At 38.7% G+C, this 44449-nt stretch carries 45 protein-coding genes and 3 pseudogenes; 28 read left to right on the forward strand and 20 right to left on the reverse strand.

Annotation, left to right across the window (positions count from 1 at the left end; translation table 11 throughout):
• Positions 1 to 297 precede the first annotated feature (297 nt).
• Positions 298 to 744: a 50S ribosomal protein L13 gene (gene rplM, locus ODU39_RS06875; protein WP_398580307.1), complete on the forward strand. Its 447-nt coding sequence runs from the start codon at positions 298 to 300 to the stop codon at positions 742 to 744.
• Positions 745 to 763: 19 nt separating this feature from the next.
• Positions 764 to 1156: a 30S ribosomal protein S9 gene (rpsI, locus tag ODU39_RS06880; RefSeq protein ID WP_002942223.1), complete on the forward strand. Its 393-nt coding sequence runs from the start codon at positions 764 to 766 to the stop codon at positions 1154 to 1156.
• Between the two features lie 106 nt (positions 1157 to 1262).
• Here the strand turns inward: rpsI and xerC are convergent, their stop codons facing one another.
• From xerC to ODU39_RS06915, 7 genes are all read right to left on the reverse strand, one after another.
• Complete coding sequence (gene xerC / locus ODU39_RS06885; RefSeq protein WP_398580308.1) at positions 1263 to 2480, reverse strand: tyrosine recombinase XerC; 1218 nt, start codon at positions 2478 to 2480, stop codon at positions 1263 to 1265.
• Positions 2481 to 2545: 65 nt separating this feature from the next.
• On the reverse strand, positions 2546 to 2809 hold the full coding sequence (locus tag ODU39_RS06890) for a helix-turn-helix domain-containing protein (RefSeq protein WP_174853621.1): 264 nt from the start codon (positions 2807 to 2809) through the stop codon (positions 2546 to 2548).
• A gap of 1 nt (position 2810) precedes the next feature.
• Entirely contained in the window at positions 2811 to 3389 is a 579-nt protein-coding gene (locus tag ODU39_RS06895) for a replication protein (protein WP_174853622.1), read from the reverse strand.
• Positions 3390 to 3588: 199 nt separating this feature from the next.
• On the reverse strand, positions 3589 to 4206 hold the full coding sequence (locus tag ODU39_RS06900; RefSeq protein WP_043913564.1) for a hypothetical protein: 618 nt from the start codon (positions 4204 to 4206) through the stop codon (positions 3589 to 3591).
• Position 4207: 1 nt separating this feature from the next.
• Positions 4208 to 5293 carry a helicase HerA domain-containing protein gene (locus tag ODU39_RS06905; RefSeq protein WP_398580309.1) on the reverse strand — a complete coding sequence of 362 codons (1086 nt, stop codon included), beginning with the start codon at positions 5291 to 5293 and terminating at the stop codon, positions 4208 to 4210.
• Positions 5293 to 5607, reverse strand: a complete 315-nt coding sequence (locus ODU39_RS06910; protein WP_398580310.1) for a hypothetical protein — start codon at positions 5605 to 5607, stop codon at positions 5293 to 5295. The genes ODU39_RS06905 and ODU39_RS06910 overlap by 1 nt, the downstream gene beginning before the upstream one ends.
• A 136-nt stretch (positions 5608 to 5743) precedes the next feature.
• On the reverse strand, positions 5744 to 6229 hold the full coding sequence (locus tag ODU39_RS06915) for an XRE family transcriptional regulator (RefSeq protein WP_398580311.1): 486 nt from the start codon (positions 6227 to 6229) through the stop codon (positions 5744 to 5746).
• A 316-nt stretch (positions 6230 to 6545) separates the two neighbouring features.
• Between ODU39_RS06915 and ODU39_RS06920 the strand changes: the two genes are divergently transcribed.
• The gene (locus ODU39_RS06920; protein ID WP_398580312.1) at positions 6546 to 7472 is read left to right on the forward strand and encodes a helix-turn-helix domain-containing protein; all 927 of its coding nucleotides are present in this window, start codon (positions 6546 to 6548) and stop codon (positions 7470 to 7472) included.
• Between the two features lie 60 nt (positions 7473 to 7532).
• Here ODU39_RS06920 and ODU39_RS06925 read toward each other — a convergent pair whose 3' ends face one another.
• Both ODU39_RS06925 and ODU39_RS06930 read right to left on the reverse strand, forming a co-directional pair.
• Complete coding sequence (locus tag ODU39_RS06925; protein ID WP_013642674.1) at positions 7533 to 7871, reverse strand: hypothetical protein; 339 nt, start codon at positions 7869 to 7871, stop codon at positions 7533 to 7535.
• Between the two features lie 16 nt (positions 7872 to 7887).
• A complete protein-coding gene (locus tag ODU39_RS06930; RefSeq protein ID WP_398580313.1) occupies positions 7888 to 8913 on the reverse strand; it encodes a hypothetical protein in 1026 nt (341 codons plus the stop codon).
• 186 nt (positions 8914 to 9099) lie between these two features.
• On the opposite strand from ODU39_RS06930, the gene ODU39_RS06935 reads away from it, so the two are divergent.
• The 4 genes from ODU39_RS06935 (at position 9100) to ODU39_RS06950 (ending at position 12337) form a co-directional block, all read left to right on the forward strand.
• Complete coding sequence (locus ODU39_RS06935; RefSeq protein ID WP_003032102.1) at positions 9100 to 9417, forward strand: helix-turn-helix domain-containing protein; 318 nt, start codon at positions 9100 to 9102, stop codon at positions 9415 to 9417.
• A gap of 42 nt (positions 9418 to 9459) precedes the next feature.
• Entirely contained in the window at positions 9460 to 11187 is a 1728-nt protein-coding gene (locus ODU39_RS06940) for an ATP-dependent nuclease (protein WP_398580314.1), read from the forward strand.
• A 124-nt stretch (positions 11188 to 11311) separates the two neighbouring features.
• Complete coding sequence (locus ODU39_RS06945; protein WP_395409131.1) at positions 11312 to 12064, forward strand: hypothetical protein; 753 nt, start codon at positions 11312 to 11314, stop codon at positions 12062 to 12064.
• A 24-nt stretch (positions 12065 to 12088) separates the two neighbouring features.
• A complete protein-coding gene (locus ODU39_RS06950; protein WP_174853627.1) occupies positions 12089 to 12337 on the forward strand; it encodes a hypothetical protein in 249 nt (82 codons plus the stop codon).
• A 370-nt stretch (positions 12338 to 12707) separates the two neighbouring features.
• Here ODU39_RS06950 and ODU39_RS06955 read toward each other — a convergent pair.
• From ODU39_RS06955 to ODU39_RS06965, 3 genes and pseudogenes are all read right to left on the reverse strand, one after another.
• A pseudogene (locus tag ODU39_RS06955) lies at positions 12708 to 13753 on the reverse strand (site-specific integrase).
• A gap of 90 nt (positions 13754 to 13843) precedes the next feature.
• A complete protein-coding gene (locus tag ODU39_RS06960) occupies positions 13844 to 14032 on the reverse strand; it encodes a helix-turn-helix domain-containing protein (RefSeq protein ID WP_044759875.1) in 189 nt (62 codons plus the stop codon).
• Positions 14033 to 14120: 88 nt separating this feature from the next.
• Positions 14121 to 14687: a hypothetical protein gene (locus ODU39_RS06965; RefSeq protein ID WP_238599844.1), complete on the reverse strand. Its 567-nt coding sequence runs from the start codon at positions 14685 to 14687 to the stop codon at positions 14121 to 14123.
• 461 nt (positions 14688 to 15148) lie between these two features.
• Here ODU39_RS06965 and ODU39_RS06970 point away from each other — a divergent pair, with 461 nt between their 5' ends.
• The 12 genes and pseudogenes from ODU39_RS06970 (at position 15149) to ODU39_RS07025 (ending at position 26080) form a co-directional block, all read left to right on the forward strand.
• Positions 15149 to 15916, forward strand: a complete 768-nt coding sequence (locus ODU39_RS06970; RefSeq protein ID WP_398580315.1) for a DeoR/GlpR family DNA-binding transcription regulator — start codon at positions 15149 to 15151, stop codon at positions 15914 to 15916.
• A 204-nt stretch (positions 15917 to 16120) separates the two neighbouring features.
• Positions 16121 to 16543, forward strand: coding sequence for a galactose-6-phosphate isomerase subunit LacA (gene lacA, locus ODU39_RS06975; RefSeq protein WP_018031056.1), 423 nt, complete (start codon positions 16121 to 16123; stop codon positions 16541 to 16543).
• A gap of 26 nt (positions 16544 to 16569) precedes the next feature.
• Entirely contained in the window at positions 16570 to 17085 is a 516-nt protein-coding gene (gene lacB / locus ODU39_RS06980) for a galactose-6-phosphate isomerase subunit LacB (RefSeq protein WP_044759869.1), read from the forward strand.
• Positions 17086 to 17094: 9 nt separating this feature from the next.
• On the forward strand, positions 17095 to 18027 hold the full coding sequence (locus ODU39_RS06985; protein WP_044759867.1) for a tagatose-6-phosphate kinase: 933 nt from the start codon (positions 17095 to 17097) through the stop codon (positions 18025 to 18027).
• 1 nt (position 18028) lies between these two features.
• Positions 18029 to 19006, forward strand: a complete 978-nt coding sequence (lacD, locus tag ODU39_RS06990) for a tagatose-bisphosphate aldolase (protein WP_398580316.1) — start codon at positions 18029 to 18031, stop codon at positions 19004 to 19006.
• A gap of 188 nt (positions 19007 to 19194) precedes the next feature.
• On the forward strand, positions 19195 to 20028 hold the full coding sequence (locus tag ODU39_RS06995) for a PRD domain-containing protein (RefSeq protein ID WP_398580317.1): 834 nt from the start codon (positions 19195 to 19197) through the stop codon (positions 20026 to 20028).
• Between the two features lie 238 nt (positions 20029 to 20266).
• A complete protein-coding gene (locus ODU39_RS07000) occupies positions 20267 to 20584 on the forward strand; it encodes a PTS lactose/cellobiose transporter subunit IIA (RefSeq protein WP_003048451.1) in 318 nt (105 codons plus the stop codon).
• Complete coding sequence (locus tag ODU39_RS07005; RefSeq protein WP_105139928.1) at positions 20584 to 22263, forward strand: lactose-specific PTS transporter subunit EIIC; 1680 nt, start codon at positions 20584 to 20586, stop codon at positions 22261 to 22263. Before ODU39_RS07000 ends, ODU39_RS07005 begins: the two co-directional genes overlap by 1 nt.
• Positions 22264 to 22498: 235 nt before the next feature.
• Positions 22499 to 23905 (forward strand): 6-phospho-beta-galactosidase, encoded by a 1407-nt coding sequence (gene lacG, locus ODU39_RS07010; RefSeq protein WP_105139927.1) that lies wholly within the window; start codon positions 22499 to 22501, stop codon positions 23903 to 23905.
• Between the two features lie 64 nt (positions 23906 to 23969).
• Positions 23970 to 24863, forward strand: coding sequence for an aldose 1-epimerase family protein (locus ODU39_RS07015; protein WP_398580318.1), 894 nt, complete (start codon positions 23970 to 23972; stop codon positions 24861 to 24863).
• A 673-nt stretch (positions 24864 to 25536) separates the two neighbouring features.
• Positions 25537 to 25617, forward strand: a pseudogene (locus tag ODU39_RS07020) (pyridoxamine 5'-phosphate oxidase family protein); the annotation flags it as partial.
• Between the two features lie 121 nt (positions 25618 to 25738).
• A complete protein-coding gene (locus ODU39_RS07025; protein ID WP_024406534.1) occupies positions 25739 to 26080 on the forward strand; it encodes a metal-sulfur cluster assembly factor in 342 nt (113 codons plus the stop codon).
• Positions 26081 to 26408: 328 nt separating this feature from the next.
• On the opposite strand, the gene ODU39_RS07030 is transcribed toward ODU39_RS07025, so the two are convergent.
• The 6 genes and pseudogenes from ODU39_RS07030 to ODU39_RS07055 form a co-directional block, all read right to left on the reverse strand.
• A complete protein-coding gene (locus tag ODU39_RS07030) occupies positions 26409 to 27611 on the reverse strand; it encodes an IS110 family transposase (protein ID WP_398581420.1) in 1203 nt (400 codons plus the stop codon).
• A 250-nt stretch (positions 27612 to 27861) separates the two neighbouring features.
• Positions 27862 to 28275 (reverse strand): DUF6176 family protein, encoded by a 414-nt coding sequence (locus ODU39_RS07035; protein ID WP_398580348.1) that lies wholly within the window; start codon positions 28273 to 28275, stop codon positions 27862 to 27864.
• Positions 28276 to 28325: 50 nt separating this feature from the next.
• Positions 28326 to 30041 (reverse strand): dihydroxy-acid dehydratase, encoded by a 1716-nt coding sequence (gene ilvD / locus ODU39_RS07040; RefSeq protein ID WP_398580347.1) that lies wholly within the window; start codon positions 30039 to 30041, stop codon positions 28326 to 28328.
• A gap of 159 nt (positions 30042 to 30200) precedes the next feature.
• The gene (locus tag ODU39_RS07045) at positions 30201 to 30617 is read right to left on the reverse strand and encodes a hypothetical protein (RefSeq protein ID WP_105257392.1); all 417 of its coding nucleotides are present in this window, start codon (positions 30615 to 30617) and stop codon (positions 30201 to 30203) included.
• On the reverse strand, positions 30592 to 31530 hold the full coding sequence (locus tag ODU39_RS07050) for a phosphodiester glycosidase family protein (protein ID WP_398580346.1): 939 nt from the start codon (positions 31528 to 31530) through the stop codon (positions 30592 to 30594). The genes ODU39_RS07045 and ODU39_RS07050 overlap by 26 nt, the downstream gene beginning before the upstream one ends.
• A pseudogene (locus tag ODU39_RS07055) lies at positions 31517 to 32569 on the reverse strand (glycosyltransferase). Before ODU39_RS07055 ends, ODU39_RS07050 begins: the two are co-directional and overlap by 14 nt.
• A gap of 225 nt (positions 32570 to 32794) precedes the next feature.
• On the opposite strand from ODU39_RS07055, the gene ODU39_RS07060 reads away from it, so the two are divergent.
• From ODU39_RS07060 to ODU39_RS07085, 6 genes are all read left to right on the forward strand, one after another.
• Entirely contained in the window at positions 32795 to 34498 is a 1704-nt protein-coding gene (locus ODU39_RS07060; RefSeq protein ID WP_105212425.1) for an acetolactate synthase large subunit, read from the forward strand.
• Positions 34491 to 34967, forward strand: a complete 477-nt coding sequence (ilvN, locus tag ODU39_RS07065; protein WP_024412902.1) for an acetolactate synthase small subunit — start codon at positions 34491 to 34493, stop codon at positions 34965 to 34967. The genes ODU39_RS07060 and ilvN overlap by 8 nt, the downstream gene beginning before the upstream one ends.
• A 140-nt stretch (positions 34968 to 35107) precedes the next feature.
• Positions 35108 to 36130, forward strand: coding sequence for a ketol-acid reductoisomerase (gene ilvC / locus ODU39_RS07070; protein ID WP_002942259.1), 1023 nt, complete (start codon positions 35108 to 35110; stop codon positions 36128 to 36130).
• Between the two features lie 281 nt (positions 36131 to 36411).
• Complete coding sequence (gene ilvA, locus ODU39_RS07075; RefSeq protein WP_174854286.1) at positions 36412 to 37662, forward strand: threonine ammonia-lyase IlvA; 1251 nt, start codon at positions 36412 to 36414, stop codon at positions 37660 to 37662.
• A 9-nt stretch (positions 37663 to 37671) separates the two neighbouring features.
• A complete protein-coding gene (locus tag ODU39_RS07080; RefSeq protein ID WP_002942264.1) occupies positions 37672 to 38574 on the forward strand; it encodes an SPFH domain-containing protein in 903 nt (300 codons plus the stop codon).
• 85 nt (positions 38575 to 38659) lie between these two features.
• Entirely contained in the window at positions 38660 to 38869 is a 210-nt protein-coding gene (locus ODU39_RS07085; RefSeq protein WP_009910800.1) for a hypothetical protein, read from the forward strand.
• Between the two features lie 122 nt (positions 38870 to 38991).
• Here ODU39_RS07085 and ODU39_RS07090 read toward each other — a convergent pair whose 3' ends face one another.
• Together ODU39_RS07090 and ODU39_RS07095 are read right to left on the reverse strand one after the other, a co-directional pair.
• Entirely contained in the window at positions 38992 to 39735 is a 744-nt protein-coding gene (locus ODU39_RS07090) for an amino acid ABC transporter ATP-binding protein (protein ID WP_024389055.1), read from the reverse strand.
• Positions 39728 to 41293, reverse strand: a complete 1566-nt coding sequence (locus tag ODU39_RS07095) for an ABC transporter substrate-binding protein/permease (protein WP_024393418.1) — start codon at positions 41291 to 41293, stop codon at positions 39728 to 39730. The genes ODU39_RS07090 and ODU39_RS07095 overlap by 8 nt, the downstream gene beginning before the upstream one ends.
• Positions 41294 to 41419: 126 nt before the next feature.
• Between ODU39_RS07095 and ODU39_RS07100 the strand changes: the two genes are divergently transcribed.
• From ODU39_RS07100 to ODU39_RS07110, 3 genes are all read left to right on the forward strand, one after another.
• On the forward strand, positions 41420 to 42256 hold the full coding sequence (locus tag ODU39_RS07100; RefSeq protein WP_014638628.1) for an undecaprenyl-diphosphate phosphatase: 837 nt from the start codon (positions 41420 to 41422) through the stop codon (positions 42254 to 42256).
• A gap of 127 nt (positions 42257 to 42383) precedes the next feature.
• Complete coding sequence (gene mecA, locus ODU39_RS07105) at positions 42384 to 43106, forward strand: adaptor protein MecA (RefSeq protein ID WP_398580345.1); 723 nt, start codon at positions 42384 to 42386, stop codon at positions 43104 to 43106.
• Complete coding sequence (locus tag ODU39_RS07110; protein WP_024418504.1) at positions 43103 to 44275, forward strand: glycosyltransferase family 4 protein; 1173 nt, start codon at positions 43103 to 43105, stop codon at positions 44273 to 44275. The genes mecA and ODU39_RS07110 overlap by 4 nt, the downstream gene beginning before the upstream one ends.
• The last annotated feature ends 174 nt before the right edge of the window (positions 44276 to 44449 follow it).

Raw genomic sequence — 44449 nt, forward strand, 5'->3', positions numbered from 1 at the left:
GAGAGTTAAGTGTTTGTTTTTCATTGTCGGTTACCAACTTGTCCCATAGTAAGTTCTACCTTATTTCTTTGTCTCATTCTAGTTTCCAGTTTTTAAGACAGACTAGAACTTACTTTGGGAATTTACTTCTTTCAAAAAATAAAAAAAGTAAAGTAAAATAGCTTGACGGAGACTAGTAGATTTGATAAAATGGTAGACGGTATTGTTTACCCCATTTGAAAGGCCCCGGAACCTTCCAAATACCCGCGGACCGGAACATCCGCCCAGTAAACAAAAACGATTCGTATAGGAGAAATCATGAACAAAACAACATTTATGGCTAAACCAGGCCAAGTTGAACGTAAATGGTATGTAGTAGACGCTACTGATGTACCTCTTGGACGCCTTTCAGCAGTAGTTGCTAGCGTTCTTCGCGGTAAAAACAAACCAACTTTCACACCTCACACTGATACTGGTGACTTCGTTATCGTTATCAACGCTGATAAAGTGAAATTGACTGGTAAAAAAGCAACTGATAAAATCTACTACACTCACTCAAACCACCCAGGCGGATTGAAATCAATCTCAGCTGGTGAATTGCGTTCTAAAAACGCTGTTCGTTTGATTGAAAAATCAGTTAAAGGTATGCTTCCACACAACACACTTGGTCGTGCACAAGGCATGAAATTGAAAGTGTTTGTAGGTGCTGAGCACACTCACGCTGCACAACAACCAGAAGTACTTGATATTTCAGGTCTTATCTAAGGGAAAGGACGTAATCTAAATGGCACAAGCACAATACACAGGTACTGGTCGTCGTAAAAACGCGGTTGCACGCGTACGTTTGGTCCCAGGTACTGGTAAAATCACAGTAAACAAAAAAGATGTAGAAGAGTACATCCCACACGCTGACCTTCGTTTGGTTATCAACCAGCCATTCGCAGTAACTTCAACACAAGGTTCATACGACGTTTTCGTTAACGTGAACGGTGGTGGTTACGGTGGTCAATCAGGTGCGATCCGTCACGGTATCGCGCGTGCATTGCTTCAAGTAGACCCAGACTTCCGCGATTCATTGAAACGCGCAGGCCTTCTTACACGTGACGCTCGTATGGTTGAACGTAAGAAACCAGGTCTTAAGAAAGCACGTAAAGCTTCACAATTCAGTAAACGTTAATTATCAGCGATATATCAACGTTTCAAAGCACTCAAGAGTTTACCTCATGGGTGCTTTTTTCGTGTTTTTTTGAAAAGTTCACCTCAAAATTTACCTCATTTTTACCTTATGGCTTCAGAGAGTTTAAAGCAAATTCTCCGACTGCCATGGGAATGACATTTGAAGTATTGACATAAATTTGAGTTGTAGCTGTATCGCTGTGGGTCAGAGCCTCTGAAATAGCTTCTAAACTCATTCCCGCCTGTCTGGCAAGTGTTGCCCCTGTGTGTCGGAGTTTATGAGGTGTAGCGTGTGTCAGATGTGAGTGACGATTTTTAACTGTTCGCATCTTATTGTTTAGATAATCTGCGTGCAGGGGTTTATTTACGTTTCCTTTGGTATCTATATAAGTGAAGACGAACTGTTCAGGATTAGTAATGATTCCAAGCTTTGCAAGTTCCTGTTTTTGTTGTGTTTTCCAAGCTTGGAGAAGTTGAAGCAAGTCGGTTGAAATAGCAAAGATTGTTTTCTTGTTCCCTTTGGTTGATTTCACATCTCCATACCTATCTAGTGCTTGGAGTAATTGAATTTGGGATTTTTCAAAATTAATGTGTTTCCACTGCAAAGCATAAGATTCAGATTTTCGGTCTCCTAAAAAGAAGGTAAGATAAAATAGAACGTAGTCCTTAAGTGAAATTTTTCCGCTAGCCAAATCATCTTGGAAGGCTGAGAACCATTCCTGTAACTGCTCATGTGTTAGGTAGAGGTCTTCATCTCGCCTAGCTTCTGCCAACTGGATTTTCTTAGTTGATTTGATACGACGTAAGGTTTTAGCGATTTTATTTGATTCTATGTACTCTAATTCTTCTGCCCAATCAAAGATGGATATGACATAGCTTCGTAAAGTTTTGAAGTTTGCATATTCACTGGCTTTTGCTGTCATTAAATTTAGAATAACCTGCTTGTTCTGATTGAGAAATTGAATAGTATAATTACCTAACATAGGTAAAATATGTTTTCTGAAACAAGTTTTTGTATTAGCTACCGTTGATTTGCTAGGTGGTTTAGTTGTTGAAGTAGTCTGTCCTGCTTTGTAGGCTTTCCACCAGATAGATTCGTAGAAATCTTTGAATAGAATGTCTCCCTTACCTATCCCTGTAAACTCGTTGTTCTCAATCTGATTGATTTTTGTTAAAAGGTCTATCTCTGCTTGCCGTGCCTCCTTTCTGGTCTTGAAGCGTTTATCAAAATAGTTATTATTGACGATACCAAGTGGCATCCGTGCTTCCGTTGGAATATACACTTTTAAGCGATATGTTCCATTTTTTGTCTTAGTGATAGTCATGATATTCTCCTTTATGTCGAACCAGAAAATATCATGACCATTATAAAACAAAAATGTGGATATTTCTAGTTTTGTGAAAGTAGCCATGAGTCGATGGCTTGTTTGCTGAAACGAACTGTTTTTCCTATTTTAATAGATGGAAGCCCCTGTTGAATCCAAGAATCAAGTGTATTGTTAGAAATACCTAAATAGTTGCATGCTTGTTTCTTGTTTAGATAGAGGTTGTTAAGACCATTTTGTACTAACTGTTGCTCAATTTCTTTTTGAATAAGATTGGATAGTAGTGTTTGAATTTGATGAATTTGTTCATCAGGTAAGATAACTTGCATTTTAGACCTCCTGTTTCCCGAATCCAGAATGTCGCCGTGAATCAAGATATTTGGCAAAGAAATAAGTCTTATCTATAATGAGTGCTAGGAGCACTGGGTCTTCATCCCGCGCATATTTAACAAGGTTATTGAACTCAGTAAAGTTATAATCCTCAATAATGTCAATGACAGTTGAGAGAAATTCATCGTTGTTATTGCTACGTAAGAATTTATCCAATTCAAAGCCGCATCCTGATTCAATATCTTCAATATTATAGAGCGTTTTTTCAGGATTTTCCGCATGAATAAAATAGTCGTACATACCTTTAGGAGACATAATAACCTCGACATGAGCAGGGGTATTTAATTTTTCAGTAAGTAGCTCAGATACTTGGCTGTAGCTTTTGAGTGATTCAAAAAAGAGAGCACCATGTTTATGTGTTTTTTTGCACTCTCCTGTTTTTTTGTTGACATCTCTGTTATGCCATGGGCTGAGTATAAAGGGGATGTGTAGTTCTTCGAGTATGTCCAAATAGTTGTCAGGAACACTATCCTGATAAATCAGGAATGCCCATTTGTTAGAGCGTTTTTCTTTTACCACAGGCTGTTACCTCTTTTCTATATTCTTATCTATAAGGGAGAATTTAGTGATGTTTCTGGTATTTTTATCTCAAAATTTTGATTATTGATTATTGATGTAATGGGGGGTCGTAGTAGCCCCCATTACATCGCGTGATTAGATACCTTGAAGAATCAGAGCTTTTGGCTTTCACTACGTGAGCCAAGCACTGCTTCTTCTTTTATCGTCTTGTGCCTATGTACCAGAGTTTATTTCCTTCTCTGATTGAAGAAGAGAAATAATAGTCAGGATTTTGTCCAGAGATTTCTTCTTTAACATGCCCTTCCATATCTCGTAAAAGTTTTTGAGCTTGTTGGGTTCTGGGATATTTGATAAAGACTGACAAGGTATCTCGCCGAATATCTACGGTACAGCTAGAGATAGCGTGATTGAAGTTTTTAAGAATCGGATTGAACTTTGTAACAGTTGTCTGATTATCAATAGAGTTAATTGATTCCGACATTTCATCTTGTTTCAAAAACTGTCTTAATCGAATTGTTTGATAGATGGATTTAAAATAGTTCAAAATAGAATCCTTTGTGAAGCGTTGAAATAGTTCTGTGCAAATCGACAGCACCAAAATTGATGTTAGGGTCAGAGTTAATGATTGGACAAAATATGCTATAAAATTTAATTTATCTTGTACAAAACTTATAGAACTCTGTAGACTTTCTATCTCAATATTTCCAAGCTGATTTTCTAGAAGTAGAAGTGCAAATTTGAGAAGAAGTAAGAGTAAAATCAGGATGATGAGATTGATATTCAGATTGTAAGTCTTTTGAAAAAAACTCTTTTTCATGTCATAAAATACCTTTCTTGGTGTAGTATGTAGGGCAAAGTAACGGAAGAACTTGGTAAGGGTGTTCATTATCAATTACCTGAATCAAACCAGTACCGTGTCCAATTGGAATGACGATACCTTCGGGATTGAGGTCGGGGAAGAGAAATTGCGTACTTTTTTTATTGATATTACCGACTTGGATTAGAACATTTAACTGCTCACGAACAGAAACGGGTATCGTATTATGGTCAAACCGCTGACTCACGAGCAATAAGTGGACTTTGGAAGAACGGCCGAGAAGAGCTATGGTAGAAATGAGGGAGAAAAATGATTCTTTGATGGTCTTGTTTACGCCTTCAGAGAGTGCTAGTACTTCATCGATAACGATGGTCAAGTGGTCGAATTGATGGTTAGGATTATTAAGGAGAATCTCCTGTCGCTGTTGAATAAGATTTACACAAGTGCTAAGACTTTCATTGATTTCAGAAACAAAGTCTGATTTTGAGCGATTTTCTTGTGGATAAATAACAGCAATCCCATTTTTACGAGCAAATCTTGTAGGCAAATCACCCTTTGGATCAACTATAATGAGCTCTGAAAAGTTTTTCAATAAACTCAAAAAATAGGTAAGTACATAAGATTTTCCAGAACCTGAGTTTCCAGCAATAGCGATATGAGTAACTTTGTTATAATCGATGATTAGATTTTTCATGATTGGAAGGGCGTTGTTTTTAAGCGATTTTGCGAAATCATCTAAATCTGAGATGATGAGACGCTCAGAGACACCTTTTATCCATGGAAAGAAGAGTCCGCGTTGAACATGGATGTCATCTGTTTTTAGAGGGACAAAGTATGTGGCATTCTGTCTCAGAAGTGTGTAGCGAGGGTATAGAGATGCGCTAGCTATCAAGAAGATTTTGTTATAGAGTTCATCATCTAGGATATAGGCACAAGGAAGCCTAGGGATGAAGATGAAGCCATCCTCTTGAATAACGATATTGAAGCTATTAGTATAGCTCGTCTCCCCCTGCATCAGAGCCCCAAGAGCCATATTTAGGCTCTGGAGCAAGTAAGATTGCAGGACGGTGTCTGCTTTCGTTGCCATTATTTGACCTCCTTTAGACCGTCAGCTTTGAAGTAAACATTGAAGCCGACTTCACAGGCTTGAAGATTTTCAAATTCAATCATTGCCATGTAAGCTGGAAGAGTTACCTTGGATTCAAATTTAACTTGGAAAGGTGGTAATCCCTTTTGTGAGAACCAAGCTTTGTGTGCTATAATCTCTCCTGTTGGTTGACCTTCTTCAAACTTGGTTTGAGGTTCAAGTTCTGTACTCAAGCAGACAATAGCCTGTTTTGGGTCAATGTATTCATTTGCAGTATTGCTTGAATAGCCACCTTTACGATTACGAGTTTTCATAGAATTATACCTACTTTCTAATTTTCTTGTTACTAATCTCATTTTAGGTCTTGAGTATGACCGTGTTAGCTAACTACACTTATATTCTAAATTATTTTATTTAGTCACACTTTCAAGTTTTTTGAAAGTATAGAAGTCAAAGATGTGCTACAAGGGCGACAAATTCAATTAACCATTCAGCTAAGCTTTCAGCGATTTGATAGGATGTTTCTTCTTCAGGAAAATCAGGGAAATAATCATATAAGGCAGTTGTCAAAGTTGAGAGATTCTGTTGAATGTCATTCTCTTTTGCTTGAAAGAGTTGCTTTGTAGAGCTAGAACCACCAGTAAGAATTAGCTCTGTCAATTGGCTAATGAGTAACTCACAGAAGTAAACATTAGGGAAGAAGACGCTTTTTACATTGGTTAGCCCTAGTGTTTCTTGCAGGGCATCCACAGTATCTAAGGTGATGTTACGTTTCCCCTTTAGGATTTGGCTAATTGCAGGGGCAGAAATCAATCGGATGTCATCATCAAAATAGTAAGACACTTCGTTTTGAGGGATTTCTTGTTCAAGTAATTGTTGCTTAATAGCTTCACCGAGCAGTTCACAATATAGAGTTTTAACTTTAGCTTTTAACATTAGATGTCCTTTCCAGTCCTCAGACGGAAAGAAACTTTTATGATATACTGCTACCGATAGTTGCATAAAAAAGCACACCAAAAAACGGATAAACAGATATATGCAAGACTGGACTGTTATTGTCCGAGTCTTCATATTTGTTTCAATCCGTCCATTTGATGCGCATCAACTAGGACTAATATATTTTATTTATGATTCTATTTTAGTGTATTCATAAATAGATTTGGGAAGGAAAAAAGCCTGTCATATCAGGGAAGAGGAAATTTAAATGAAATTTCAATAATGAAATTTCATGTATCTGGTGTATAATAGGAGTATGGAAAGTAAAAATTTTGATTATCAAAAATTAAAAGCTGTACTTGATGAACAGGGAGTTACGATAGAACAATTAGCAAAGATGATAAAAAAAGAAAAAAGGACAGTTGCTAGCTGGCTAAAAGGAACAAATACTCCTCATAAAAGTTCTCTAGACCGTATTCTGAAGTCATTGCATATATCAGAAAGGCGGATTTCAAAAGATGGAGTAGTCTTTTTTGATATTACAGAAGAAAATCAGCAGAGAGCGGAAGAACTCCTTTATAATGTCTTATTACCATTCTTTGCGTATTATGAAGCTAATCAATTAGGGCATGAAGTAATAAAAGAGCAAAAAGCTTTCAATAATAGTGGTGGATACGACGGGAAGAGCGTTCAATTTATGAAGCCCGATTTTATAAAGCCAAGTTTAATAAATGAGATGACAAATATTATAGAATCAATGGAACGGTTTACCAAGAGGAGTGAGTTTCCATTGAAGCGTATGAAAAACTATGCCTATGGTTTCCTTGAGGATTTTGCTAGAGATATTACATATATTCCTTGCGATTTGAGAGAAAGAGTCAGTTATTTTCAAAATAGGGTAGAGATAGTTCCTGATGATGTTCTAAAGAGTGAATATGCTAGAAGACTACTTAATGAACTTGATGAATATGCTCGAAAAGATAGTCTAATGAGTTGGCAGAGAGAGGGATATCCTAGTTTGAAAATAGAAACGGACTATAATATTTTGGAATTTACAAAAAAATTTCCAGCACTGTTAGATGAGGAGATTTTTCAAATATGTGTAGACATTCTTAATGAAGATAAGTACGGTTCATATTCGTTCATCCTTAGACAGATGTTAAATGATTCTTTAATTATATTGACTTCAATATTATTTGGAGAACAAGAAAACCCCTCTAAAAATCAGAGGGGTTCAGACTAAAGACAAACTTAATCTTGTAGGTTTGTCTTTTTGATTTCTCTTATAATTGTATATTTTATGTTATTCTCTCTTCAATTTAACAGTTCCGAAGCCATCTCCACTTACAGTCAAAGTGTTTCCTGAAAGAGAATATTCAAGCTCTTCTCCTTCCACGTTAAATGTTTTATTCTCTTTGTCCACAGTAAAATCTGTACTAATGTTGTCTACTCCCAAAAGGGAACCTGAGCCATCGCCTGCTTCAATACTAAGTGAACCATCTTGACCGTCAATTATAATCGTCATGCTACTCCCGTCTTCTTCATAAGTATATGTTCCATCCAAGCTTTGGTTACTAGCAGAACATGCAGTAAGGAACAATACGGCTATAAGTGTCAATAAAAGTGCTTTAAATTTTTTCATTATTTTCTCCTCAAAATTATTCTTCATCGTCAAAGCTATCTGAAGTTACTTGAACATTGTCAGGTCTCAAATCGTAGGTGTCATAAACTAGAGTCACATTTTCGTCGTCTTTTTGCTTTGTGACAAATGATGGGAAGCCAATATATTTCACATCATCTACTGATTCTGAAGCAAATTGAGAATAGGCTAAATGTGCAGAGAAAGATCCTTCCTTAATAATATATGTATAATCAATAACATTATCATAGCTAAGTTTTTTGATAGGAATTGTTAGAGTTTCCTCTAGTGTTTCCGCTAAGTCCTCATCAGGTAAAATTTTTAATTGATAATCTGAAGCTACCTTTTGGTTATATTGGTTTTCAATTTCTGTCAACTTGTCTATTGCTGAAGTAGTATCTTTTCCATCAACCAATTGTCTAAGCGCAAGTGATACTTTTTCAAAAATAATTTGTTTATGGGTACTAGCCTTTTCAAATGCTTTAGCTTGTTCAATAATTTCATCATCTGATAAAGTTGAAATGCTTTCAAGAGTAAGTGTATCTGGAATCGTAACATCAATTATTCCATCAGTATTACCATCTTCGGTATCGTATTTCTTGATAATATCAGTTAGCATTTCTTCAGAAATTTTTTCTGCCGTATCTTTTCCATCAAAGCTATCAAAGAAACTTTGAACATTTCCACCAGCCGAGTAAACATTTTTTCCAACATAGTCAGCTTTAAATTGTGCAGAAGAAATGGTTGTTTCAGTATTTGTAGTAGCTTCATAAGAAGTATCATAATAAGTTACTTGATTATCTTCAAAGGCGTATACTCCCTTGATAACTTTTTCTCCGTCGATTTCATACCAGAGCTGGGGAGCTTTTTTGGATTGATTTATATAGTTTCCGATACTGACTTCTTTTGTTTTTTCAGAAGAAGTTTTCTCTTGAGAGTGAGAAGTAGTTGTGGAAGGTTTGCTGGTATTTGAACAGGCTAAGAGAATTGTTGTCGAGGCTAAAAAGGTTACACCTATTAATAGATATTTGTTTCGCTTTTTCATTTTGAAAAGTCTCCTTTAGTATTTTAAGTATTATTATTTTCAAAAATAATACTTAGCTATCTTTTATTTTACCATAAAAACATATCTTGAGTATTGTTTTTTGATAAAAAAATACACTAAAAACCTACAAATAATTTCTAATAAGTCATAGTCTTAGTGTATAGAATTAGAAAAGGGAGCAGTGCTATGTCATTAGGAAAAAGTGTATCTAACCGAATCTATGAATTGAGGATAAAAAAGCAACTAACTCAAGAGATGTTAGCTGATAAGGCGGGGATGGATGTCAATGCTCTTGGTCGAATTGAAAGAGGACAAAATTCTAATATTAAATTGGAAACTCTAAATAAGCTAATTGAAGCCTTAGAGTTAGATTATCAAACGTTCTTTGCATTTACGGATAGTGACAATGAGGTAGCTAAATTAATTGCTAAATTGTCATTAGTGGATGATGAAGAAAAGTATCTTGAAATTTTTAATAAGATATTGGATATTGAATTGAAGTAAGTAGTGAAACTCATAAAAAATAATATTGAAGTGAGGCTAATCATGTGGCAACTAAAAGAAGTTAAAATATCAAGTTTTAAGAATATTAATCATCAAATGGCTGGATTTGATACAATAAGTAATTTTAATATTTTGGTTGGTCAAAACAATATTGGAAAATCTACACTCCTACAAACTTTTGATATATTGGTAAACAAAGAAGAGCGTCAGGTGGGGCTAACAAGTCAAACTAGAATACAGTTTACATTTGTTCCGACAGAAGATGATATAAGACGAGTATTTTCATCAAATATCTCTGGAGGTTACATTGGAGGAAACTATTATGAATTCGGAAGTCAATTTATTGGGAAAAAGGTAACATTTAACTATTCGCCTATTAAGATTGTGGGAGAGGAACAGATTAGCTTGGCGAAGATTGAGAGTGCTTCAACTGTGCTGTTGCAAAAATGTCAAAATGTTGAACAATTTGTTGGATTAGGAGCGAATTATTTATCTAAACTACAACACCAAAAAATAATAAAATTGTCAGCTGACAGAAATCTTGTACCTGAACTTCAGAGTAGTAATAAAATTGTCAAAGAGGATGGGCAAGGTGCAACCAATTTATTAAGACAATATTTGAATGTTGGAAGTCTTCCTAATGAGATAGTTGAGATAGAAATGTTGGATGCCCTTAATCTGATAATGCGACCTGAAAATCAATTTGAAAGAATTATGTGTCAAGAAATTGAGTCAACTGAGAATGATGTGACAATATGGGAAATAATGCTTTTGAATGAAAATGGGAAAATACCAATATCTAGCTCAGGAAGTGGGCTAAGGACGGTACTATTGGTACTAATAAAGTTATTGTTAGAGGTCAGAGAAAGAGGGGTAAGAGTAAACGGGAATGAGTCTAAGGTTGATGAATTCGTATTCGTTTTTGAAGAATTAGAAAACAATTTACACCCAACAATTCAAAGAAATCTTTTTGAATTTTTATATCAATGGTCTATTAATAATAATACTCATATATTTTTAACAACCCATTCTAATGTTCCTTTAAATATGTTTAGTGGGAGACATAATGTAACAATTACTCATATAAAAAAAGAAACCGAAGGAGTAGTAACGAATTCAGCGCTATCATTTATAGAAAATGAAGATATTTTAATGAACTTAGGAGTTAGAGCAAGTGATTTACTACAATCCAATGCTATTATTTGGGTAGAGGGTCCATCAGATAGAATTTATTTGAATAAGTGGATTGAACTTTACTCTAAAGGCGAAATAAAAGAAAATCTACATTATCAAATTTTGTTTTACGGCGGTCGATTACTTTCTCATTTAACTGGAAAGATAGGTGAGGAAAACGAAATGATACAACTTTTTAGAGCTAATAGACATTCAATAATTGTTATAGATAGTGATAAAACAGACTCTAAAAAAAGAATTAATCGTTCAAAAGCTAGAATTAAGAAAGAATTTGAAGAAAATAATTCTTTGGTTTGGGTAACGCAAGGTAAAGAGATAGAAAATTATTTATCGCAAAGATTGATAAAAGAAGTATATAAAGTAGATAAACAAATTGGGCAGTATGAAAAAATTGATGATTTTCTAGATGTTGCCTCGTCAAATAAAAAATTAGGTACTTTTTATGTACGAAATAAAGTAACAGAGTCAATTAAATTGGTGAAATATATGGATGAGACTGATTTTAAAATTCTAGATTTGGAGGAACGTATAAAACAAATTGTTGATTATGTTAGAGTGTGGAATGGTATGGATTAATACACGTTTTCATAGGTGTCATACCAATCGGATTGCTTCGGTAAAAGAAGAATTAACTTAAATGATTCTCATAAAATTTTTCAATACAACAAGAGCATATGTATAAAGCGAAGGATACTGACTAATGAAATATATAAAGTTAAAGACAGGTGTTCCATTTAATATTGATAATTTTGAGGATAGAACGAATAAGAGCTATCCATATTATCAAAACGGGAAAAAGTATGCGTTGTGTCCAAGTTGTGGCTCTTCTGTTCAAATCGTCGGTGGGAAAAATAATCCAACACAAAACAGAGCAAGAAGAATATATGCAGCTCACACACGAAGTGAAATTGATGGATTAGATTTTGATGAAGAATCAAAATTTAACTGTGTAAATTATGAAGGGAATGATAATAACTGGCAAAGGATTTACGAGGTAAGACCTGATACACCAGAGAATCAAGAAATTATAAATTTTATTAACGAACATATTGATGACATAGCTCAAGAAATTGAAAGTATCATCGGTTTTAAGTGTAAGTATGCACGTACGAGAAGCAAACTGTTTGAAGATTTGTATCAATCTTTTATAGATAATGGAGGATTGCATATATCCGATGACCAATTTGTACCTGAATACATACCTAGAATGATTGTACAGAGAGCTAAGCCAGTTAAGTGTTGGGGAGCAATTCCATTGAATGAAACTAGAAATCTAATTGTTCAGAATCAAAATTTTAAAAATTCAATTCAAGAAGGTCAGTTTAAGCCACTGATAGATGTTGAGATTGTCGGGGTACTAGATAATGATATGAATCCTACTAGACTTAATATAAAGTTAATATTTGGAGAAGGTGAGATGAACTTGCATCATGTTCCTGTAAGGATAGTATAGAGATATAGGGAGGAGGAAGCTTATATGGGAAATAATATTGAGGCCTGTATCCGTAGAATAAGAAAATCAATACAAAACGATACATCAGATGACGATATAATTCTTTTTAGGAAAGTCTTTGCGCATACAGAAGAATTGTTAAATAATAACAGGATAGATGAGGCGATAAAATTTCTTGAAGATGAAAGAGAGTTGTTATCGAAATACCCGAAGACTACAAGTGAATTACAGATATTATTAAATCTTTTGGATACCCGAAGAAAAAATTTGTAAAATAAAATACAGGTAAAAAATATCTGCATTTCATTTTTTGAACTTTATTAAACAGTGAAAAATATTATTTTCTTAATTTCAATTTGGATTTTATAGTAAGGTAAACTTTTGTATTTTCTGGTTCGATTTTGCATATTTTGATTGAAAATTTACCTTATTTTGATGAAATTAGTTGAAATTGGATGAAATTTTAAGTTTTGAAAACCTGTGAAAACGTTGATATTAAAAGCTTTTAAAATTAGTTGAAATAAACAATGCTCCAACCAGGTCTTAAGAAAGCACGTAAAGCTAGCCAGTTCTCTAAACGTTAATCCAAACGTTATGTGGACAACATTTGTGCCGACTTTTTGGTTCAAATTGGTTCAAATGTTTACTCGCTTAATGAGTTCAATAAATTTAAGGCATCAGCATCTTGCTGGTGTCTTTTTTCAGGCATCAATTCTAGATAATACTGTTGTGTTGTTAAGATTGAGTTATGACCTAGACGACGAGAAATATAGTCTAGGCTAATATCTTTTGAAAAGAGAAATGAGGCATGCGTGTCACGAAGTCCATGAAATGTCGTTTCTGTTAATCCCAACTGTTTTAACGGCTTTTGAAGTTGACCAGCTTGCTTGAATCCATTCCAATCAAAGATATAGCCTTCTTTTGTTTGTGCAAGTTTTGTCACAGCTTGATAAACATCTTCGTTGATGGAAATATCACGCTTAGAATGTTTGGTTTTAAGCTGGGTATCGTCATTAGTTGGACTAATTGATCGAAGAATTTTGATACCATATTCAAAAATATCTTCTTTTTTAATTCCTAAAAGTTCTCCACGTCTTGCTCCTGTCTCAAGGGCGAGAACAACAAGAACATTAAATTCATCCTCAGTATGACTTAGGCAGTATTGTCTGAGTTTTTTAAATTCTGTGATAGATAGTGGAATATTTCGTTTAGCTTGTTCTTGCCCTTTTGCTTTTAAAAGACGACCAAAGTCATTGCTAATCAAACCACGAGCATACGCATATTTCAATGAACCACGGATTTTAAGAACAAGTTCTTTTACTGTTTTTTTTAGAGTGGGTTTCAGCATATTGGTCGATTTCTTTTGCATGACGAGATCGTCAAGGTGTTTAAGTTGAATACCATCCAAAAGGTCATCAACTACTACGAGAGTTCGTTTATAGTTTATAAAGGTGGCTTCGCGAACGTCATTTTTCTTGACCGTATGGACCCAATTTCTATAAAAATCAGGAAATAGGGTGGATCGTTCGGCAATGTTCTTGCCACGACCTTTTTTAAGTTCCATTTCTAATGTCCAAAGCTCAGCATCTTTCTGTTGCTAAAGGTTTTGGTTTCTCGTTTATATTCTCCTTTCTTATAAAGTGATACAGTTGCACGGTAAGAGTTACCACGTTTTGTTATTGTTGCCATTTTATCAGCCTTTCTATAAAAAATGATTGATAAAATAGACTAGTCACATATAGGATATATGAAAAATCTAATTTTATCAATCATTATCCGTCAATCGCAGTGGCTTTCAATAAATTTAATCAGTTTTGACTTCAAATAGCGCTCTTGTTTTCCCACCATAAAGTATTGAAAGTCTGGGTGGCTTCTGATGTACTTATCAAATGATTTAGGATCTATTCCAAGTAGTTCCGCTGCTTGTTGTCTATTTAACAGAAGAGGAGAATTATTTTGAGGTAACATATAGAATTCCTTTCATTTTCTAGATACAAGTGTTATGCCACATGTGTAATGAATTGAGGATAGATTTTTGAAAAATGTGCAATGTTACCTAGCGTTTCAATAAAATATAAGCGTAGGAACGAGGAAATTCCTCTGGTCTATTGTGTCCCAGAGCCTTTGTCACAATTTTACAAGCTTTTCTGTCGAGTGAGATGCCAACTAACTCTTTACGCAGATGGATAACTTCTTTACGATTTCTAATCTTGGAAATTTCGCGTGCTACACTGCGATAAACACGCTCTGTATACTCAGCACGATACTTATGTGGCTTTAATGCAGTGGGAACTTTCTTTCCATCAAAATCGTCGAGACTTAAATCTTTGGGAACATGAAACACTCTCTTTTCTCCTGCTCGTTGGAAAATAGCGACTAACCACTCTTCCTCCTCTTGACTAGTAGCCATGATTGGAGACCAGCGATCTCTGCGTCCTTTTGTGTGATGTTTACGGCCGTCTAAATTTAAATACCAACGACCATCACGGCCACGTTGCATAGCATCACCAGTGACATGGATCAGTTCACTTTTACGTAAGCCTGTTGCGACAACTACTTTATGCCAGTAGTCGTTATTTTTGTTGGATAAACGATAGTCTATATGTAATACACGATTGTTCATGCGATTTGCACGTGTACGTGGTTGTGTAGCGATGAAATTAGTTGAGGAAACTCCGAGAACTTTGGCCAATGCTGCTTTGTAGGTAGCTTGTGTATATGGACTTAAAGTCTGTGGAATAAGTAAAGGGCAGGAGATTTCGATATTTTCTGCCTATTTTTATTTATTCTACTGATGTTATTATTGAGATAATCTCATTTTTGATGAGATACGTGTTTAGCGTGAGTAAACTATCGTTACTCATCGCTAAACACGTAGGCTTGCACCCCAAAAAGAAAGCTTGATGCTTTCTTTTTTCCTTGCAGTCGGTTCTAACGAACCGATGTTTTGCGAACCGCGCAAAACCTGCTCGCGAAGATTGCTCGCATAATAAAGTTGCAATCATCATATAAACAAATGTTCAAAATTCCAACATCTTCTTGTTGATTTTTGATATAATGTAAAAAAACAACAAAGGATTAAACATGAATAAACGAGAACGACTAGAAGAAATTACACGATTGGTAAATAAAAAAGGTACGGTTCGAATCTCTGAGATTGTGGAATTGCTAAATGTTACTGATATGACTGTTCGACGTGATTTTATAGAGTTGGAAGAGCAAGGGGTCTTAACTAAAATACACGGCGGGGCTAGAAGTAATAAGGCTTTTCAATATCGTGAATATTCTCATTCTGAGAAACACATTCAAAATAAGGAAGCAAAGCAAGAGATAGCAGAAAGAGCTGCACAACTGATAGAAGATGGAGACACGGTATTTTTAGGTCCAGGAACAACAGTGGCCTTTCTAGCTGAAGCCATTAAAAATCCTCGCCTCACTGTCGTCACAAATTGTATGCCTGTTTTTACCATCTTATCACAAAAGAAGACAGAGGATTTTCAAGTCTTTCTCCTGGGGGGAGAATATCGCCAAGTGACAGAATCTTTTGTAGGAGAAATTACCAATACAAGTTTAGAAAAAATGCGATTTAGCAAGATTTTCTTTTCAGGTAACGGACTTAAGGGAACTGATGTCATGACCTCTACCCTAGCCGAAGCCTATACGCAAAATATTGCCATTAAACATTCTTTAGAAAAATATCTACTGCTAGATGCCTCGAAAATTGGAATAGATGATTTTACTTCCTTTTGTGATTTAAATGATGTAACTGCTCTAGTGACAGATATGAATGCAAAGGATGAAAATTACCAATTATTAAGTAACCATATTGAAATTATTTCAACAAAATCATAAAGTATCAAAACCAACAGCAAAATGTTGGTTTTTTGTTTTCATACGAAAAAAATAAACAAAAATAAAACAAAATATGTTGACTTTATGTTTATTTGGTTGTATAATTTAAACATAAAAAGCGAAAGCGCTTTTTCTAAGTTTTGCAAAACAAAGATTTTCTGCCACATATGGCTACAACTTACTATTTTTGTTAGGAGATAGGTTATGACAATCATTATCGGTGCTGATCCAGCGGGCTCAAAACTAAAAGACGTTATTAAAGATTATTTGCTAGAGAAATCATATGACTTTAAAGATGTCAGTGATGGAAGTGATTTTGTTGATACAACTTTGGCGGTAGTTGCAGCAGTCAATCAAGAGGAAGGAAATCTTGGTATTGTGATTGATGCTTATGGTGTTGGTCCATTTATGACCGCAACTAAAGTCAAAGGCATGATCGCTGCAGAAGTTTCAGACGAACGTTCTGCCTATATGACAAGAGGACACAACAATTCGCGTATTATTACAATCGGTAGTGAGATTGTAGGAGAAGGAATTGCTAAAAATATCGTTAAAGGATTTGTTGAAGGTGAGTATGATGGTGGCCGTCACCAAATTCGTGTCGATATGCTAAATAAAATGTGCTAATTGTTGTAAGAAAAGGAGAATAAGAGATGAAAATTGCAATCGGTTGTGACCATATTGTAACCTATGAAAAAATCGCTGTGGTAGATTATTTGAAAAATCAAGGATATGAAGTGTTGGACTTTGGGACTTATGATAATGTCCGTACTCATTACCCAATCTTTGGTAAAAAAGTTGGTGAAGCTGTTGCAAGCGGACAAGCAGATTTGGGAATTTGTATTTGTGGAACAGGTGTTGGAATCAATAATGCTGTAAACAAGGTTCCTGGTGTTCGATCAGCCTTGGTTCGTGATATGACCTCCGCACTTTACGCGAAGGAAGAGTTAAATGCCAACGTCATTGGTTTTGGTGCAAAGATTACAGGTGAACTATTAATTTGCGACATCATCGAAGCCTTCATTAACGCAGAATACAAACCAACTGAAGAAAACAAACGTTTGATCGAAAAGATTGCTGCAGTTGAGACGCTCAATCAAGAGCAAGCTAATCCAGAGTTCTTTACTGAATTTCTTGAAAAGTGGGATCGTGGAGAATACCACGACTAGGAGGCTCACATGATTTTGACGATCACTTTAAATCCGTCAGTTGATATCGCCTATCAATTAGATACCTTTCATTTGGATACTGTCAATCGAGTAGAAAAAGTTCAAAAAACAGCTGGTGGCAAGGGACTCAATGTGACACGGGTTTTGAAACAAATCGGTGAAGATGTTGTAGCAACGGGCTTTATTGGCGGTGAGATTGGAAGCTATGTGAAGAAACAACTAACTCGAAATGATATAAAAAACTCCTTTGTGGAGATTGGGAATGAAACACGTAATTGCATTGCGGTTCTTCATGATGGCAAACAGACGGAGATTTTAGAACAAGGACCAACTATTCAAGAACATGAAGCCTTGAATTTTATAGAACACCTTGAAATCATCCTGAACAATGTAGATGTTGTTGCTATTTCAGGAAGCCTGCCCAAAGGACTTGCTAGCAACTACTATGTTAAGGTAATTGAACTTTGTAAAAAATATGGTGTAGCTGTTGTTCTGGATTGTTCTGGTGAGGCACTGAAAAACGTTTTAGAAAGCCAGCAGAAGCCGACAGTTATTAAACCGAATACAGAAGAGTTATCACAGTTAATTGGCAAAAATGTCACAGATGATATTCAAGAATTGAAAGTAGTTCTATCTGGTCAATTATTCCAAGGAATTGAATGGATAGTCGTATCCTTGGGGGCAAAGGGGGCTTTTGCCAAGCACAATGACAAGTTCTATCGTGTTAAAATTCCAAAAATAAATGTCGTCAATCCAGTAGGTTCGGGTGATTCAACCGTTGCAGGTATTGCAGCAGGTTTGGTACATGCTTTACCTGAAGCAGAATTATTAAAAAATGCTAATGTTTTGGGCATGCTAAATGCCCAGGAGGAACAGACAGGTTATGTTAATTTAGTACATTCAGAAGTATTGTATTCTCAAATCGAAGTCGAGGAGGTTTAAGATGGTATTAACAGCAGAAAAAAGAAAGTATATGGAAAAAGTAAGCAATGAAGCAGGAGTTATTTCAGCTCTTGCCTTCGACCAACGTGGAGCCTTGAAAAAAATGATGGCAAAACATCAGGCAGAAGAACCTACTGTGGAGCAGATGGAAGAGCTAAAAACTCTAGTTTCTGAAGAACTAACACAGTTTTCTTCTTCTATTCTTTTAGATCCAGAGTTTGGTTTGCCAGCTTCACGCGCCCGCGATGAACAATGTGGCTTACTTTTGGCTTATGAAAAAACTGGCTATGACACCAGCTCTACCAGTCGTTTGCCAGATTGCCTAGTAGAGTGGTCTGTAAAACGATTAAAAGAAGAGGGGGCTGATGCCATTAAGTTTCTACTTTACTATGACGTTGATGGTGATCCATACGTTAATCTTCAAAAACATGCTTATATCGAACGCTTAGGTTCAGAATGCCAGGCAGAAGGTTTGCCATTCTTCTTGGAAATTTTGAGCTACGATGAGACGATTGATGACAATGCTAGCGTTGAGTTTGCTAAAGTTAAACCTAGAAAAGTAAATGAAGCCATGAAAGTATTTTCTAACGAACGCTTTGGAGTAGATGTTCTCAAGGTAGAAGTACCTGTGAACATGAATTTTGTAGAAGGCTTTGGAACAGGGGAAGTCGTTTATACAAAAGATGAAGCAGCCGAACATTTCCGTCAACAAGAAGCATCAACTCATTTGCCATACATTTATCTAAGTGCAGGTGTCTCTGCAAAACTCTTCCAAGATACTCTAGTGTTTGCACATGAAGCAGGTGCTAAATTTAATGGTGTTCTCTGCGGTCGTGCAACATGGGCAGGTGTTGTGCCAGTTTACATTGAACAAGGAGAAGAAGCAGCACGTGAATGGTTACGAACTATTGGTCGTGAAAATATTGAAGGACTTGATGCCGTCTTGTCTCAAACTGCTACTTCTTGGCTAGAAAAATAATATAAAGAATAACCATTTTCTTAAAAGAAAGGGTTTACATTTTCTGAGAATATGCTATAATAATCTCATCAGTAAGAATAGAGTGGATTGTAACTAATTCGATTAGGCAAGACTACAAATGGATTTGAGAGTAGAATATTCTCGGTTTGTTTGTAGTCTTTTTTTGCTTAAAAATATAGGAGGGATTTATGTTTAGGATTATACAGTCACTAAATAATAACGCTGCTCTGGTGAAAAATGAACATGGGGAACAGGCAGTCGTGATGGGATTAGGTATAACCTTTCAAAAGAAAAAGGGAGATTTAATTGTTAAGGATAAGATAGAGAATATCTTTTCGCTAAAAAATGATGAGGCCAAAGAAAACTTTCTAACCTTATTGAAAGATATTCCCTTAGATTTTATTTCTGCAACCTACACGGTCATCAATCATCTCGTAACAACTTATCATTACCCTGTACAAGAATATCTATATGTAACACTGACAGATCATATCTATTGTGCATATCAGGCGGTTTTAAAGAATACTTATCAAGAAAGTAAACTACCCAATATTTCAGCCGAATATCCATTGGAATATAAAATGGCGCGTGAAGCCTTAGATATGTTTCGTGAAAAGTTGCTAAAAGATTTTCCGAATGATGAGATTGGAAGAATTGCCCTTCACTTAATTAATGCAAAGGGTGAAACCATTCATTCCACAAGTGAAGAACATGACATCAGCAAAAAAATTATAACAGATGTTGAACAAATCTTGACGGAGAACGGGATTAAACGCACAAAAGAAAATAGCAATTTTTATGATCGTTTTATGATTCATCTGTCCTATTTTCTGAATTACTTAGATCGATCCCATCAGTCAAATGAATCGATTGCTAGTTTGGAACAGTATATCAAGCTCCAGAATCCAAGAGCTTACCGGATTGGAAGTCAGATTTTTGAGATGATCACAACATTGGTTGATGAACCTGTAAATGACAGTGAAAGGTTCTATATTGTGTTACATATTCAACGGTTATTGTAAATCATACTCTTCGTAAATCCAATTCAGACGTTGTTGCCTCAACTTGATGAGTGAAAAGCTCCAGTGGAGGTTTTCAGCCTGTTCCATTGAGATGAGAGGGGAACAGAGTTCTATCTGCGTTATATCGATACGAACTCGTTCGTCTTATTTCCAACCTTCAACAGTCTATTCCTAGACTGTTGAAGCTAGTCTGAATTGAATTTCCATTGAGTACATAAAAAAATAGGAGGTTCATATTATGAACAGAGAAGAAATTACGTTATTAGGTTTTGAGATTGTTGCATTCGCTGGAGATGCACGTTCTCGATTGATGGAGGCACTGGCTGCTGCTCAAAAAGGTGATTATGCAAAAGCAGAAGAACTGGTTGAAGCGGCCAATGCTTGTATTGTTGAAGCCCATCATGCTCAGACAAGTTTGTTGCAAAAAGAAGCGGCTGGTGAGGATTTAGCCTTTAGTGTGACGCTCATGCATGGCCAAGACCATCTCATGACAACATTATTATTAAAAGATATGATGAGTCATATGATTGAACTTTATAAACGAGGTGATAAGTAATGAATAAATTGATTGAATTTATTGAGAAAGGGAAGCCTTTCTTTGAAAAGATTTCGAGAAACCCTTATTTAAGGGCTATCCGTGATGGTTTTATCGCAGCTATGCCAGTTATTTTGTTCTCAAGTATCTTCCTATTGGTAGCTTTCGTGCCTAATATCTTTGGATTTACTTGGTCTGATGAAGCAGTTGCTGCTATCATGAAACCTTACGGTTACACAATGGGGATTGTAGCTGCCCTAGTTGCAGGAACGACAGCAAAATCCTTGACAGATGCTTTTAACCGTCAATTGCCAAAAACCAATCAAATCAACTTCATTTCAACCATGATTGCCTCAATTTCAGGTTTCCTATTACTGGCTTCTGATGGTATTGAAGGTGGTTTTGCCAATGGTTACATGGGAACTAAGGGGCTTTTGACAGCCTTTCTAGCAGCCTTCATTACAGTTAATATCTATAAGGTCTGTGTGAAAAACAATGTCACCATTCGTATGCCAGACGAAGTTCCACCGAACGTATCTCAGGCATTTAAAGATGTAATTCCATATGCATTGTCTATCTTTGTCTTGTATGGAATCGATCTTGTAACACGTCAATTCCTTGGAACAAACGTTGCTGAGGCTATTCTGAAATTATTTGAGCCATTATTTACAGCAGCAGATGGTTATGTTGGTATTACCATTATCTTTGGTGCCTATGCCTTGTTCTGGTTTGTAGGAATCCATGGTCCATCAATTGTTGAACCAGCAATTGCAGCCATTACCTATGCCAATATTGAAACCAACTTCCAGCTTCTACAGGCGGGTCAACACGCGGACAAAATCCTGACTTCCGGTACTCAAATGTTTATCGTGACAATGGGTGGTACAGGGGCTACCTTGGTTGTGCCATTCATGTTTATGTGGTTGACTAAGTCTAAACGAAACAAAGCAATTGGACGTGCTTCAGTTGTTCCAACATTCTTTGGTGTAAACGAACCAATCTTGTTTGGAGCCCCCCTCGTACTCAACCCAGTATTCTTTGTTCCATTTATTTTAGCTCCAATTGCTAACGTATGGATTTTCAAATTCTTTGTTGATACGCTAAAAATGAACAGTTTCAGCGTCAACTTACCATGGACAACTCCAGGTCCGTTGGGGATTGTCATGGGGACAAACTTTGCTCCACTTGCCTTTGCACTAGCTGTCTTGTTGGTCGCTGTCGATGTACTTATCTATTATCCATTCTTGAAAGTTTACGATGAGCAAATTCTTGCTGAGGAACAATCAGGGAAAGTTGAAAATAGCTTGAAAGAGAAAGTGGCAGCTAACTTTAATACCGCCAAGGCGGATGCTATCCTTGAAAAAGCCGCAGTCGATACGGAGATTTCGGAACAAACCAACGTTCTGGTGCTTTGTGCAGGAGGTGGAACAAGCGGCTTACTTGCCAATGCTTTAACTAAAGCCGCAAAAGAATACGGTGTTCCAGTCACAGCGACAGCAGGAAGCTATGGGGCTCACCGTGAGATTTTGCCAGAGTATCAATTGGTTATCCTTGCACCTCAGGTGGCATCAAATTACGAGGACATTAAACAAGAAACCGATGCATTGGGCATTAAACTTGCCAAAACTGAAGGGGCTCAATACATTAAACTCACACGTGATGGTCAAGGTGCTCTTGACTTTGTCAAACAACAGTTCTAGAACCTGTATTCACAGTTCAGCACTTCCATCTAAGGCTAGTTTTTCAGCTACTCATCGTTAGTTTTTTTCAAAATACAGTCAGTATTCCCTCAAAAAACTGCCTTGATTAGCGAAAAACTATCTCTTATATACAAGCACTTCACTTGTGAATACAGGTTCTTAATCAAAAGGGGAGGGAGTAATAAATCTCCAACTCCTACCCCTTTATTTATTTTTGATAGAAGAAGGTAGGCATATGGTTAAAACATTACCAAAAGATTTTATATTTGGTGGAGCAACTGCTGCATATCAAGCAGAGGGGGCCACAAAGACAGATGGAAAAGGTCGTGTTGCATGGGATAAGTATCTAGAAGATAATTACTGGTACACTGCGGAACCAGCTTCTGATTTTTATAATCGTTATCCAGTTGATTTAGAACTAAGTGAACAATTTGGGGTAAACGGCATTCGTATTTCAATTGCTTGGTCTCGTATCTTCCCAACAGGCTTTGGAGAAGTGAGTCCAAAGGGAGTAGAGTTTTACCATAAATTATTTGCGGAATGCCATAAACGTCACGTAGAACCATTTGTAACGCTTCACCATTTTGATACACCAGAAACGCTCCATTCTAATGGTGACTTTCTAAATCGTGATAACATTGAACACTTTGTCAATTACGCAGCGTTTTGCTTCAAAGAATTTCCTGAAGTTAATTACTGGACAACCTTTAATGAAATCGGTCCAATTGGTGACGGTCAGTATCTTGTTGGGAAGTTCCCACCAGGTATTCAGTATGATCTTTCTAAAGTATTCCAATCTCATCACAATATGATGGTTTCACATGCCAAGGCAGTTAAGCTCTACAAGGATGCTGGTTATAGCGGAGAAATTGGTGTTGTACATGCATTGCCAACGAAATATCCTTATGATCCAACCAATCCAGACGATGTCCGTGCAGCGGAACTTGAAGATATTATTCACAATAAATTTATCCTAGATGCAACATACTTGGGTTACTATTCTGAAAAGACTCTTGAAGGTGTTCGCCATATTCTGAAAGTAAATGGTGGGGAATTAGACCTTCGTGATGAAGACTTCGCTGCCTTAGATGCTGCCAAAGATTTGAACGACTTCTTGGGCATCAATTACTATATGAGTGATTGGATGAGAGCTCATGATGGAGAAACGGAAATCATCCATAATGGTAAAGGTGAAAAGGGAAGTTCTAAGTATCAAATCAAAGGAGTTGGTCGTAGAGAGTCCCCAGTTGATATTCCAAAAACGGACTGGGATTGGATTATCTATCCGCAAGGTCTTTATGACCAAATTATGCGTGTGAAAAATGACTATCCAAATTATAAGAAAATCTACATCACTGAAAATGGTCTAGGCTATAAAGATGAATTTGTAGATGGTACAGTCTATGACGATGGTCGAATTGATTATGTGAAAAAGCATTTAGAAGTGATTTCAGATGCTATCTCAGATGGTGCCAATGTTAAAGGTTATTTCATCTGGTCCTTGATGGATGTATTTTCTTGGTCAAATGGATACGAGAAACGATATGGTTTGTTCTATGTTGACTTTGAGACTCAAGAACGCTATCCAAAGAAAAGTGCTTATTGGTATAAAAAAGTAGCAGAAACACAGGTTATTGAATAAAAATAATACAAGGATGCCTAGCTCAAGTTAGCATCCTTGTTTTCATATAAGGGAGGCAGTTTTTATGCTTGAATTAAAAAATGAGAACTTAACAGTACAATTTTCTGAATTAGGTGGGCAAATTATTTCAATTAAAGATAATGATGGTGTCGAGTATCTTTGGCAAGGAGATCCGACCTATTGGAGCGGTCAAGCACCAGTTCTATTTCCGATTTGCGGAAGTTTACGAAATGATTGGGCTATCTATGAACCTGCAGAAAGACCGACATTTACAGGCACAATTCCAAGGCATGGACTTGTGAGAAAAATGATGTTCAAAAATGTAAGAAGAACTGAAAATTCTGTGGAATTTTCTATTTCATCAAATGAGGAAACCGTAAAAAATTACCCATTTGAATTTGAACTTTCCATTAACTACTCACTACTTGGCAATACAATTCGAACTGAATATCAGGTTAAAAATCTTGAAGGACATAGAAAGCTACCTTACTTTATTGGGGGTCACCCAGGTTTTAATTGTCCTTTGTTGGATGGTGAGAGTTATGAAGACTATTATTTAGAATTTGAAAAAGTAGAATCTTGTACAGTTCCAAGAAGTTTTCCAGAAACTGGCTTACTTGATCTGCGAGATCGCCGTCCATTCTTGGAAAATCAAAAGACCTTGGACTTGTCCTATCAACTGTTTGAGCACGATGCCATAACATTGGATCAATTAGTATCACGAAAGGTAACTTTGAAATCAAAAAATCATCAGAAGACTCTTTCGATTGCATTTGATGATTTTCCATATTTAGTGATTTGGTCAACTACAAATCAGAGTCCCTTTATCGCTTTAGAGCCATGGAGTGGACTCTCTGCATCACTGGAAGAATCTGATATATTCAATGCCAAACGAAATATTAGTTACGTCGCTCCAAAAGAAGTTGATAAAAAACATTTTGATATTATTATTGAGTAAATACCATAGTTAAGTAATTTAAATATTCTACGGAAATCACTCAAAAACTCCACTGGCTGAATAATGAACAAGTCCTAGTTTTAAGTTGTTGAACTGAAACAGTCTATCCCCAGACTGTGAATGATGTGAGCTGACTACAGTCAGCTTATGTCTCCTACTTCAAAAGGTCTACCAGACCTTTTGAACTCCAACCCCCGTATAGCTCCAAAGGTTCGGGGAACCTTTGGAGGCTGGAGATAGAGCGAACAGAGTTCGCTACAAAACTGTCTGGGAGACAGTTGGAAGTTGGAAATAGAGCGAACAAGGTTCGTTACAAAAAGGTTCGGGGAACCTTTGGAGGCTGGAAACGGAGCGAACTCTGTTCGTATCAGCAGTATAGGTCAGATTTGGAGTGTGAAATACGAATTGCTGTGATTTGCTTCGCAAATCGTATCTCCAACCTTTAACCTCGCTTTTTTCTTTCTAGGCTCGGGCTGAAACAGTTCCCCGAACTGTTTCACTCCGCTGGACTGTTAAAGCAATTAACCACTCCCACTGCGCTGAGATGTTGACACGAACTCTGAGAAGTGGCTTTGGACTTTTTGCTCAGCCTCGTTTAAAGTTAAAAAAATTATTCTACGGTCTCGTTTTTTAACAGTATCCGGTTTGCTGTTTTTTGATATAGTACAGAAAACAGGTGTTTCAGATTTATGCAGGTCATGGTTTCTATCATAGTTTGCCTCAAGGGCACAAATATATTTTTTCTATCGGTTAAGGTAAGGATTCAGAAGTCCGTGCTCTATAAAAGCTAAATAAAAATATTTGATAGCATAGGTATATTTCGTTTAATTATGATACAATACTTCTTATAAATATTTTAGGAGTGTTTAAATTTAATGAGAGAAGATATTCAGATTAATGAACGAGCGTTAACTGTATCAGAACAGTTGATAGAGGTTTTAGAATCCATTTACGACCCTGAAATTGAACTAGACATCTACAATTTGGGTTTGATTTATGAGATTCATTTAGATGAAGCTGGTTTTTGTAAGGTTGTCATGACCTTTACAGATTCAGGTTGTTCTTGTGCGGATACTATGCCTGGTGAATTGGTTGCAGCCTTGAAAACGATTGATGGTATAAACGATGCACAGGTAGAGATTGTCTGGTCTCCTGCTTGGAAGATGACCCGTATCAGCCGTCTTGGACGTATTACGCTTGGTATCAGTCCGAAATAAAAAGAAAGTGAGGCTGGGAAAAAAGTCCTGCCACACTTCTCAGAGTTCGTGTCAACATCTCAGCGCAGTGGTTGATTGGCAGATTTGTTCGTGTTTCACACTCCAAATCTGACCTAATCAACTGTGCGGGGGTAGGAAGGCGAACTCTTTTTTCTACCATTTGTCAAGCCTTTCAAGGTATTTGATGAACAATATTTTGAATTCAGTAGTCAAAATAAGGAAATTATTTTATTTTGGACTAAAGTTTAGTGTAAAAAGTGTATACAAAAGCAACACCTTATGTTGAAATTTTTTGATAAGGTGTTACAATGATAGAGCATAAACAGTTTTACCGATTTTGGGTAGAAGTATAATCGTAAAGCTTATTATGCGTAATGAGGTAATACATTGTCCGAATGAGACGATGTATGGAGGCAATCGTGTGTGGCTTCGTAGAAGTCGTTTGCGATTGTCTTTTTCGTTTCTCATAAAAGTCGGCGATATGGCAAGGATTGGTGTGACTAGCTGAAGCGATATTATGAATGCACTTGAACAGAATCTTTCTAGCGTAGGGATTGCCACGTTTGGTAATGTGTTCCTTAGCGAGGAAGTTACCAGATTCATAGTGTCTCAGGTCAATACCGATAAAGGGGTTGATTTGATTTGCAGACTGAAAACGGCGAATATCTCCCAGTTCGCCAATAATACTTGTTGCAGTAGTCTCAGCTATTCCAGGAATAGAGAGCAGAATGTCATATTCAGGTAATGGCTGAGCTAGCTCCACCATTTCGTCTAAGACTGATTGTCTCTGTTCAGAAAGCCGAAGCAATTCTTTTCCATAGTAACGCACCTCTTCCAGCATTGGAGAGGTTTTCTTAACGGCACAATAAGATTGATTAGCTAGTGCTATCAGTTTCTCGGCTAAGTACGCCACACGCTTGTCCGAAATCCGTTTTGAGGTGGACTGACGAATGCTCTCTGAGAGTTCGTCCTTGCTTAAATCAAGCACGAAGTCCTTGCAAGGAAAAGCTATGACCGGGTTCCAGTATTGTTCACCAGTTGGTGTTGACAAGATATTTTCCAATTCAGGGAAAGTGACCTGTAAGACCTTGTGTAGGCGGTTTTTAGTTCGAACAATGTCCTCAGTCAGATTCTGATAGAAACGGCTGAGATCCCGCAGATCTTGATAGACTTCTTCTTGGACATAAGTGGGTTTACGATTCAGTGCAAACTGAGATTGAGCTAGTTTTTCGGCGTCAATTTGATCTGTTTTTCTCACACGCAAGCTATCCAGTTGCTTCTTGGCTTCTAAGGGATTGAGCCGCGTATAAGCGTAGCCGTGCTCATCCAGAAAAGCTTGAAGACGACGAGAATAGACACCTGTTGCTTCAAAGATGATTTCTGGCTTGTGGACGGTTTTCAAATCTCCAAGTAACCGAGTAAAGCCGATGGCGTCATTGGACATGGTATAGCCATGAACTTTCTCACCATTGACTAGAATGGCCACTTCTGAACTTACCTTACTCACGTCAATCCCAAATACTACTCGCATGATATTACCTCTTTGTCTTGAATGATTCCTTGTTTTAGTGATGTCATTTTCAATACTCGACGTCTGGCGTCCCACATACTTTGATAACATTCTTTCTAAAACAGGTGCCTTGCCAGTTTTTGATGCGACGTCTAGCGTCAAAAGAGTTCTCGACTTAACAAGACACCTCTACTTTATCATCTTGAGAATGAAAAAAGTAGTGAGTACTCTCTCCTGTCGGAGATTTCTTCACTACTAATCTTAGTATGTTTTAGACCAGTCGAGTTCTTTCCCGCTCCCATTTTTTAAATGTCTCATCGTATTGTCTGTCTAATTCTTCCATGGTTTCATAAACAGGCTTTGGAATCATGACAACTTGAGGGGTTAGATCTACCATACCATAGCTCGGGTCGATGCATTCTTCCCAGTATTCTAAATGTTTTTTGTCGATATAGGATTCTGAATCTTCGACTTCAATCCCTCCTTCGACTTGGACAGAGTACCAGTAGAGATATTCGTGGCCGTCCAGTACTTCACGGAAGATGGTTTCGACATACATTTTCTCTCCTTCAAGAGTGAGAAGGGTGTCTTCCGTGTGCTCGTTGAGAAAGGCCATCCATTCATCTACTTTGGCAGTTTTCCCTTCTTTGACTCGAAAGCGGGAGAGTTCGACGTTTAGTTTCATTTTTTCTCCTTTTGGAAAACCCTGCCACGAGGACAGGGTTGTTGAGTTCCTTATTTTTTCCCCGTACGTTCTGGTTGCCAGAAGTCGGTAACGGCTCCTTTGGAGGCAGAGGATACGGTGTGGGCGTATTTACCGAGAACACCACGAGAGTAGAGTGGAGGAATGACAGTTGTTTTCTTGCGTTCTTCGATTTCTTTGTCAGAAACGTGCATGGTGATTTCTTTGGTATCTTGGTCAACCGTTACCAAATCACCTGTACGGAGGTAGGCAATTGGACCGCCATCCTGAGCTTCAGGTGCGATGTGGCCAACGACCAAACCATAGGTTCCGCCAGAGAAACGACCGTCTGTTAGAAGGGCTACCTTGTCACCTTGGCCTTTTCCGACAATCATGGAAGAAAGGGATAGCATTTCAGGCATACCAGGACCGCCTTTTGGTCCAACATAGCGGACAACAACGACATCACCGTCAACGATTTCATCGGTCAATACAGCTTCAATTGCCTCTTCTTCTGAATCAAAGACCTTAGCTGGTCCAGTATGGTTGCGGACTTTCACGCCAGAAACCTTAGCAACAGCTCCTTCAGGTGCTAGATTTCCTTTCAAGATAATCAGAGGTCCGTCTGCACGTTTTGGATTTTCAAGTGGCATGATGACATCTTGACCTGGAGTCAAGTCTGCAAAATTCTCTAGGTTTTCAGCAACGGTTTTACCTGTACATGTGATACGGTCGCCATGAAGGAAGCCGTTTTTGAGCAAGTATTTCATAACCGCAGGGACACCGCCGACATTATAGAGGTCTTGGAAAACGTATTTACCAGATGGTTTGAGGTCAGCTAGGTGAGGTACTCGTTCTTGGAAATCGTTGAAATCTTCAAGTGTGAGGTCGACATTGGCAGCATGGGCAATGGCTAGAAGGTGGAGCGTAGCGTTGGTTGAGCCACCGAGTGCCATGGTTACAGTGATAGCATCTTCAAAGGCTTCACGCGTCATAATGTCAGATGGTTTGATGCCAAGTTCTAGCATGCGTACAACAGCACGACCAGCTTCTTCAATATCAGCCTTCTTCTCAGGAGATTCAGCAGGGTGAGAAGAAGAGCCAGGAATGGACATGCCCATTACCTCAATGGCAGTAGCCATGGTATTGGCAGTGTACATACCACCACAACCACCAGGTCCAGGACAGGCATTACACTCAATCTGACGAACTTCTTCAGCAGTTAAGTCGCCATTATTCCATTTTCCGATTCCTTCGAAGACAGAAACCAAGTCAATATCTTTACCATTGAGGTTTCCTGGTGCGATGGTTCCACCGTAGGCAAATACGGCAGGAATGTCCATATTGGCGATAGCAATCATAGAACCAGGCATGTTTTTATCGCAGCCACCGATTGCGACAAAGGCATCCACGTTGTGCCCTCCCATAGCTGCCTCAATAGAGTCGGCTATGATGTCACGGGAAGTCAAGGAGAAGCGCATACCAGGCGTTCCCATGGCGATTCCGTCTGCAACGGTGATGGTACCGTATTGAACAGGCCAGGCACCTGCATCTTTTACCCCTTCTTTGGCTAATTTTCCAAAGTCATGAAGGTGCATGTTACAAGGTGTATTTTCAGCCCATGTCGAAATAACCCCAACAATAGGCTTTTCAAAGCTATCGTCGGTCATTCCTGTTGCGCGAAGCATGGCACGGTTGGGTGACTTGACCATCGAATCATAGACAGAACTGCGATGTCGAAAGTCTTTAAGTTTGTTTGTATCGGTCATAATTTTTTCTCCCTATCTTATTTTACCTATTATATCATAGATATGAAAGAAACGATAAAAGATTTGATAAATAATTGGAAATTTCCAAATTTTTCAACAATTCATTCTATAGTAAAAGGCACCTAAGAATTTTAAGTGCCCTTATAATTTATTTGTAGATTAAGTGGTCGTTTTTCGGCGATTGTTTGCGGATGGATTGATGAAAAGACCGACTAAGGATAGAACTAGGAAGGCTGCGCCGATGTACCAATAAGGTTGATCTAAGGTAGTTGAACGTCCAGATAGGTTGATAATGTCTCGGAGAAGACAACCAGCTGTAATAGTTGCAACGCCAGAATTCCACAAATTATAGGAGAGACGTGAAAGAGTAGGTATAAGTTGCAGCAGACCGAGTAGCACAGCTCCGCCTATTAATGGTACACAGAACATATAATGCATAAAGACAGAGACTTCGCCATAGCTGAGACTTTCATAGATTCGACTGAAAATAAACAGGAAAGCTGTTATTGCTAAGTAGGAGATAAATGTTCTTGAAACTCTTGTAGTTGAATTAGTAACCGATGTAGACAATGTCACTCACCACCCTTTCTGAGATAGTATTTCCATTTGTTGTTGGGTTGTTGACAACTTGACCGTTGAAGTAAAGAGTAGATGAACCACCGCCATCAAGGTTGTAGGCAGTTTGAGCACCATATTGTTTCATAACTTCTGCCAATTGATAGAGAGAGAGTCCTTCGCTTTCAGACGTACGTCCATCTGCTACGACGATGATATAATGATTTTCATCGATAATCCCGATAGCAGAACGAGGGTTGGATGACATTGCACGTCCAACTTCTGTTGAAGTATCGACGACAATTTCGCCGTTTTCGACCAATGATGGACCAAATGCTAAGAGGTTGACAACGCCCTTGTCAATCAATTCTTGGGCGGTAATCTCATTTTCATAAATGACCTCAAACGAGCCGTCTGCGTAGATGGCCAAGTCGCCATAAGATGCATTGTCCCGAACGGTGTCTCGATACAGAACTCCATTCTTAATAACATAACCAGTTGAGTTGGCTCCATAGTAGTCACCATTAACCGCTAGAATGGCATTGTTTGCTGCCGCAGTTTCAGAAGTTTTAGCTGTTACGTTTGTACCGTAAGTGTTTTGTGCAAGTGCTGTTTTTAAATACTCGGGTGAGCTGACTTGAATATCTGCGACGTAAACAGTTGTGTTGTTGGTAGTGATGGTCTCTAAGTTGATTTGGATATTGTCATCAGTGTAACTATTATCCGTTGTAGAGACATTCGTTGCTGTTGTGGCAGTAGTGGAAGACGAAGCTGTAGTCGTATTCTGCTCGCTCGTAGAAGTAGCATTGCTTGCAGCAACCGTTGTGATAGCCTCGGAAAGCACGAAGGTTTTTAACATGGAGTAAGTAAAGCCTCCTGTCAAAAGCATTCCGAAGATGGATGCGTAGGCAAAGGGTTTTTTAAGCAATTTCATGGGAAAATGATTTCCTTTCTTTAAAAATAATATTCTTTTGAACAAACCAAGAAGCTAGGAAAAGGAGGATGCCAACTGCAAGTTTGACAATGTAGAGGTTGAGTCCTAGAATTTGGTGGAAGAGATAGAGGAGGGCTGTATCGCAAAGGAAGAGGACAAGGGCTAGTGTAAAGTAGCCTGCGCCTGTTCGTGCGATGCTCTCTTCATTGTTAAAGACTAATTTCTTATTAAGTGCAAAATTACAGGTAGCGCTACAAATGCGAGCAATCATGTTTGCGACCAATAAGCGTACAGCAGTTGGTAAGCTAGTGAGTAGCAATAAGGCAAGTGCATATATTTCGTAGTCAACTAAAAATCCACCAAAAGATGCTAGGGCAAATTTGAAGAGATTTTTGTAAATGAGCAGTCCATCTTTTATGGGACGAAAATGCGAACTGGCATTATCATCGATATAAATGGTTTGGATTGGGACTTCCGTAATTTTATAGCGTTGACTTGCCTGAGTTAACATGTTCATCTCGTACTCATAGCGGTTGCCTTCAATATCTAACATGAATGGAATTAAGTCAGTATGGAATCCACGCAAGCCTGTTTGTGTATCGGACACATTGATACCAGTTTGCAGTCTAAACAATACTCTGGTTAGTTTGTTACCAAAACGACTCCGAAAGGGAATGTCTTTGGTAAATTGACGAACACCAAGAATCAGGCGACTTGGCAGATTTATAGCTGCACGGGCGATGCGGTCAATATCATTCACAGCGTGTTGACCATCTGCGTCAGCAGTTACGATAACACCTGGTTTTCTCAAATTTTGGATGAAACTAAAGGCTGTTCGCAAGGCTTGGCCTTTTCCTTTATTGACATCATGGTGTAGAACAATCGCATAGGTTTTGGCGATTTCAAGAATATTTTTGGATGCGCCAGTACTACCATCATCAACAACGATGACCTAACAATTTAGCCTGTTTTTCATTATTTCTAATAGTTGGATTAATTTTTCATCTGGCTGGTAAGCCGGTATCACTACATAATACATATCCTAAACCTCATTTAATTTTCTTAGTGGAACTACTATACTGATGTTTTCTGAAAGCAAGCTGAAACCAAGCCAATCAAGGGATTTGCTTAAGTTTTGCTTAAGAAAATGTTAGGAAATAGTTAAGAAAACGAACAAATGTAGGAATTTTCAGAAAATTCCTTGACATTCTACTTCCTTGTGATATTATAGTAGATAACAAATTTGCAGAGAGGAGGAATATTCGTGCAAGAAATTCAACTAGACCAACCGCGTTCGGGGTCCTATCTCATTTTGGACACCCTGCATCAGCTAGGAGTAGACCTTGTTTTTGGTTATCCTGGTGGGGCAGTTTTGCCTCTATATGATGCTATCTATCAATATGAGGGAATCCAGCATATTTTGGCTCGTCATGAACAAGGAGCGGTCCACGAGGCCGAAGGATATGCTAAATCATCAGGAAAGGTGGGCGTAGCCATTGTAACCTCTGGGCCAGGAGCAACCAATGCCATTACAGGCATTGCGGATGCCATGGGAGATAGCGTGCCCTTGTTGGTCTTTACAGGTCAAGTAGCCACACGGGGTATCGGTAAGGATGCCTTCCAAGAGGCCGATGTCTTGGGCATGACCATGCCCATTACCAAGTACAATTATCAGATTCGGGATACTGCAGATATTCCTCGTGTCATTACAGAAGCTCTCCATATTGCAACAACAGGGAGACCGGGTCCCGTTGTTATTGATGTTCCAAAAGACATCCAAGAAAGAGTTGTTGATTTTTATCATGACCCAACTCTACACCTACCAAGTTATCAGCCAACGATTGAACCAAATAGTTTGCAGGTCAAGAAAATTTTGAACCAGCTTAGCCAAGCTCAAAAACCAGTTATATTGGCTGGTGGTGGTGTCAATTATGCAGATGCCAATAAAGAATTAGTTGCCTTTGCAGAGCGCTACCGTATTCCAGTAGTTTCAACCCTCCTTGGATTAGGTGCAATGCCCATTGAGCATGAATTATCCTTGGCTATGGGGGGGATGCACGGTTCATACGCTGCCAATATGGCTATGGATCAGGCTGATTACATTATCAATATTGGAGCGCGATTCGATGACCGCCTAACAGGAAATCCAACAACCTATGCGCCAAATGCGACGGTAGCACATATTGATATTGATCCCGCAGAAATTGGTAAAGTTGTCAAAACGGCTATTCCAGTAGTGGGCGATGCTAAGGCAACCTTGAAAGCTCTGCTTGCCTTAGAAACAGTCGAAACAGGCTATGCTGATTGGACGGCACAAGTATTGGAAAACAAACGTCGGGCGCCATTTTGGTATGATGAAGATGAAAAGGTTATTAAGCCACAGGCGGCAATTGAATTAATTGGTCAGTTGACGCAAGGGGATGCCATTGTCGTGACAGATGTTGGTCAGCATCAAATGTGGGCTGCCCAATTCTACCCCTACAAACATGCACGTCAACTTGTAACATCTGGTGGCATGGGGACCATGGGCTTTGGTATTCCTGCAGCTATCGGCGCCAAATTAGCCAATCCAGATAAAGAAGTAATCATCTTTGTTGGTGATGGCGGCTTCCAAATGACCAACCAAGAATTGGCTATTTTGAATGGCTATGGTGTACCGATTAAGGTTGTATTGATCAATAACCACTCTCTTGGAATGGTTCGTCAATGGCAGGAATCCTTCTATGAAAAGCGTCGTAGCCAATCTGTATTTGACGATGAACCGAATTTCCAATTGTTGGCAGAAGCTTATGGCATTAGTCATTATAGTTTTGACAATCCAGCGACTCTAAGTGAAGACATGAAAGTTATCTTAGAAGATAAACCAATGCTCATAGAGGTTCATATTTCTAATCGTGAACATGTTCAACCGATGGTGCCAGCAGGTAAGAGTAATGCAGAGATGTTGGGGGTGAAGTTCAATGCGTAGAATGTTAACAGCTAAATTACGAAATTCATCAGGCGTCCTCAACCGCTTTACGGGTATTCTATCTCGTCGCCAAATCAATATTGAGTCCATCTCCGTCGGCCCAACAGAAGTAGATGGCATCTCACGTGTGACGGTGATTGTAGACGTGGCCAGTCACGATGAGGTCGAACAAATCATCAAACAGCTGAACCGCTTGATTGATGTGGTTCGAGTACGTGACTTAACGGACATACCCCACTTAGAGCGTGAGGTGATTCTTGTCAAAATTTCAGCTCCGCCAACAAAACGAGCAGAAATTTTAGCGATTATCCAACCCTTTAGAGCAAATGTTGTCGATGTGGCACCTCACTCTATTACCATCCAAATGACAGGTGATGGAGATAAGATTGACGCCCTCCTGCGCGTGATTCAGCCTTACGGCATTAAGAATATCGCAAGAACGGGTGCGACTGGCTTTAGTAGAGACTAATCCTCTTCGATAATCAATCCTATACTGCGTTGACTTGGCTTGATGAACGTTAGTTCTATCTTCGTCTGCATCGCCTAGTCTAGCCTTCATTTTCTTTGAGCATCCAACCTTATAAATAAAAAAATAGAAAAGAGAATCTTATGACAGTAACAATGCAATATGAAAAAGATGTAACAGTAGCAGCACTTGACGGTAAACGTATCGCCGTTATCGGTTATGGTTCACAAGGTCATGCCCATGCTCAAAACTTGCGTGATACAGGGCACGATGTCATCATCGGTGTGCGTGCAGGTAAGTCATTTGACAAGGCAAAAGAAGACGGTTTTGAAACTTTTGAAGTAGCAGAAGCAGCAAAACAAGCAGATGTTATCATGATCTTGGCTCCAGACGAAATCCAAGCAGACCTTTACAATGACGAAATCGCTCCAAACTTGGAAGCGGGCAATGCCCTTGGTTTTGCCCATGGTTTCAACGTTCACTTTGAATTTATCAAGGTACCAGCAGATGTGGATGTCTTCATGTGTGCACCAAAAGGTCCAGGTCACTTGGTCCGCCGTACCTTTGAAGAAGGTTTTGGAGTACCAGCCCTCTATGCTGTTTACCAAGATGCAACTGGCAATGCAAAACATATTGCGATGGACTGGGCAAAAGGTGTTGGTTCAGCCCGTGTTGGTCTTTTGGAAACAACTTTCAAAGAAGAGACAGAAGAAGATTTGTTTGGGGAGCAAGCTGTTCTCTGCGGTGGTTTGACAGCCCTTATGCAGGCAGGTTTTGAAGTCTTGACAGAAGCAGGTTATGCACCAGAATTGGCTTATTTCGAAGTTCTCCACGAGATGAAACTTATCGTTGACCTTGTCTACGAAGGTGGCTTTAAGAAAATGCGCCAATCTATCTCAAACACTGCTGAATTCGGTGACTATGTATCAGGCCCACGTGTCATTACAGACCAAGTCAAAGAAAACATGAAGGCAGTCCTTGCAGATATTCAATCTGGTAAATTTGCAAATGACTTTGTAAATGACTATAAAGCAGGTCGTCCACGTATGGAAGCTTATCGTAAAGAAGCAGAGAATCTTGAAATCGAAAAAGTAGGTGCAGAACTCCGCAAAGCAATGCCATTTGTCGGACGCAATGATGACGACGCATTCAAAATCTATAATTAAACACTATCATGGTAGATAGGGTGATAGTCAGCTTTACTTTGAGTGATGGCAATACATTTAAGGTTTGAGTTGGCAGATGAGGGGGTGTCATTCCCTTTTTTACCTATCTCTGAAAATGAATAAAAGAGCTGGTTTTTCCGGCTCTTTTGCCCATTTCATTCAAGAATACATTAAAAAAATAAAAAAGTTCGTTTTTTATAAAATGACATAATAATAGTTTAAATACTAGGAATTTCTAGGGAATATTGATACAATAAATATAGAAAGAAATTAATGGAACTATGATTACAGCAAAAAATGTAGAACAAGCATACTCCGTTCTTAAGCGCGTGGTAGTACGTACCCCCTTGGATTATAGTCGATACTTGTCGGAAAAATATGGTGCAACTATTTATTTAAAAAGAGAAAATGAACAGCGTGTTCGCTCTTTTAAAATTCGAGGAGCCTATTATGCTATTTCACAATTGACAGATGATGAGAAGTCACACGGTGTGGTCTGTGCTTCGGCCGGAAACCATGCTCAAGGTGTGGCCTACACCTGTCAGGAAATGCAAATTCCTGCTACGATTTTCATGCCCATTACAACTCCGCAACAAAAAATAGGGCAGGTTAAATTTTTCGGAGGAGACCACGTAGAGATTCGACTCGTAGGTGATACCTTTGATGAGTCAGCCAAGGCGGCACAAGATTATACTCAGGAAAGTGGGAAAACCTTTATAGACCCATTCGATGATGAAAATGTGCAGGCTGGTCAGGGAACAGTAGCTTATGAAATCTTGGAAGAAGCGGAAGAGCAAACCATTAGTTTTGACCAAATTTTAGTTCCCATAGGAGGAGGTGGTCTGGTTGCAGGCGTTTCGGCCTATCTGAAAGAACATGCACCTGAAATTAAGATTGTTGGTGTTGAAGCAAGTGGGGCACGGTCAATGAAAGCGGCTTTTGATAAAGGTCGTCCGGTTAAATTAGACCAAATTGATAAATTTGCTGACGGTATTGCGGTACAGAAAGTTGGTAAGTCGACCTACGAAGTGGCTCGGAAATACGTAGATCGCCTGATTGGTGTGGATGAAGGATGGATTTCTGGGACTATTTTAGACCTCTATTCTAAGCTGGGTATTGTTGCTGAGCCAGCAGGAGCAGCAACGATTGCAGCTCTTGAGGTAGTCAAGGACCAAATCAAGGGGCAAACCATTTGTTGTATCATTTCTGGTGGTAATAACGACATCAACAGGATGCCGGAAATGGAGGAACGTGCGCTTATCTACGAGGGAATTAAACACTACTTTGTTGTTAATTTTCCACAACGTCCAGGGGCTCTTCGTGAATTTGTAAATGATATTCTAGGGCCAAATGATGATATTACTCGTTTTGAATATATCAAACGTGCCAATAAGGGAACAGGGCCGGTTCTAATCGGTATTGCCCTAGGAGATAAAACAGATTATACGCAGTTTATTTCTCGCTTGGAAGAGTTTGATCCCCAGTACATCAATCTTCATGAAAATGATTCGCTTTATAAAATGCTAGTTTAGGAGGTCATTATGGTACTTGGTCCAATTGTTTTTATTGGTAGTTTCTTGTTCTTTGTACTGATTGCTTTGATTTTGATTGCTTCAGGGCTATACGTTGTCAAGCAGCAGACGGTCGCTATTATTGAGCGCTTTGGGAAATACCAAAAAACATCTACTTCAGGTATTAACTTTAAAATACCATTTGGAGTCGATGTCATCGCAGCCCGCATTCAATTGCGGATGTTACAAAGTGAAATTGTGGTAGAAACCAAGACGCAGGATAACGTTTTTGTCACAATGAATGTGGCAACTCAATATCGAGTAAATGAAAATAATGTGACGGATGCCTATTACAAGCTCATGCACCCAGAAGCACAGATTAAGTCCTATATTGAAGATGCCCTGCGTTCATCTGTACCTAAATTGACCCTGGATGAGCTCTTCGAGAAAAAGGATGAGATTGCACTTGAGGTACAAAAACAAGTAGCAGAAGAAATGTCAACCTACGGTTATGTTATTGTCAAAACCTTAATTACCAAGGTAGAGCCAGACGCCGAGGTTAAACAATCTATGAATGAAATTAACGCAGCTCAGCGGAAACGGGTTGCGGCCCAGGAATTGGCAGAAGCTGACAAGATTAAAATTGTCACAGCAGCAGAAGCGGAAGCTGAAAAGGATCGTTTGCATGGTGTAGGTATTGCACAACAACGTAAGGCGATTGTAGACGGACTGGCAGATTCGATTCGTGAACTGAAAGAATCAAATGTTAGCCTATCTGAAGAGCAGATTATGTCTATCTTGCTGACCAACCAATACTTGGATACTCTCAATAATTTTGCACAAGGAGGTAATCAAACTATCTTCCTTCCGGGGAATCCGGAGGGGGTCGAAGACATAAGGACGCAAATACTATCATCTCTTAGGGCAAAATGATGGTAAAAAGCGAACATTTTACTTGACAAAATAGGTTAAAACATATTATACTAAATTGCACGAATAAAAAAGAAAGGGGTTTCTAATGACTAGTTACGAAAAAGTAGCCGCTGTTGTCGGCTGGGTTCGTGAAAAGAAAATCACAGGTTACCGTATCAGTAAGGAAACAAATGCTCGTGAAATGTCAGTTATCGCTCTTGCACAAGGTCGCGCTAAGATTGACAATATTTCATTTGCAACTGCCTTGGGTCTGATTGATTTTTACGACAAAAACCACAAGAAATTTGAAAACTAATCTAAATGGTTTCATTTAGAGATGTCCAAAAAGAGGAATTTTGCGATTCCTCTTTTTTTAGTCTAAAAAACTTACCAGCTTTGAAACTGGTAAGTAATAGTCTTCTATGGAACAGATTGAGTTTATCCAAGAAAACGCTGAAGGAATTCACGTGTGCGTTCTTCCTGGGGATTTTCAAAGATTTGTTGAGGACTGCCTTCTTCGGCGATGACACCCTTATCCATAAAGATAACGCGGTCAGATACGTCACGGGCAAATTCCATTTCGTGAGTTACGATAAGCATCGTCAATCCTGATTTTGCCAAATCTTGCATGGTTTTAAGAACTTCCCCGACCATCTCTGGATCGAGAGCAGAAGTCGGCTCATCAAAGAGGATAACTTCTGGGTCAACAGATAGGGCGCGTGCAATGGCCACACGTTGTTTCTGTCCACCAGAGAGTTGACTTGGTTTGGCTTGCCAGTACTGTTCGGTCATGCCAACCTTGTTGAGATTTTCTTTGGCGATTTTCTCTGCCTCAGCTCGATCTCGTTTCAGTACCGTAGTTTGTGCTACAATGGCATTTTCCAATACATTTAGATTGTTGAAAAGGTTGAAGGATTGGAATACCATACCTAGTTTTTCACGGTAAGTCGTCAAATCATATCCTTTAGCCAAAACATCTTGTCCGTGGTATAGAATCTGTCCTTCTGTTGGTGTTTCCAAAAGGTTGATAGATCGGAGGAAGGTTGATTTTCCCGAACCAGATGAACCGATGATTGAGATAACCTCGCCCTTTTCAACGCTAATAGAGATGTCTTTTAGGACTTGATTTTGTCCGTATGATTTCTTTAGATTATTGATTTCAAGAATTACATTTTTAGTCATGTGGCACCTCGACTTGCATTTGGTTTGCACCTGTTGTGTATGTATCTGTATCAAAATGCTTTTCAACTGCGCGTAAGATACGTGTCACAGTAAAGGTTAGAATGAAGTAGATAATAGCAATAACCGTAAAGGTTTGGAAATATTGATAGGTTTGGGTTGCGACAGTATTTCCTGAGAAATAGAGTTCAACAACTGAGATAACGTTCAATACAGAAGTATCTTTGATATTGATGACAAATTCATTACCAGTCGCTGGTAAGATGTTACGAATAACCTGTGGAAGGACAATCTTACGCATGGTCTGATTATGGGTAAATCCGAGAGCAGTCGCAGCTTCAAATTGGCCCTTATCGACGGCAAAGATACCACCGCGGACAATCTCGCTCATGTAGGCACCTGTGTTGATGGATACAATGAAGATAGCGGCAAGTGTGCGGTCAAGATTAAGTCCGAATGCTTGGGCGGTACCATAGTAAATAACCATGGATTGTACAATCATCGGCGTACCACGGAAAATTTCGATGTAGATATTGATAATCCAACCGAGCACTTTTTGACCAATAGCAAGCGCCTTGTTTGCTGCTTTTGGAGCTGTACGGAAGACACCGATGAGGAGACCGATAGCAGTACCGATAATTGTACCGAGGATGGAAATGAGTAATGTCATCCCAGTTCCGCGCAGAAGTTGTTGCCAGTTGTTAACAACAATATTCCAAACTTGGGCGAAGAAACTAGGTGTTTCGCCCTCGCTGGCTTCTTCAACGGGTTGGTTTTCAATCATATCATCCATAAGTGCGATTTGCTCTTCTTCTGAAATAGTTGCTAAGACTTCGTTGACCTGAGTGATACGAGCGTCATCTTTGCGCATACCGACAGCGATGGTCACGTCTTCGGCATTGGTTTCAAAACTGTCTGCCAATTCAACCATTTTGAAAGCTTTATTTGCAGCTTCTGCTGTACGACCTTCTGGACGTTCAGAAACATAGGCGTCTATAATGCCAGATTCTAAAGCTTGACGGATTTGGGAGAAATCTCCCATGGCAGTCTGTTTGTTAGCCCCTTCAATTTGGTCAATCAAATCATAGAGGTAAACCCCTTGCTGGGCAGTGATTTTTGCGCCAGCAAAATCTGCCAAGCTGGTTGCGTTTGCGTACTGACTATCAGAACGAACAACCAGGGTAGGAATTGAAGTGTAGTAGCTATCTGAGAAGGCGATTTCTTTCTTGCGCTCTTCTGTCGGGCTCATACCGGCGATAATCATATCGATTTTACCAGATGTAAGAGCAGGGACCAACCCTTCCCACTTGGTTTTAACAACCAAGAGTTCTTTGTCCATGGATGCAGCGATTTTTTTTGCAACCTGAACATCATATCCGTTGGCAAATTGATTGGTTCCCTCAATAGGAACGGCACCGTTGCTATCATCTTCTTGGGTCCAGTTAAATGGTGCGTAGGCGGCTTCCATACCGACCCGCAGGTATTCGTCTGCCCGAACCCCTGTTGTTACAGAAAAAACAGCGATTAGGGTCAGCAGAAATATACTGAGTTTACGTTTCATAATGTCTCCTTTAAAATGCTATTACACCATTTTATTAAAAATTCTGACAAATTTCAATATCCTTGTACTATGAATAGGGAGTTTTTTTATGATATAATGTAGAGAATTGATGAAAAGGAGCTTTTTATGCTATTGGAATTGTTGAAGGCTATATTTTTAGGAATCATTGAAGGGGTAACGGAATGGTTGCCAGTTTCTTCAACTGGGCATTTAATTTTGGTTCAAGAGTTCGTGAAATTAAACCAAAGTAAGAACTTCCTAGAAATGTTTAATATTGTCATTCAGCTAGGAGCAATTCTAGCAGTTATGACTATTTACTTTAAAAAATTGAATCCATTTCAGCCTGGAAAAACCAAGCGTGATATTCAATTGACTTGGCAATTATGGGCCAAGGTTGTCATTGCCTGTATTCCGTCCATCCTAATTGCAGTCCCGTTGGATAATTGGTTTGAAGCGCACTTCAATTTTATGGTACCGATTGCGATTGCTTTGATTGTCTACGGTATTGCCTTTATTTGGATTGAGAACCGTAACAGAGGTGTAGAGCCACAGGTGACGGACTTAGCGAAAATGTCTTATAAAACTGCCTTGTTGATTGGGTGTTTCCAGGTCTTAAGCATCGTTCCGGGGACTAGTCGCTCAGGTGCGACCATTCTGGGAGCAATCATTTTGGGGACCAGCCGATCTGTGGCGGCAGATTTTACCTTCTTCCTTGGGATTCCAACCATGTTTGGTTATAGTGGCTTGAAGGCTGTTAAATATTTCTTAGATGGCAATAGCCTGAATATGGAGCAGGTATGGCTCTTGTTAGTCGCTAGTGTGACGGCTTACTTGGTATCCTTAGTTGTTATTCGTTTCTTGACAGACTTTGTTAAAAAACATGATTTCACGGTTTTTGGTTATTACCGCATCATTTTAGGGGCGATTTTATTGGTTTATGCCTTTATCACATTTTTATTTTAAGAGCAGGGAGACCTGCTTTTCTTTTGTCTTTCGAGCTTGGTTTTAGTATAATGGTGGAAGATATGTATGAGTATTGAAAATGATCAATCAATTTTAAGAAATTGATGAATCAATGAATGAGGTAGTTATGAAAGTAAAGCAAATTAGTGATTCAACCTTGAAAATCACTATAAAATTAGATGATTTGGAAGAGAGAGGAATGGAACTTTCGGACTTTCTCATTCCGCAAGAAAAGACAGAGGAGTTCTTCTATACTGTTTTGGATGAATTGGATTTACCAATGACTTTCCGAGAAAGCGGTATGCTGAGTTTTCGTGTGACTCCGAAGCCAGATCGGGTGGACATCTTTGTTACCAAATCTGATTTGGATCAGAGCTTGAATTTCGATGAATTTACAGATTTGTCGGAACTTGGTGATGTCGCAAGTATGACTCCAGATGAGTTTTTCAAGAGTTTGGAGCAAACCGTTCGTGAGAAAAGTGCACCGGATGCAACAGCCGTTCGTCATTTGGAAGAGGTAGAGCAAGAGGAAGAAGCAGGTGAAGAGGAGCAGGAGCGCTATATTTACTATATTTTGGAATTTCCAACGATAGAGGATCTGTTTACTTTTGTTGGTACGGTTGATTATCCAGTAGAAGAATCGGAATTATATAAAATGGATGATCACTACTACTTGACCGTTCTTATCAATGTAGAAAATCGTTCCAAGCAGTATCCAGGCTACATTCTCTCACGAATGTTGGAATTTACCAATGATACGAAGTTGACCAGACCTGCTTTACAAGAACACGGAACTTTGATGCTTCCGCTTGCGGCAATCGAGGAGCTTAGGAAGGTTCCGACAGTATGATTCCTTTTGCTCTAAAATACATAATGGTCATTATTACAACCATGGTCATATCAGCCATTGCGACCCCCTTGGTTCGTTTTATGTCCCTGAGGATTGGAGCGGTCGATAATCCCAATGCACGGCGGATAAATAAGGTGCCCATGCCTTCAGCGGGAGGTCTGGCCATCTTTGTGGCATTTACCATTTCTGTCCTATGGTTTTTACCAGGAATTGTTACCCGTGTCAATTACCATGGCACTTACTTGCATTATATCTGGCCCCTGGTCCTGGCATCCAGCATTATCGTTCTTACGGGATTCATTGATGATGTCAAGGAGCTAAAGCCTGCTCCTAAAATGTTTGGTATTCTAGCTGCTGCGACGATCATTTGGATTTTTACGGAATTTCGTTTTGATAGCTTTAAGATTCCTTTTGGAGGACCTTTCCTTCAATTTCCTGTCTGGCTCTCTTTTCTATTAACGGTCCTTTGGATTGTTTCCATTACGAATGCAGTCAACTTGATTGATGGTCTGGATGGTCTGGTTTCGGGAGTATCGATTATTTCCTTGACAACGATGGGAATTGTGTCTTATTTCTTTTTGCATGATAGCAATATTTTTTTGACCTTAACCATCTTTGTTTTGGTTGCGGCGATTGTAGGTTTTTTGCCTTATAACTATAATCCCGCCATCATTTATCTTGGCGATACAGGAGCCCTTTTCATTGGGTTTATGATTGGAGTCTTGTCGCTTCAAGGACTGAAAAATTCGACAGCTGTTGCAGTGGTTACTCCGATGATTATTCTTGGAGTGCCTATTACGGATACTGTAGTAGCCATCATTCGTCGAAAATTGTCTGGGCAAAAAATCTATGAAGCAGATAAGATGCATCTGCATCATCGCTTGCTCTCTCTGGGACTTACTCATCGTGGCACAGTATTGGTGATTTACGCCATCTCTTTCTTATTCTCCCTGACCTCTCTTTTGCTCAATGTTTCGAGTCGAATAGGGGGGATTCTCCTATTGGTGACCATGGGACTGGGGATTGAGATTCTCTGTGAATTGATTGGCATCTTTGGTATCAATAGAACTCCGTTGCTCAACCTTCTTCGGTTTATTGGTAATAGTAGTTACCGTCAAGAAAAAATCGCAAAGTATAAAAAGTGCTACGAAGAGAAAAAAAGAAAATAAGAATCTTTCTAAACAAGATAAGAGCCGTCAGGCTCTTTTTTTGATATAATCCCGTCTTTGACAGTTTGAAACGACAAAAACCTCCCTAACTCTATGCATATCAAGGGTTTAGAGAGGTTTTCTTTTTATATCAAAAATGCGTACTTTTTCTCGATTTTGATGCTTGTAAAATTT

The organism is Streptococcus sp. 2021WUSS126, from assembly GCF_044427255.1.
In the GTDB taxonomy this organism is placed as follows: domain Bacteria; phylum Bacillota; class Bacilli; order Lactobacillales; family Streptococcaceae; genus Streptococcus; species Streptococcus hashimotonensis.

Coding starts and splice junctions, on each gene's coding strand:
- ODU39_RS06965 (WP_238599844.1), bottom strand. CDS start 14,687: ATGAACAATCGTGTATTACATATAGACTATCGTTTATCCAACAAAAAT.
- ODU39_RS07050 (WP_398580346.1), bottom strand. CDS start 31,530: ATGAAATTGCTTAAAAAACCCTTTGCCTACGCATCCATCTTCGGAATG.
- ODU39_RS07035 (WP_398580348.1), bottom strand. CDS start 28,275: ATGAAACTAAACGTCGAACTCTCCCGCTTTCGAGTCAAAGAAGGGAAA.
- ODU39_RS06915 (WP_398580311.1), bottom strand. CDS start 6,229: ATGTTAAAAGCTAAAGTTAAAACTCTATATTGTGAACTGCTCGGTGAA.
- rplM (WP_398580307.1), top strand. CDS start 298: ATGAACAAAACAACATTTATGGCTAAACCAGGCCAAGTTGAACGTAAA.
- ODU39_RS07090 (WP_024389055.1), bottom strand. CDS start 39,735: ATGACTAAAAATGTAATTCTTGAAATCAATAATCTAAAGAAATCATAC.
- ODU39_RS06890 (WP_174853621.1), bottom strand. CDS start 2,809: ATGCAAGTTATCTTACCTGATGAACAAATTCATCAAATTCAAACACTA.
- xerC (WP_398580308.1), bottom strand. CDS start 2,480: ATGACTATCACTAAGACAAAAAATGGAACATATCGCTTAAAAGTGTAT.
- ODU39_RS07030 (WP_398581420.1), bottom strand. CDS start 27,611: ATGCGAGTAGTATTTGGGATTGACGTGAGTAAGGTAAGTTCAGAAGTG.
- lacG (WP_105139927.1), top strand. CDS start 22,499: ATGGTTAAAACATTACCAAAAGATTTTATATTTGGTGGAGCAACTGCT.
- ilvA (WP_174854286.1), top strand. CDS start 36,412: ATGATTACAGCAAAAAATGTAGAACAAGCATACTCCGTTCTTAAGCGC.
- ODU39_RS06940 (WP_398580314.1), top strand. CDS start 9,460: ATGTGGCAACTAAAAGAAGTTAAAATATCAAGTTTTAAGAATATTAAT.
- ODU39_RS07000 (WP_003048451.1), top strand. CDS start 20,267: ATGAACAGAGAAGAAATTACGTTATTAGGTTTTGAGATTGTTGCATTC.
- ODU39_RS07110 (WP_024418504.1), top strand. CDS start 43,103: ATGATTCCTTTTGCTCTAAAATACATAATGGTCATTATTACAACCATG.
- ODU39_RS06985 (WP_044759867.1), top strand. CDS start 17,095: ATGATTTTGACGATCACTTTAAATCCGTCAGTTGATATCGCCTATCAA.
- ODU39_RS06970 (WP_398580315.1), top strand. CDS start 15,149: ATGAATAAACGAGAACGACTAGAAGAAATTACACGATTGGTAAATAAA.
- ilvD (WP_398580347.1), bottom strand. CDS start 30,041: ATGACCGATACAAACAAACTTAAAGACTTTCGACATCGCAGTTCTGTC.
- ODU39_RS06920 (WP_398580312.1), top strand. CDS start 6,546: ATGGAAAGTAAAAATTTTGATTATCAAAAATTAAAAGCTGTACTTGAT.
- ODU39_RS06910 (WP_398580310.1), bottom strand. CDS start 5,607: ATGAAAACTCGTAATCGTAAAGGTGGCTATTCAAGCAATACTGCAAAT.
- rpsI (WP_002942223.1), top strand. CDS start 764: ATGGCACAAGCACAATACACAGGTACTGGTCGTCGTAAAAACGCGGTT.
- ODU39_RS06950 (WP_174853627.1), top strand. CDS start 12,089: ATGGGAAATAATATTGAGGCCTGTATCCGTAGAATAAGAAAATCAATA.
- ODU39_RS07080 (WP_002942264.1), top strand. CDS start 37,672: ATGGTACTTGGTCCAATTGTTTTTATTGGTAGTTTCTTGTTCTTTGTA.
- ODU39_RS07005 (WP_105139928.1), top strand. CDS start 20,584: ATGAATAAATTGATTGAATTTATTGAGAAAGGGAAGCCTTTCTTTGAA.
- ODU39_RS06900 (WP_043913564.1), bottom strand. CDS start 4,206: ATGAAAAAGAGTTTTTTTCAAAAGACTTACAATCTGAATATCAATCTC.
- ODU39_RS06960 (WP_044759875.1), bottom strand. CDS start 14,032: ATGTTACCTCAAAATAATTCTCCTCTTCTGTTAAATAGACAACAAGCA.
- lacB (WP_044759869.1), top strand. CDS start 16,570: ATGAAAATTGCAATCGGTTGTGACCATATTGTAACCTATGAAAAAATC.
- ilvC (WP_002942259.1), top strand. CDS start 35,108: ATGACAGTAACAATGCAATATGAAAAAGATGTAACAGTAGCAGCACTT.
- ODU39_RS06935 (WP_003032102.1), top strand. CDS start 9,100: ATGTCATTAGGAAAAAGTGTATCTAACCGAATCTATGAATTGAGGATA.
- ODU39_RS07095 (WP_024393418.1), bottom strand. CDS start 41,293: ATGAAACGTAAACTCAGTATATTTCTGCTGACCCTAATCGCTGTTTTT.
- ODU39_RS07085 (WP_009910800.1), top strand. CDS start 38,660: ATGACTAGTTACGAAAAAGTAGCCGCTGTTGTCGGCTGGGTTCGTGAA.
- ODU39_RS06945 (WP_395409131.1), top strand. CDS start 11,312: ATGAAATATATAAAGTTAAAGACAGGTGTTCCATTTAATATTGATAAT.
- lacA (WP_018031056.1), top strand. CDS start 16,121: ATGACAATCATTATCGGTGCTGATCCAGCGGGCTCAAAACTAAAAGAC.
- ODU39_RS06925 (WP_013642674.1), bottom strand. CDS start 7,871: ATGAAAAAATTTAAAGCACTTTTATTGACACTTATAGCCGTATTGTTC.
- ODU39_RS07025 (WP_024406534.1), top strand. CDS start 25,739: ATGAGAGAAGATATTCAGATTAATGAACGAGCGTTAACTGTATCAGAA.
- ODU39_RS06995 (WP_398580317.1), top strand. CDS start 19,195: ATGTTTAGGATTATACAGTCACTAAATAATAACGCTGCTCTGGTGAAA.
- ODU39_RS06930 (WP_398580313.1), bottom strand. CDS start 8,913: ATGAAAAAGCGAAACAAATATCTATTAATAGGTGTAACCTTTTTAGCC.
- ODU39_RS06905 (WP_398580309.1), bottom strand. CDS start 5,293: ATGGCAACGAAAGCAGACACCGTCCTGCAATCTTACTTGCTCCAGAGC.
- ilvN (WP_024412902.1), top strand. CDS start 34,491: ATGCGTAGAATGTTAACAGCTAAATTACGAAATTCATCAGGCGTCCTC.
- ODU39_RS07015 (WP_398580318.1), top strand. CDS start 23,970: ATGCTTGAATTAAAAAATGAGAACTTAACAGTACAATTTTCTGAATTA.
- lacD (WP_398580316.1), top strand. CDS start 18,029: ATGGTATTAACAGCAGAAAAAAGAAAGTATATGGAAAAAGTAAGCAAT.
- ODU39_RS07100 (WP_014638628.1), top strand. CDS start 41,420: ATGCTATTGGAATTGTTGAAGGCTATATTTTTAGGAATCATTGAAGGG.
- mecA (WP_398580345.1), top strand. CDS start 42,384: ATGAAAGTAAAGCAAATTAGTGATTCAACCTTGAAAATCACTATAAAA.